Here is a 57,671-nt window from a genome sequence, read left to right as displayed (position 1 = left end):
AGCACATGGACAAGAACTCTGGCACCCTGAAAGCCTGGAAGGGCGATGCGCGCTACGTCTTCGACTATCCGGTGCTGCGCGATCTGCGCTTCGGCGCGCGCCTGACGGACCGCGATGCGCTGACGGTCAATTCCGATCCCAACTATAACTGGGCCGGCGTGACGCCGCCATGGCTGCTGGGCTGGGACATTCCCAAGCTGGCCTATCTGAACGATCCGCGCTTTTCCGCGCCGCACGTCACGCAGCAGTTCAATAACTTCTTCAACGGCGACGTCAGCGTTCCGGCGGTCATTTTCCCGGCGCCCAGCGTGGCAGCGAACTATCCGACCTCGTATCAGCAGCTGCATTCCTATCACGACGACATCCTGTGCCCGGAGCGGGTGGCGGCAAATGGCGGCGGCACCTGCGAGCGCTGGAAACCGGCACGCTTCGGCGGCGACAACCCGGCCGGCACCAACAACCAGCAAGAGCGGACCCGTGCGTTCCACACGCAGTTGCGTTTCGGCTTGGACGATCTGAAATACCCGATCGACGGCAACGTCGGCCTGCGTTACGTGCAAAGCCGTTCGCGTTCCGCCGGATATATGTCTTACACACCGGGCGCGCCGTTCGCGGAGGGCTCGCAGACGACCGGGTTGCCGGTGCCGTATATTCCGGCATACCTGAGCAAGAGCGAAGTGGAGAACAAGTACAACAACTTCCTGCCAAGCTTGAACCTGCGCCTGAAGGCCAGTAGCGAACTGCAGTTCCGCTTCGCTTACGGCCGATCGATGACGCGTCCCGATTTCTCGCAGCTACAGGCGTACACGACGCTGTCGCAGGAAATCAAGTCGTCGGTGGACGAGGTCACCAAGGTCATCAACGTGACGTCGGTGAACCGCACCGGCAACGCCCAGGGCAACCCGGCGCTCAAGCCGATCACGTCTAAGCAACTCGATGTCTCGGCGGAATGGTACTTCGCCAAATCGGGCTCGCTGACGTTGGCATTGTTCGATAAACACCTCAAGGATGTGATCATCAACCAGACCGTGTCGGTCGGTTTGCCGGACGCCACCGGCACGCCGCAGCAATTTTTGGTGACTTCGCCGGTCAATGGCGCCAAGGGCATCGCCCGGGGCGGCGAGCTGGCGTATCAACAGTATTACGACCAGGTGCCCGACTGGCTACGCGGCATCGGCTTGTCGGCCAATTACACCTACGTCCACAGCAAGCGCAGCCTGTACAACCCGGTCTTCAGCGAATACTGCTCGGGCGGCCAGAACGCCGCCAACGTCAATCTCAACCTGAACGGTTGCGATCTTGACGGGCGCGCCTTCGGCAACCTGCCGCTGACCCAGTTGTCGAAGAACGCCTTCAACGTCGCCATCCTGTACGACCGCGGACCGTGGTCGGCCCGCGTGGCCTACAACTGGCGGTCGCGCTACCTGCTGAGCACCAACACCAATGGCACCCAGGGCAACAACGGCACGGACACCAATCCTGCCAGCGCGACCTATGGGCAGCAAAACGTGGCCTGGGGCTTGCCGCTGTGGGCCGATTCGTATGGGCAGCTTGACGGCGGCGTGTCGTACAAATTCAGCGACAACCTGAAGTTCGACTTCCAGGTGCAAAACCTGACCGACGCGCGTTACAGCCAGACCATGCACCAAGGCATAGGCGACAAGGTGCGCGCCGTCTTCGTCTCCGGCCCGCGCTACAGCCTGCGCGCCGGCTACACGTTCTGATCTCTCCGGCCCGTTGATCGGGTTTTCGGCCGCGCCGGAATGTAGGCGCGCGCCTTTTTTATTCTGAAAGTGAGGTTGTATCCCATGCTGAAAAGATTCTGTACCCTGCTGTTGTTGGGCGCTGTCGCCAGCCATCAAGCGTACGCACAGGGCGTGACGGTCAAGGTCGCGCCAGGTACGCCGGGCAAGTTTACCGAACTGGGGCAGCGGCCCCAAATGGGCTGGAATACCTGGAACACGTTCGCCTGCAATATCAACGAAAAGCTCATCAAGGAGGCTGCCGATGCGCTGGTTAGCAGTGGCATGCGCGATGCGGGGTATGTGTATGTGAACGTCGACGATTGCTGGCAAGGCGAACGCGATGCGAAGGGTGTGATCCACGAAGACCCGCAGCGTTTTCCATCCGGAATGAAGGCCCTGGCCGATTATGTGCACACTAAAGGACTCAAACTTGGCATCTATTCCGACGTCGGCGACAAGACCTGCGGCGGCCATCCTGGCAGTCGCGGGCACGAGTATCAGGATGCGCTGACTTACGCCAGCTGGGGCGTCGACTATCTCAAGTACGACTGGTGCAATACCGAAGGCTTGAGCGCGAAGGGCGGTTACACCACCATGCGCGACGCCCTGCGCGCAGCCGGGCGCCCGATCCTGTTCTCAATCTGCGAATGGGGCGACAACAAGCCGTGGGAGTGGGGCGGCGACGTGGGCCACTCGTGGCGCACCACAGGCGACATCTACCCCTGCTGGGACTGCGAATTCAATCGCGGCGACTGGTCGTCGTGGGGCGTGCTGCCGATTCTCGACCGCCAGGCCGGCTTGCGCAAGTATTCGGGACCTGGGCGCTGGAACGACATGGACATGCTGGAGGTGGGCAAAGGCATGACCGAGGACGAGGACAAGGCGCACTTTTCAATCTGGGCGATGATGAACTCGCCGCTGATCGCCGGGAACGATGTGCGATCGATGTCGGCCACCTCGCGCAAGATCCTGACCAACCGCAGCGTCATTGCGCTCAATCAAGACCGGCTGGGGGTGCAGGCGTGGCGGTTCATGAATGACGGGCAGCTGGAGATGTATGCCAAGCCGCTGGCCGACGGCGAATGGGCGGTGATGTTCCTGAACCGGGGAAGCCAGGCGCGGCCGTATCGGTTCACCTGGAGCGACCATCCGATTTCAGACCGCGTGAGCAACAGCGATGTCGACTTCGGCAAAAAGCGTTACCAGTTCACCGAATTGTGGACCGGCGCGACCGGGGACACCAGCAAGCCCTATTCCATGACGGTGCCGGCCCACGGCGTGGTCGTGGTGCATCTGCGGTCGAAGTAACAAGTAACGCTGCTTGCGCGGTGCCGGTCGCGCTTGCCTAGTGGCCGCTGGCGTGAACGGTGCCGGCGGCATGCAAGGGGAGGCGGATAATCACCGTCAACCCCTGTGGCGCACTCTGTTCCAGGGTCACCGAGCCGTGATGACTCAGGACGATTTCGCGGACGATGGACAGGCCCAAGCCACAGCCGAGGCCCTGGTCGGTCGCCCGGACAAAACGTTCGAACACCGCGTCGCGGTTCGCCTCCGGAATGCCGGGGCCGTTGTCACGCACGCTGACGCGGGCATACGCGCCATCGGGTTCCACCGCCACGGTGACATCGCTGCCCCGCCCAGCATATTCAATCGCGTTTTCCAGCACATTGGCTAGCGCTTCGTTCAGTAAAATCTCATTGGCTGCGACGGTCAACGACGCGTCCAACCCTTCGGCCCGCTGGTCCGCCATGCCCAGGTCGACACCGCCGCGCAGCGCGCGGGGCACCATTTCAGCCACCTTGCTCCGCACCAGCGCAACCAGGTCGACCAGCGTCGTGTCCTGCGCGAGCGCGGCTTCCGGTTCGGAGCGCGCCAGCATCAGCAAGCGATTGACGAGGTGGGCGCTTCGCGCGGCACTTTGGTTTACCAGCTGCAGGCGCGCATCGAGCACAGGGTCTTGATTGGCAGCGAGCGCCAGCTCGGTATGGGTTTTCAATCCGGCCAACGGCGTGCGCAGCTGATGGGCGGCGTAGGCGATGAAGCGCTTCTGTGCCTCGACGTTTTGTCGCACCGACGCGAGCAGCGTGTTGAGCGCGCCCACCAGTGCGCGCACCTCCTGCGGCGCCGATTCGAGGCGCAGGGGCGCGAGGTCGGCAGGCGAGCGGCCGTCAACCTGGCGGCGCAAGCGCAATAGCGGCGCGAGCCCGGCGCCAATCGCGATCCAGACAATCACCGTCATCAACAGGATCAAGCCCGACAGCGGCAGCAGGGTGTCGATCAGGATGCTTTTCCAAATGGTCTGGCGATTCGTCATGCTGCGCGCCACCTGCACCAGCATCCACTGCTGTTGCCCCTTCGATGCGCCATACGCCAGGTACAGCGCCGCGATCCGCACGCCGGTCGTGGCGCGGTCGTTGCCAAGGGCGGTCTCGCCGTTGTAAAAATAGGGAGTGTTCAGGTGCGGGGTGATGCCGGCCGGCGGCGGTTGCAGATTCTTGTTTCCTAAAATGAATTTTCCCGGCGGGGTGCTGACCGTGTACAGCAGCGGATCGGTGGGGTCGGTCTCGAGCACGTCTTGCGCGGCGCTCGGAAAGTCGATCAGCAAGCCATTGCCGATGGGTTTGACCTGGCGCGCCAGCGCGCGCGTGGCCTGCAACAAGGTAGCGTCGGCTGCCTGGTCGACGTAGCGGATCGCCAGCCGGTAGGTGGCAATGCCGCCGCCGAGCCACAGGACAAGTTGTGGAACCACCACCCAAATGACCAACTGGCGGTGCAGCGACCAGTCGCGCGGGCGAAACGCCAGGCGGCGACCGTCGCTCATTTACGCTGGTTGCTCATTGGACGGCTCCACTTCGAGCAGATAACCCAGCCCGCGAATGGTCCGTATCGCCAGGCCGGAGTTTTCGATCTTGCGGCGCAAGCGGTGTACGTGCACCTCGGCCGTATTGCCGGCGCCGACCTCGTTGCCATCGTCGCTCCATGCTTTGGCAATCTGGTCTTTGGTGACGACTTTGTCAACTTGCGTCATGAGCAAATCGAGCAGGATGGCCTCGCGGCGGGTCAGGTCGACGGGCGACGCGTGAATCAGCGCGCGACGGCTGGCGCGGTCGAAGCGCAGGTTCCCGGCCAGTAATTCGGCACTGCCGGCGCCTTGCCCTGAACGGCGCAGCACGGCGTTCAGGCGCGCCAGCAGCTCGGCGAAGTCGAAGGGTTTGAGGATGTAATCATCGGCGCCTGCGTTCAGGCTGGTGACTCGGCTGTCGAGCTTGTCGAGCGCGGTCAGTACCACGACCGGCAAGTTTGGCCGGGACTGGCGCACTTTCTTTAGCACGGTCAGGCCGTCCATCATGGGCAAACCCAGATCGAGGATGGCGATGTCGTAGTCTTCCGTCGTCAACAGGTATTCGGCCACCGGCCCGTTAGGCGCGTGTTTGATGGTGAATCCGGCTGCGGCCAGTAACGCGCCAAGGCCGCTGGCAAGGATTTGGTCGTCTTCGGCGAGGAGTAGTTGCATAGCAATATCTTAACGGTATATCAAAATCGATTCAACGTATATCTGCCCCTGTGGTTGTAAGCATTGGGCTGTGATAAGGTTTCGTTCATGATTAAGAGGCCACTGTTGAACTTAGGCGCCATCTGCCGGCAAGCTTGCGTTGGACTGCTTGGCGCACTGGCGCTGGGTGCTGCCGGGTCCTTGCACTCAGGCGAACTCGAGGTTTTCCACTATTGGGATCTGGCTGGCGACGCCACGGCAATCGCCTTTTTGAAGTCGACGTTGACCGAGCAAGGGCACGAATGGAAGGATTTCGCCGTCGCCGGTGGTGGCAACGGGCTGGCGCTGTCGCTATTAAAATCACGGGTCGCGTCCGGGAATCCACCGACCGCTGCGCAAATGAAAGCGCCGGCGGTGCGGCAATGGGCGCAGGCCGGACAGCTGGCCGACCTCGACGATATCGCCCGCGCCGAGGGCTGGGACGCGCTCCTGCCGGAAACGGTCAGTTCCCGCATGAAGTACCGGGGCCGCTATGTCGCGGTGCCGGTGGACCTACATCGTAACAATTGGCTATGGATCAACTCGCGTATCCTAAAACGCGTTCGCGCCAAGCCGCCGACGACGTGGGACGAGTTTTTCCACACTGCGGAATTAATGAAGCGTGCTGGTTTCATTGCGGTGGCCCATGGCGATCAGTCTTGGGAGGATCTGCGGCTGCTCGAAAGCGTGGTGGTCGGCACCGCCGGAGCGGACTTTTATCGGCAAGCGTTGCTTGAGTTGGACCCGGAGGCGCTGTCCAGCGCCAAGATGGAGCGTGCATTGGCAACGCTGCGGCGCATACGATCTTATACCGCCCAATCGAATCAGCAGCGGGACTGGATCCATGCGACCAACGCCGTGGTCAGCGGACAGGCGGGAATGCAATTCATGGGGGACTGGAACAAGCCGGTCCTGATGGCGGCGCAGAAAACGTCGAACTTTGAATTCGAGTGTGTTCCCGTTCCGGGCGCGACAGACGCGTTTATTTTCGACACCGACTCGTTCGTCATGTTCAAGGTGCAGGGCAAAAGCAAACAGAAGGCCCAGCGGGATCTGGTCTCGGCCATCATGCGTGCCGATGTCCAGGAGCGCTTTAATCTCGAGAAAGGCGCGCTGCCCGTCAGGCTGGGCATCAATCTTGGGCGGTATGACCATTGCGCGAGGTCTTCCCAGTCGGCGTTTCAGCAAGCGGCGCGCAGCGGACTGCTTGTGCCGAGTATCAGCTTGTCGCACCGACCCGAAATGGAACGTGCCATGCGCGTGATCGTCAGTGATTTCTGGCGCGACGAGCGGATTACGCCACGCATGGCGATAACACGGCTGGTCGCGCTGGGACGGTAGCGGACACGGCCGTGTTTGTACCAGGGGTTTAGTAGCGTTCGAGCCAGTGCGCGTATGGCGCCGGCAACGTCCACGACGCGCGCTCGACACCGAGTTCCTTGGCGGCGAAGTAGGCCCAGTGCGGATTGGCCAGATGCGCCTTGCCGACCATGACCAGGTCGAGCACCTGATCACGCACGACCTGCTCGGCGATCGTCGGCGTGCCGAAACCCCAGGCCGACGACACCGGCACACCGGCTTCCCGGCGAACGCGCTCGGCCACCGGCCCCAGGAAGGCCGGACCCCAAGGGATCGACGTCTCGGGAATCGTGAAACCGACGCTGACACTGATCATGTCCATGCCCGATGCCTTGAACTGGCGTACCAGGTCGATTGAATCGAGCAGCGTCTGTTCGTCGCGGCCGTCGTACTCGATCACGCCGAAGCGCACCGTCAGCGGCAGGCGTTCCGGCCACACTTCACGCACCGCCTTGAGCGTCTCCAGCAGGAAACGGGCGCGGTTTTCGACACTGCCGCCATAGATATCGTCGCGCTGGTTCGAATGGGCCGAGAAGAACGTCTGCGCCAGATAGCCGTGCGCGAAGTGCAGTTCCAGCCATTCGAAGCCCGCCTCCACGGCGCGGCGCGCGGCGTCCACGAAGTTCTGGCGCACCCGTGCGATATCGTCGAGCGTCATCGCCCTAGGCGTTTTCGGCAGGTCCGCACCGAAGGCGATGGCGGACGGTGCGATCGTTTCCCAGCCGCGCGGGTCGTCGGTGGCGATATGGTCGTCGCCTTCCCATGGCCGGTTGGCGCTGGCTTTGCGGCCCGCATGGGCGATCTGGATGCCCGGCACAGAGCCGGCGGCCTTGATGGCGCGCACGATGGGCACGAAGGCCTGCGCCTGCTCGTCGTTCCACAGGCCGGTGCAGCCCGGCGTGATGCGTCCTTCCGGCGCCACGGCGGTCGCCTCGACGATCACCAGTCCGGCGCCGCCGCGCGCCATGCCGGCGTAGTGCGACAGGTGCCAGTCGTTGACCACGCCGTCGGTGGCGGAATACTGGCACATGGGCGGCACGGCGATCCGGTTGCGCAGGGTGGCATCTTTAAGTGTGAATGGCTGGAATAACGCTGACATGGATTTCCTTTGAAGAAGAGGGAGCTTAGTTCGAAAATAGTCGAACAATGGAACAATTATATACCGAGGTGTAAAATGGCGTGCATGCGTCCCTATAAACATCCCCCCGCGAGTGACTTTGTGCTGGAACGCGTGCTCTACGCGCTCAGCGATTCGATACGCCTGGAAATCGTCCGACAGCTCGCCCACGTGGGCAATGCCACCTGCGGTGAGCTCGACGGTGGACGGCCGAAGTCGACCGTCTCCCACCACTTCAAGGTGCTGCGCGAAGCAGGGCTGGTGCGTACCGAGAGCGCCGGCACGACGCACATGAATACGCTGCGCCGTGCCGATATCGATGGCCGATTTCCGGGTTTGCTGGCGGCGATACTGGCGCAGCCGGCTGCGCCAGTATCGCTGGATTGAGAGCGCCGGACGTTTCCGGCGAAGGACGGCCCGGCGCTGTTATTGAGGGACTACTTGAACGAAAAAGGTCCCGTGAAACTGACACGATCAAAATCCGGTGCCCAGCCGGACGGATTAAACAGACGGGCGGCGCTCATCATTGATACTTGAGCGAACTGTCAGCTTTCAGGCCATCGAAAGTCCCGAGATTCTGGTTGGTCGGCGTTTGACCGACACCGACCTTACCGACGACGGTCCATCCGCCACTGTAGTAGTTCGTATTGGCGAATCGCAAGCTCGGCGCATCGCCTGCCGGGTCGTTGATCGACAAGGCCAAGGTGTAGACGCCGAGACCCATGTTGCTGGGCAAAGCAAACGACTGTGACACGGTATAGGACAGGCCTGGCAGCCAGCTGCGGATATCGGCGCTGAAAGCCCCGGTCCATGCGACCGACCTGTCGGCACGCAGGAGCGTGGCCTTGACCGGCCAGCGGTAATAAAACGGCGCGTTGCCTTTGTTGGTGACCGTGAACGAGACCGGTAAAGTGCCGCCGGACGGGACCTGCGCGGTGAATGTGGCGTTTTTCACCACGTAGCGGTAACCCAGCGCCTTCTGCATCCTCGTCGCATTCGCGGCGACTGTCGTGTTGCCTGCGGTGTACTCGGCAATCCATCCCAGGCTGGAGGTGTGCGTGCGCCGTATCCAGTCGATGACGTAATCGGTGTTGGCGGCGCTTCCGAGCGTGCCGTCCGGACTTCCACCCAGCCGGGTCTGATCGCCCCAGTCGTACGCCACTTCTCCATTGTTCATTTGCTGGCGCCAGCTGTCGCGGGCGATCAGCGCATCGCCATTCGCGGCTTCATCGGGCAACGCGAACGAATCCCAGATATATCCGAACTGCGAGTTGGTGAACGTGTCGGGATAGCGGATCATCACCTTCTTCGACGGGAAAGCCTGGGTGAAGGCTGTGCCCAGAGCAGTTTGGAAATCAAGCGGGATACGGTCGTCCCCGTTCGGCAACGTCGCCGGATAGATATGGTGTTCGCCCCAGTTGCCCCACAGTCCAAGCTCGACGGCCGCCACCCGTGGATCGCCGTCCCACGCCTGTCCCAGTTTGGCGGCGAACGCCACCAAACGGTTTTTCAGCTGCGCGGTGGTCCATTGGCTCGGCGTGCCGTCGTGGGCGACGCCGGCGGGCCAGTATTGGCCGCCACCGGGGCCGTCCGGATAAACGATCAGAACCTGCGGAATGACCTTGATGTTTTTGTTTTGAATCCCTGCCCAGGCGACGTTGCTCCAGTCTTTGATCTTTTGGACCGAGTCGCTCGCGTTGTTTTCCAGATCGGTGTACTTGATGTATTGCTTGTATACCGTCGCGTACTCGTGGTTCGGAAAAGCGCTGTCTTGAATATAGCGCGTGGGGCGGAAGCCCTTCATCGGATTTTTAAACGCCTCGGACGTTTCCGTCAGCGAGATCGTGGTTTGCTGGGCGAGTGCCTGGGGCGAGTGAATAAAAAACGCGAGCGCCGCCAGCGACGCCAGCGGTGCGAAACGCCTGAACCGGGTCGAGAATTTCTTCTGCAACGAAATAGATATAGGAGTCATTTTTTTGATAGAAGCGATGATTAATATAAAATTTGTACACGCGTGAACGCGCGATACAACGCTTGAAACCAACCAGCCGCACCCCCTTCCTATATAAATTTCAGTTTGAATAAACGAGACCCGGACAGCGTTAGTGAACTGCTGAGGCGCTTGGCATCAGGCGCACGTCGCCCCAGGTCGCGACCACAGGCTGACTGGCGCCCGGCCGGACGTCCCGCACCACCAGCTCGATGATCTTGCGGCCCTTGATATTTGCCGTGATCTGGTTCGCCTTGCCGCCCAATGTCGCGGCCGGGCTTTCGGACAGAAGTTTGCCGTCGCCATAGACATAAAACTTGACGGCGTCGCTGACGTTCGCGGACGAATCATCGACCCCCACCGACGCCATCAGCAGCGCGTGGCCAGCGTCGTTGCGGACCTGGAGGCGCGAATTCGACAGCACGCCCAGGCCGGAATCAAACACCTTTCCGGCAATCTGCAACGTCTGGCCGAACGGCGTGGCATCGGCCTGCGCGCCGCCCCAGCCCGCGTACTGCGGACGCGATCCACCGGAACGGGTGCCGGACCATGGATCGATCATGCGGTGGATGGTCGGGTCGAGCTGCGCTTGCCGGGTGCCGTCGGCGGCGACATTGATCGAACCGGGAATTTCCGAAAGATAGACACCGTTTTCGAGCAGCCGCTTGCCGGTGGCTTCGAACACCAGCGTCTCGTGTGGCGCAAGCGTGAACGCCTGTTCGCCGGAAAACGTCAGGGTTTTTTTCGACCACAGGTCTTTCAGCACGATCGGCGCGCCGTCCGACAGCTTCAGGTGGCTGGCCAGCAAAATGACCGGTGTAGGTGTCGCACCTCGGTTGAATAGCGCCACCGCTTTGCGGTTGCCGTCGCCCAGTGTTTTAACAATGATCTGGGCGTCGGAGGAGTCGTAGGTCACGACACCCTGGTGCCCCGCCTTGTCCTGGTTGATGCGGATCAGCTCCGCGTTGCCCAGCACGCCCAGCAGCGACGCCGGACCATTGCGCAGGTCGTAGCTGACCAGCAGAGGCGCATTGATCATCGCCCACAGGCTGAAGTGCGAGCGCGCCTCGACCAGATGGTTCGCGTCAAAATCCTCGTGGCCGATGTGCAGGATGTCCGGATCGTTCCAGTGGCCGGGGCCGGCGTACAGCGCGCGTTTCGCCGCGCTGTCGAAGTTATGCAGCATGCTGGTCCAGCTCGGCGTGATGTCGCTGCTGGTGCGCCACAAATTGCCGACGTCCTTGCCCCAGGAGCGTACGTTGGCCATGCCCCACGCGCAGATCGACAGGACGTAGTCGTTGTCCGGCCTGGCGGCCTTGAGCGCGGCGGACACCGCTTCGTAGCGGCCGCGCACGGCGTTGATGTCGGTGCGGTTGATGGCGCTGCGGTCGATCAGCGGCGCCAGCCCACGGTATTGCTGATCCTTCACCAGCTTGGACCCAGGTACGAAATCGGCGAGCCCGCAGGCGTCGATCTTGATGTAATCGAAACCCCATTCCTTGAAATACAAGTTGATGTCCTGCTCGACGTGCCCTTCGAGTCCCACTTCGCGCTCGGCCGTCGTGCCTTGCGGCAGGTTAGGGGAGTGCAAATCGTAGGCTTGCGAACAGGCGTTGCGGCCGATGTCGGTGTACAGGCCGGCTTTGAGTCCCATCGCATGGAGCTTGTCGGTGAAAGGCTTGAAGCTGCTGCCAGCCGCGCCGCCGGTCGCCGCCGACGGAAAGATGTTGGTGCGGATCTGCAGACGGCCATCGCTTTGACGTCGTTTGAGCCACCAGCCGTCGTCGATATTGATGTGGTTATAGCCCAGTTTGGCCAGTCCGCTGTCGACCAGCACGCCTGCGGCCCCCATCACCTTGTCCTCGTCGACTTCCGTTCGGAAGGCGTTCCAGCTGTTCCAGCCCATCGGAGGCGTCTTGGCGCCGCCGCTGGTATTGCCTTCCCACTTACCGGTGGCGGCCAGCGGATCGGCACCGGCCACGGCGATGCCCGGCACTGTCAGCACGGCCAGCGCGGCCGCGACGAAAGCGCGAATCAACGCAGGGTGAACCAGTTCCCTGCTACCCAACCGACGGTATGGCATACGCATTCCTTACTTGTTGTCATTATGGAGCGGTGATTTTTACATGAAATGCATCGATAAGCAAAAAAATGACAAAAAACGACATAAAAAGAAAGTTTTCGAAAGTGTTTGTGTTTTCGTTCTTTCTTATTTACTATTTCACGCTGGTAACCGATCGATACTGTGCGACCGGGATCGATATTCGAAATGAGGAGCAGCATGGATAAGGGTTTGGCAATGCCGGGTTTGTCGTCTACGCCGCATCGGGTTGGCTGGCTGACGTATGCGTTGGCCACCACGTTGTTGTGGGGCGTGTGGGGCGCGTTTGCCGGGCTGCCCAGCCAGCATGGGTTTCCTGAAACGCTGATCTATGTGGTGTGGGCGTTGACGATGGTGCCGCCGGCGCTGTTCGTGCTGGCCCGCAATGGCTGGCGCGTACGGCGCGACGGCCGCTCGATCGCCTACGGCCTGACCATCGGCGTGCTGGGCGCTGGCGGGCAGATGGTGTTGTTCTATGCGGTCAAGGCCGGCCCGGCGTATCTGATCTTCCCGCTGATTTCGCTGTCGCCGGTGTTGACGATCGTGCTCTCCTTCCTGTTCCTGCGCGAGCGGACGGGGAAGATGGGCATCGGCGGCATTCTGCTGGCGATCTGCGCGCTGCCGTTGTTCGACTATGCGCCGGGCGGCGCGCCGCAGCAATACGGCCTGTGGTTTGTGCTGGCGCTGGGCGTACTGGTCGCATGGGGATTGCAGGCTTACTTCATCAAGCTGGCCAACGCCAGCATGGATGCGGAAAGCATCTTCTTCTACATGACGCTCAGCGCGCTGATCTTCATTCCGGTCGCGCTGGCGATGACGGATTTTTCGCAACCTATTAATTACGGGCCATCGGGGCCGCTGCTCGCCGCCGCCACGCAGATATTGAACGCGATCGGTGCGCTGACGCTGGTGTATGCCTTCCGTCGCGGCAAGGCGCTGATGGTTTCGCCGCTGGTGAACGCCGGCGCACCGCTGCTGACGACAGTGATCGCGATGGCGCTGGCGTCCACGGTGCCGACCGGCTTCCGTCTGGCGGGCATCGTCCTGTCTCTGGCCGCTGCGCTGTTGCTGGCCCTGCAGCCGGACGACGCCGGCGCTGAATCTATTTAAGGAGCTGACGATGGATTATTTATTGAATCTGGTGCGCCGTCACAAGGCCGCCGAACCGGTTGGCATCCACTCGGTGTGCTCGGCGCACCCGCTGGTGATCGAGGCGGCCATGGAGACCGCGCTGGAGCGCGATCTGCCGGTGCTGATCGAATCGACGTCGAACCAGGTCAATCAGGATGGCGGCTACACCGGCATGACGCCGGCGGCTTTCCGCGATTTCGTCTACCGCATTGCCGACCGCACCGGCCTGGCGCGCGAGTGCGTGCTGCTGGGCGGCGACCATCTGGGACCGAATGCCTGGCAAAGCCAGTCGCCCGATGCCGCGATGGACAAGGCCGAGGTGCTGATCGATCAATATGTCAAGGCGGGCTTCCGCAAGATCCACCTCGATTGCTCGATGTCCTGTGATGGCGATCCGGTGCCGCTGCCGGACGCCGTCGTGGCCGAGCGTGCGGCGCGGCTGTGCGCGGTGGCCGAGCGGGCGTGGAGCGTGTCCGGCGGCGAGGCGCCCGTCTACGTGGTCGGCACCGAAGTGCCGGTGCCTGGCGGCGCGCATGAAGATCTGGAAACGCTGGCCGTCACCACGCCGGACGCCGCCGCGCTGACCATCCGCGCGCATCGGCTGGCCTTTGCCGCCGCCGGGCTGGATGCGGTGTGGCCGCGTGTGGTCGGCCTGGTGGTGCAACCGGGCGTGGAGTTCGACCACCACAAGGTGATCGACTATCAGCCGCGCAGCGCTGCGGAATTGAGCCGCTTCATCGAAAGCGAGCCGACCCTGGTGTACGAAGCCCACTCGACCGACTATCAGACGCCTTCCAACCTGGCCTCACTGGTCGCCGGCCACTTCGCCATCCTGAAAGTGGGTCCGGGCCTGACCTTCGCGCTGAGGGAAACGCTGTGGGCGCTGGCCGACATCGAGGAGGAAATGACCGGCGCCGGCAAGGGTTCGGATTTCAAGAACACGGTGCTGGAAGTGATGCGCGCCGAGCCGGAATACTGGCGCAAATACTACGACAACGACCCGGCGCGTGCGCGCTTCGACCAGCAATACAGCCTCAGTGACCGCATCCGCTATTACTGGCCGCATCCGGCCATTCAGGCGGCGCAGGCGAAACTGCTGGCCAATCTGGAACGTACGACACCGCCATTGACCTTGCTCAGCCAGTACCTTCCGGCGCAATATGAGGCAGTGCGCGAAGGTCGAGTGCGCAACCTGCCGGTCGATTTACTGAAAGAAGGCGTGGCCAAAGTGCTGCGTCAGTATATGGATGCCTGTGCAGGCACCGCAACAAAGGAGTTGGAAACATGCTAGTGGCAGAGAAGAACATTTTGGGATTGACCATCGCGGGGCTGGATGAAGCCGGCGGCGGCCTGACCGCGCGCGAAATCGCGCAGCAGCCACACGTCTGGCCGCAGATCGACGCACTGGTGACGGAAAACCGCGCCACGCTGGACGCCTTCCTCCGCCCGCTGCTCGCGCGCGCCAACCTGCGCATCGTGCTGACGGGCGCCGGCACCTCGGCATTCCTGGGCGAATGCCTGGCGCCGGCCATGCTGGGCAAGGGCTGGCGTGCCGAAGCCGTGCCGACCACGGACATCGTCTCCGGCCCGCAGCGCTTCCTGCAAGCCGACGTGCCGACCTTGCTGGTATCGTTTGCGCGCTCTGGCAGCAGCCCGGAAAGCCTGGCTGCCATCGATCTGGCGGACCAGCTGGTGAAAGACGTGCACCACCTGGTCATTACCTGCAACGCTGACGGCGAGCTGTATCGCATGGCGCAAGGCCGCGCCAACGCCTACGCCATTCTGCTGCCCGATGCGACCCACGACCGTGGCTTTGCCATGACCACCAGTTTCACGTCGATGCTGCTGGCTGCCGCGCTGGCGTTCGGGGTGCTGCCGTCCGGCGCCGCCGCCGTGCCTTCCGCCGCTGCCGCCGTCTTGCACGCCGCCGCGTTGCCGCTGCTGCAAGCGCTGGTGGAGCAGCAGTTCAAGCGTGTGGTCTACCTGGGCAGTAATGAGCTCACCGGGCTGGCGCGCGAAGCCTCGCTCAAGCTGCTGGAGCTGACCGATGGCCGTGTGGTGGCGCTGTTCGATTCGCCGCTGGGATTCCGGCACGGGCCGAAAACCATCGTCGACGCCGAGACGCTGGTGGTGGTGTTGCTGTCCAATGACCCGCAGGCGCGCCGCTACGACCTGGACCTGCTGCGCGAACTGCGCAACGATGGCCGCGCCGGGCGTGTGCTGGCGCTGAGCGGCCAGGCGGCGCCGGAACTGGGCGATGACTGCGTGGTGCTGGAAGGTGCGGAGTCGGCGAGCGACCTGTCGCTGGCGCTGCCTTACATTTTGTTCTGCCAGTCGTTTGCGCTGCTGCAGTCCCTGGCGCAGGGGCTGCGTCCGGATACGCCGAGCGCGTCGGGCACTGTCAACCGCGTGGTGCGGGGCGTGAATATCTATCCGCTGGCAGGAGAGCCGCATGTTTCTCGGGGTTGATGGCGGCGGCACCAAGACCGCTTTCGCGCTGATCGACAGCGCGGGGCGGGTGCTGGCACGCCATCAGGAAAGCAGCGCCTATCACGTCGAGGTCGGCCTGGCTGGTCTGGCGGCGATGCTGACGTCCGGCTGCGACGCACTGTTCGCGGCGGCCGGCGTGACCGCGTCCGACGTGAGCTTTGCGTTCTTCGGCCTGCCGGCCTACGGTGAGGATCGCCACGTCCAGCAGCAACTCGATGCGGTGCCGCGCGCTGTGCTGGGCCATGGCCGCTACCTGTGCGGCAACGACATGATGTGCAGCTGGGCAGGCTCGCTGGCCTGCGAGGACGGCATCAGCGTCATCGCCGGCACCGGCTCGATGGCCTATGGCGAATTCGCCGGACGCAGCGCGCGCGCCGGCGGCTGGGGCGAATTGTTCAGCGACGAGGGCTCCGCGCATTGGATCGCGCGCGCCGGCCTGGCACTGTTTTCACGCATGAGCGATGGCCGCGCACCGCGCGGACCGCTGTATCAACTGGTGCGTGAGCGTTTGGCCTTGCAGGACGACCTGGATCTGTGCCAGGTCGTCTACGGCGAGCTCAAAGGAGAACGCAGCCGCATCGCCGCGCTATCCAGATTGGTATCGGAAGCCGCCGCCCAGGGCGATAGCCAGGCGCAGGCGATCATTGACGCCGCCGCTGCGGAACTGGTGGCGCTTGTGGATGCGGTTCGCGCCGCGCTGGGCGTCGCGGACGGGCAGGGCATTGCGGTGTCTTACACCGGCGGCCTGTTTGGTGCTGACGGTCCGCTGCAAACGCCATTTGCCACAGCGCTGGCGGCACGTGGCGCTGACTATCGGCTTGGACCACCATGCCTGGCGCCGGTGCTTGGCGCGGCGCTGTACGCCGCCCGTAGCGCCGGCACGCCGCTGAGCGCCGCTGCGCTTGCGCGCCTGGCAAACTAAAAAAGGAGATTTCTATGCGTTGGACCCTGATATCGACGATTGCGGCGGCCCTGATCGCCGGACCGTGCGCCGCTTCCGACCGCTACACCGTGGGCGATTTCGAGAAGGTGCCGAAGATCGACGCCCACCTGCATTTGCATGGAACGAATCAGGATGCCTGGCTGGCGTTGGCGCGCAAGGATAATTTCCGCGCGCTGACCATCAACGTCGATTATCCGGATTTCCCGCCGCTGGACCGGCAACGCAAGGTCGCCAGCGCGCTGGCGCACCAGCATCCGGGCCAGGTTGCCTGGGCCGCGACTTTTGCCACCGACGGCTTCGACAAGAAGGGCTGGAGCGAGGCTACGCTGAAAGACCTCGATGGCGCACTGGCGGACGGCGCGGTCGGCGTCAAGATCTGGAAGAATATCGGCATGAGCTTGCGCGACAGCCAAGGCAAGCTGGTGATGGTCGACGACCCGCGCTTCGCACCGGTGCTCGACGGCTTGACGCAACGCGGCGTGATGGTGCTGGGCCACCAGGGCGAGCCGCATAATTGCTGGCTGCCGGTCGCGCAGATGACGGTCAATAACGACCGCGAATACTTCAAGAATCATCCGGCCTATCACATGTTCCTGCATCCGGAAATGCCGAGCTATGAGCAGCAGATGGCCGCGCGCGACCGCATGCTGGCGCAGCATCCGAAGCTGCGTTTCACTGGCGTGCACCTGGCGTCGCTGGAATATGACGTGAGCCGGATCGGGCGTTTTCTGGACGCGCACCCCAGCGCAAAGCTCGACGTGGCCGCCCGCATCGGGCAGTTGCAGTACCAGTCGCAGCGCGACATTGAGAAGGTGCGCGCTTTCTTTACCAAATACCAGGACCGGCTGATGTATGGTTCCGATCTGGCGCAGTCGTCGGAGCAGGACGATGCGGCCTTTGTCGCCGACATGGACACAGTGTGGCGGCGCGACTGGCGCTACTTCGTCACCGGCGACAGTTTTACGGTGCCGGAACTGGATAAGCCGGTGCGCGGCCTGTCGCTACCGCGCGAAGTCGTCGACAAACTCTATCGCATCAACGCGGAAAAAGCCTATCCAGCGGCCTGGCACTAATACAAGGGAGACGAATGAACAAGCATCATGATCAGCGGCGCCGCACTTTGCTGCAGTGGCTCGCCGGGACGGCTGTGGCATCGACCGTGACATCTACCGTGGCCGGTGCAGCTGTCGTACCCGCCACCCAAGGAACCAAAAGCGCCCAGGGTAAGGATGTGGCGCGCATCGGCGACGCCGCCATGGCGCTGGAATTCGACGGCCAGTTGCAATGCCGCGTGGTGTCGCGGCTGGGTCCCCGGCCGGCGGCGGTGACGGCATTCGCGCCCAGCGAGCGCCTGCGGGTGGTGCGGGGCGCCAATGCCGCGGGCGGCCCGAGTGGCGCCGGCATCAACGCCGCCGTGGTTGCCGCCAGCGCCAACGCGGCCAATGCCGCCAATGGCCGCTGGATCGAGCGCTTTGCGTTGTCGTCGCAGGCGGCCGACCGCGTCGACGGCCCGCATGGTCCCGGCGTGCGGCATCGCCTGAGCGGCAAATCGGCGGAGGGCATCGAGAAAACCGTCACAGTCACTTTTTACGAACGTCAGCATGGCTTTGCCGTCGTGCGTGTGGCTTACCGTAACGCCGGCGACAAGCCGCTCACGGTTGCCGCCTGGTCCAACAGCGGCCATACGCTGCGGCCGTCGGCAGGTCGCAAGGCGGAATTCTGGACCTTCTCCGGCGCTTCGCACGCCGACCGGCGGGACTGGATACAACCGCTGGTGGCTGGTTTCGATCAACCCAATTTCATGGGCATGAACGCTTCGGACTACGGCAGCGGCACGCCGGCGGTCGACGTCTGGAACCGCGACTGCGGCCTGGCGGTGGGCCATCTCGACACGGTGCCAAGGCTCGTCTCGCTGCCAGTGCGCGCGGTGGCGGGCGGCGCCTCGCTGGCGGTGGAGTTCGAGACCGAGGCCACCTTGCAGCCGGGCGACACGCTGGAGACCATGGAGACCTTCTTGGCGCTGCACAAGGGCGACTACTTCGCCGCGCTGGACCAGTATCGCCAGGCGATGGCCGAGCGCGGCCTGCGCGCGCCGGATGCGCCGGCCGAATCGTATGAGCCAATCTGGTGCGCCTGGGGTTACGAGCGCGATTTCACCGTGCCGCTGATGGTCGGCACGCTGCAAAAAGCCAAGGAGCTTGGCCTCGAATGGGCCGTGCTGGACGACGGCTGGCAGAACAACGAAGGCGACTGGAAGCTCGACACCAAAAAATTCCCGAATGGCGACGCCGACATGCGCGGCCTGGTCGGCTCGATCAAGGACGCGGGCCTGAAGGCGCGGTTGTGGATTACGCCGCTGGCGGTCGATCCGGGCTCGGACCTGCTGCACGACCACACCGACATGCTGTTGCTGAACAAAGACGGCGCGCCGCAGCTGATCACGTGGTGGAACAGTTTCTACCTGTGCCCGGCCTACGAACCGACGATCGAAATGACGCGTCAGTGGATACGCAAGATTTTCGGCGAGTGGGGCTATCAGGGCCTGAAGATCGACGGCCAGCATCTGAACGGCGTGGCGCCATGCTACAACCCGGCGCACAAGCACGCACGGCCCGAGGAATCCTACGAGAAACTGCAGGACTTCTGGAAAATGGTGTACGACACCGCGCGCGAGATCAATCCCAATGCGGTGGTCGAGCTGTGCCCGTGCGGCACATCGTATGCATTCCACAATTTCCCGTACATGAACCAGGCGCCGGCGTCCGATCCGTTGTCGTCGTGGCAGATCCGCCACAAGGGCAAGACGCTGAAGGCGCTGATGGGCCGCTCCGCGCCTTACGCCGGCGACCACGTCGAATTGAGCGATGGCGGCGACGATTTCGCCTCGACCATCGGCATCGGCGCGGTGTTGTCGACCAAATTCACATGGCCGGTCGATCCGAAGCCCAAGGACAGCTTTTTGCTGACGCCGGAGCGCGAAGTGCGGTGGCGCAAATGGATCGGCATCTATCGCGACAAGATGCTGGCCAACGGCGTCTATCGCGGTGAGCTGTACGACATCGGTTTCGACAAGCCCGAGGGACACGCGGTGCAAAAAGATGGCCGGATGTACTTCGCTTTCTATGCGCCACGCTGGGATGGTCCGGTCGACATCCGCGGCCTCGGCCCGGGCCGCTGGCGCTTGCGCGATTACGTCGACGGCAAGGATCTTGGCGAGGTGGACGGCGGCCGGTCCCAGCGTCTCACGCTGCGTTTCGAGCATGCGCTGCTGCTGGAGGCGCTGCCGCTGTAACCGCTGGCAGACTCCGTGGCTGCTGGTGGTTTGCTTGCCAGACGTCACGGAGAACGGGCTGTGGCTGGCCGGGCCCTGCCCAGATCTGTTAAGCTGTTGTTTTGTCAAAACTAATCGCCCAACTATGGCACAGACCGGTCAACGCCGCGCTATCATCCTGCAAGCACTCACCGAGCACGGCTCGGTGCAAGTCAACGAACTTGTCAAACAGTTGCGCGTCTCGGCAGTGACTATCCGTAGCGATCTGAGCGCGCTCGAGGCGCAGGGCCTGGCCATCCGCAGCCACGGCGGCGCCATGCCGGCGCGCACGCCGCCAACCGAGCACACGGTGCCGCAGAAAGACGCGATCAACCACGACCAGAAAGAGCGCATCGGCGCGCTGGCCGCGCGCATGGTCAAGCCTGGCGAAAACGTCATTATCGATTCCGGCACCACCACCATCTCGCTGGCGCGCCACCTCCGCAACGCCCAGAATGTGACCGTGATGACCAATGGCCTGAACATTGCCTGGGAACTGGCCGAGGCGCCCGGCGTCGACCTGATCCTGACGGGCGGCTTGCTGCGCAAGCAATCGCTGTCGATCCAGGGGCTGCAAGCGGAAGCCTGCCTGCAGGCCTATAACTTCGACAAGCTGTTCCTCGGCGTCGACGGTTTCGATCTGCAGTTTGGCGTGACCACCCACCACGAGGCGGAGGCCAGTTTGAACCACAAAATGGTCGAGCGCGCCAAGAAGGTCATTGTCCTTGCCGATGCGTCGAAGTTCGGTTGTGTCAGCCTTCACCGCATCGTTCAGCTGAACCGCGTGCATACCGTCATCACCGACGCCGGTATCAGCCGCGAATATCGCGAAGGCCTGCTCGACGCCGGCATCGAGCTCCTTATCGCAGAGTGAGCAACCGCAGGGCTCCCCTGCGACTTCCAGACAAAAAAAACCGCCCCACAGAACAGGACGGTAAAGGAGAGGACAAAAGGTCGCGGCGGGACTGCCGGTTGCGGTCGTTCAGGCGGGCCGCCCTCAAGCAGCCCAGCCTTGCACAGGGTGACCCCTGCTGTATCAGAACTTCAGGCTTGCACCCAAGGTGATGGAACGACCGTAGCGATAGTAGCCGTTGGGCAGGCTGATGGTGCCGTTGCCCAGCTTTGGCGTCTGCTTGGCGTCGGTCAGGTTGTTGCCTTCGATACTGATCCGCAACGATTTGTTCACCTCGTAGGCCATCTGTGCCGTCAACCACGTCACCGCATTGGTCGTTTCGTTGAAGCCGGCGCCGAGCACGTTGGTGGCGGTGACGAACGAATCGGTATAGTCGGCCGTCGTGCTCATGCTCCATGGGCCCTTTTCGTACAGCAGGCCCAGCGAGGCTGTCGAAGGCGCGATGCCTTCCAGCGGACGCTCGACACCATTTACCCAGCTGCTCGACAGGTTGCGCGTGTACTGCGCACGCACGCCGAAGCCGTTCTTGAACAGGTGCTGCAAGCCGATCTCCATCCCGCGCGCCTTGGCGCTGTCGCCGTTGATGGGGCGCTGAACGTTGAACAGCCGGCCGCCCGGTGCGCCGATATCCTGGCCGGTCAGCCACAGAGTGGTGATCTGGTTCTTGATGTTCTTCTGGTAGACGGCGAAGGTGAGGGCGGAGTCCTTGGTGTAATACCACTCGAGCGAAACGTCGGCCTGGCGCGCGGTGTACGGCTTGAGCTCGGCATTGCCGCCATAGATTTGCGTGAAATCGCCCCAGGAGATGCTGGCGGTGGTGCTCGACGGCGCCAGTTTGTCCACCGACGGCCGCGCCATCGTCTTCGCGGCGCCGAGTCGCAGCTGCAGCGTGTCCGTAAGCGCATAGGTAAAGTTACCCGACGGCAGCGCGTAGGTGTAGCTGGCGTCCTGCTTCACGACGGACGGATCGGCGTAGACAGCCGTGAAGTTGAACGCGCCGTTCTCCACGATGTCGTTGATTTTCGCGTCCCAGGCCTGCGCTGTGGTCTTGGTGTTGACGATGCGCACACCGACGTCGGCCGTCCATTTTTCACCGGACAAGTCGGCCTGTACGAAGGCGGCGGTGGTCTTCTCGGTGACGCGATAGCTTTCCAGCGGATTCCACGCGGGCGCCGACAAGGTCGAGCTGTAGACGCCGCCGCCCGGACGCGGCTTGCCGTCGTAGGCCTTCAATGCCTGCGCGTAGTTATTGACGTCAAAGCCCAGGAAGCTGCGCGGGAAGTTGCCGCTCACGCCAGACAGGAAGCCATCCGGGCTGAACGTCTGGTTGATCACATTGCCGCCCAGGGCGCCGACGTTGATGGCGTTTTCGCCGGAATAGTGATCCTGGCCGGCGTTGAAGGCGTTGTTGATCATCTCGCGCGTCTTCTTGCGGTTGGTCTGGCTCAGGCCGAACTTCAGCTGGTCTATATTGAAGCGGTCCTGTTTCCATTCGGCGTTGATGGTTGCGCCGCCGATGCGGTCGTCGATGTTGTCGCCGGCCCGGCTGTAGTAGTGGGTGTTGAAGTCGCTGGCGTTGAACAGGCCCTGGGACAGGCCGGTTTGCAGGTCGCGGCCGTCTGCGAAGGTGGTCTGGATGTCGGGCACGGCGGCGCCGGTGAGCTTGATGCGCGTCACGTTGGGCTGATTCATCCGCAGCACGACGTAGCTGTCCTTGCCGCCGGAGTTGCGCTTGGAGGTGGACAGGTAAAAGTCGCTGCCCACTTTCAACGTCGGCGAGATTTGCCAGTCCGCTTTGGCGCCGTACATCGCGGTATCGACCACGCGGTACTCGGTCTTGTTGAGGACCTCGGGATTGAGCCGCAGTTCCGGATCCGCGCTGGACAACGTTACGTCTGTTACGACCCCGTTCGAGACCTTCATGTCGGACCAGCGGCCCGGCGAGTACAGCGGGTAGAACGACATCTGGTAGCCGACTTGCGGCGAGTCGAGCCGGGTTTTGAAACCGTCGAAGACGACTTTCACGTCGCTGCTCGGCCGCCACTCGACCTTGCCCGAGACCGCCAGGCGTTCTTTTTTCTCCATGATCGAGCCGAAGCGGAACTGCCCCGGCCCGACCAGACCTTCTTCGTTGGCGTCGAGTATGCCGTTGCCGTTTGGATCGATAGGGCCGCCCCAGGTGTTTCCCGCTTCCCAGAACTGCTTCGGATCGCTTGGAATCGGGTTGCGCGACCAGCCGCCATCGTTGCCGGCGGTGTCGGTGCGCACATCGCGCTTGGCGTAGACGACACCGAGCAGCACGCCGACTTTGTCCCCGAAGGTATTGCTGTACGTGCCCGACAGCTTCTTGCCGTTCAGGCTGCTCATTTGATTGCGGTCGCCCTCCAGGCGCAGCAGCCCGCGCTGGCCTTTCTGGTCGAACGGGCTGGCGGAGCGCAGGTTGACCAGGCCGCCGATGGCGCCTTCGATCAACTGCGCCTGCGTCGACTTGACCACGTCGGCGCCGCTGATGACGTCTGCCGGCAATACGTCAAACGCGAAGTAGCGGCCCGCGCTGTCGGTTCCGAGCAGGCGGCCGTTGAAGGTGGTGATCGTGTACTCGGGGCCCAGGCCGCGGATGCTGACCTTCTGGCCTTCGCCGCCGGCGGTGCGGGTGATCGAGACACCGGTGATGTGGCTAAGCGAGTCGGCGACGTTATTGTCGGGGAAACGGCCGAGCTCGGTCGCGCTGATGCTGTCCTGCACGACTGCGGAGTTGCGCTTGAGCGCCAAAGACTGCTGCAGGCTGGCGCGGTTGCCGGTCACGACGACCTGGGACACCTTGTCGGCATCGGGCGCGGCAGCGTCCTCTTGGGCCTGCGCTGGCGCAGCGAGTGTGGCCAATGCAAGCAAGCAGGCAGAAGTGAGCGGATGCAGCACCAGATTAGGATGACCGTTGGCGTGCGAACGGCGATGCAGGTAAGTCATTAAACGGTTCCTTTTTAGGTTGTTGGAGTAGCGCAGGCGAATGCTGGTGAACCCTAAGGCTGTCCGTTTGCGACCATCGGTCCCATAAGAGGGGACCGGCTCGCTGGCGTGAGTCTTACCGGCAATTTCGCTCGATTTCGTATGACAACTTACCTAATCCTCGAAAGGCCATGGTTTCGAAATTTCGAAAGCCTTCAAAAAAACACTTAAGGATGAGGCGTTATGAAGTCTATATCGAAACCCGTTGCGCTTCACAATATCTTTCGTTTTTCCGATTTACCTGTTGTATTTTTGCAATTCGTTAGTAAAGCTTTCGTTCGAAAGCTTGTGCGTACTCATGGATACCTTTCTCGAGGCGTTCATGAGGTTCCGCTCTTCGTTATGGAGTGCCGCGCGCCGGGTTACTTCTGGCTATGAAGGAGGGATTTATGCGATGGGGGAAATCGAGACATGCCAAGGAACAGGGGACGGGTCAGGGCGACGGGAATATCGATGACGACGGTGCAGCGATTTATGATATGACGTCAGCAGAATTATTGTTGTTCTGTTGTGCACCTGGGCCCGCATCGGCGGGCAAGAGTGAGGGGGGCCAAAAGTCGCGCAACGGCGCGTTCGTTTGATTTAACGCAAACCCGGCAACTGCCGCGGGGCAGTATGTTGGCGTTATGGAACCAATACCCGACATCAAATTTCCTCGTAGACTCAGACGGCGGCGCGACTCGCTCACAGCATCTCGCGTCGACGTCGGGGTCGTTTTCCTGCATATGCTCGGTCCCCACGACGCGCGCGAATATTTCCAGCGATACCAAGTCCCTGAGCATGTTCTGGAGAGGTTGCTGCGAAATCCGACAAATCGCCGTCCACGCTGATTCGCTTGGGGCACCGCTCGATTCTATTCTGGACAGATGTGACCGACTTGCAACACCTACACCAACTGGGCGCTCAACAAAAATTATTGTCCATATAATTTCTTTTCGTGGGCGATCGTGCCGGACACATTTCTTCAAATTTTAGGTCAGCGATGGGCAACAAAATCATTGGAATTTTTGCGGAAATCCGTATCGAAGCCGAGACGGAGGCTGCGGCCCTGGCATTGGCGTCCAAACAATCCATTGCGCCAAGCCGCTGCAGATGGCGTCCACACCGTACTCGTCCCGGCGGCGTGCTATACGTCGGCGGGCAGATTTACGTCGATGGCAAGCACGAGCAGTTTTCCTTTCGTAATCCCGCAGAGTAGCGCGACTGGCTGAGATCCAGATACAGCCGCTTGCCGTGACCGACATCGATGGGCTGCCAGAGTTTTCTGGATAGTAAACGTCTAAAAGACAAGGACGCTTTTGCCACGGACATGACGGCCCAGGATCGTCTCGTAGGCTTTGCTTGCTTCCTCGAACGGGTATGACTCGCTGACATGCCAGGTGAGATTGCCGGAGGACAGCAGTGAGACGACGTGCTCGACTACCTCGGGATTGCGACGCCGCCAGATTTGCGTGACGCATGGCGCCGGCCCCTCCGTGAACCAGCAGCGATGAGATGGGACCGAGGTCTTCGAGTATCGTGACCGCGGTCTGGGCGACGCCCGCGAGCGATCCGGCAGCCTCCCAGGTGACATTGGCCGGTTTTTTCACCAGGTTGGCGACAGGAACATGAATCAAGGTGGCATGGGTAAAATCGCCACCCGAACCAAGTACCTCGTCGCCGACTTTCCAGGGCCCGGCGGCGCTGCCGAGCTCGACGATTGTGCCAGCGAATTCGGTGCCGAAGAACAGTGGAGGTGTCCCGATCCGTAACTCGCCGGTCAGGCGCCGCGCGTCGACGGGATTGATGCCTGCGGCTTTGACTTTGATCAGTGCAGCGTGGCTGTGCTGATGTCGCTGCTCGATAAACTCTCCAACAATCTGGCGCGGTGACGTTGCGTCGAGGTCGCGGCCTGCTGGCGCAATAGCATAGCGGAAATGAGAGGGAAAACGGACAATTATGGAATTGCGGAAAGTAGGCGTGGTGCTCCGAGCCGGAATCGAACCGGCACGCCTTGCGGCGGGAGATTTTAAGTCTCCAGTGTCTACCAATTTCACCATCGGAGCAGCACAGCCCAATATTATGCCATGAACATGACATAACTGCCATCCCGGCGATAGGGCGCCGGATCAGCCGGCCGGCAATTGGCCCTCGACACGGCGCCGCCATGCCGGCACGTCGACGCCCTTGATCAGCAGGTACAAGCAGAAAGCGCTCTCGCCGATGAACGGCGGCAGCAAGATAAGCGGGAACAGCACGTCCTGCAAAGGCGGGTACAAGATCATGGCGAAACTGTTGGCCAGGTAGCAGACGCCGGCCAATTGCATCAGCCAGCCGATGGCCTTGGGGAAGTAGCCGGATTGGCGGATCAGGTGGCCGACGATCAGGCACTCGACGCCGAAAAAGATTAATGCCAATCCGAACGCGTGCGCGTGGGCGATGACCGATTGATAGGCGAGCAGGTGCAGCTGCTGAGGATCGATCACCTTCAGATAGGCCGAGCCGGACAAGGGCGTCAGCACCGCGTGCAGGTGGAGCGCGCCGACGCTTTCAACCGCCAGCGAGACCAGGCCGAAAAAGGCCACCGCCTGGGCGAGGTGCTGGTTGACGGGGCGCAGCAGTATGTACCAGAGCAGGGTGAGGCCGACGGCGCACAGCAGCAGCAGGTCCTGGGCGCCGACGCCGAGTCGCCAGAGCCATTCGGCGGCGAGGATGCTGCGGGCGGTCGCTTCGGGGTCGCCGGAGACCACCAAGTTGCCACGGATGACTGATTCACCGAGCACGCCGATAACGATGATGATCAGGTACAGCAAGCCGGCAAGGCGGGCGCAGGCTTTTATATTGATGGGGTGAACTGGCTGGCGGTATTCCGGCATCTTGTCTCCTGTGGATGGACGGGGCCGGCCGTTTTAAAGCCGGCCCCGCGATCGTGACAAGATTATCATGTTGTCATGAGATGCCGCTAATAAATTTTACGCGCCGGCCTAGTCCAGCTTGAGCGCCTTGGCGACGTCGTCCCAGGCGACGTACTTGAAGTTTTGCGGGCCATCCGGCAGCCGCTTGTAGCCATCCTGGATCACCAGCATGCCTTTCGCGTACGGCCCGCCGAAGTTGGCCGAGCTCACTTCCAGCCCGTCCGTCTCCGAGGTGCCGTCGATGCCGGCGGCCAGGTTGTAGCCGACCCGGAAGCTGCCACGCACGCGGTAGGGCGCCTTGGCGTCAAGCACCAGGTAGCTGTTGTCGCCCTGGCTGGAGACGACGAGGTAGTCGCCTTTGTCGCCGTGGTACAGGCCCATGCCTTCGACGTCGGCCACCAATTGCGGGCCGACGGGCATGATCATGGTGAGCTTGGCCGGCGCGTCGCCCCGCGCCGAGACCATCCAGACGCCGCGCTTTTCCTCGCCCAGGAACAGGCGATCATTGCGGTCGTCGACGACGCAGCCTTCCGGCTGGCTGGCGACCTTGAAGCGGCGCAGCAGCTTGCCCGCCATGCCTTTGCCGTCGGCGCCAGCTTCGATGCGGTATTGCAGGAAGCTGCCGTCCTTGTCGTTGATGAACGCTTCCAGGCCGCCGTCGGCCGGACGGTACAGGCACATGCCGTAGATATCCTCCAGCCCGGTGGCGAAGGCGCCGGCCGGCGCGACCTTGCCGTTGGCATCGATGGTGAACAGCATCACGCTGTTGTCGTCGCGCTGGGTGGCGACGGCGAGGTCGAGTGTGCGCCCGCCCACCGTGACGTCCTGGCGCACGTCGACGTTGTTCAAGCGGCCCACTTCCAGCAGTTGCAGCTGCTTGCCGTCGAGGTCGTACACCAGCAACCCCTGTTTCTTGTTGGTGCCCAGGATGCGCGCGCCGGCCGGGTCGGACGGGTTGCGCCAGATGGCGGGATCGTCGGCGGCGTCGCCCTGGCGCGCCACCGGTTCGGTTTGCGCGCGCGGCTCGACGATGGCCTTGGCGCCGGGCGCCGTTGGCGTCGCCGCCTTCCATGGCAGCAGTCGCACCTGACCTTTTTTGTAGGTGTCGCCGCGCGGCAGCAGTTTGCGGCCGGGTCCGCCCTCGGCATCGGCATCATAGGCCCACACGCCCATTTTTTCCTCGTTGACCAGCAGTTGATGCGTGGCGTCGTCGGCGCGGCAATGCTTGACGTGCGGCGGCAACGCCAACCTGCGCACCAGCTGGCGCTGGTCGCCGTGCATCAGCCATTGCTCGGCCTGGCCATCCTTGCCGATCATGAACAGATGGTCGATGCGCTGGGCGTCGCGGTACAGGCACGACGATTCGATGCCGAAAGGCGGTGCCGGGAACGGCTTTTGCGCCGCCAACGTGCCGGCCTTGAAGTCGACCAGGACCGGCAGCACGTGTTCGGCGTTGGCGTCGAGCACCACGGCCAGCACGCCATCGCCCAGCGTTTGCGGGCGCAGGTCGAGCTGCTTGGCGCGCACGGTCAGGTGCGCGCGCTCCTTGCCGGCAGCGTCGAGCAGATGCAGACCCTTCTTGTCGATGCTGAGCCAGCCGCCGTCGGGCAGGGCCGCCAGCTCGCTGGCGTTGGCGGCCAGGCCGGGCAGCGCGGCCGCCTGCGCGGTCTGTGCCAGCACGCCGCCCGCGACCAGCGCGCTGAAGAGAATACCGTTGAAGATGGTTGTTTTCATTATTAGAACATGCTCACTTTGAGGCTGACTTTATAGGTGCGTCCGTATTGTTCATATTGCGCGTTCTGCGCTTTGCTGCCCAGATAGACGTAGTATTTTTCGTTGTTCAGGTTGGCGGCCTCGAAGTTCAACTGCACCTGCTTGCTGAGCTGGTAAGACAGCGAGAAGTCGACCTGTTTCTGCGCGTCGACGATGCGGTCCTGGCCGGCGTCGAGGATGTCGTCGCCCATTTCCAGCAGGTACTTCGATTTATAGTTGAGCGCCACGCGGGTGCTCAGCGGGCCCTGTTCATAGCCCAGCATCAGGTTCAGCACGCGGTCCGATTGGCCCGGCATGTTGATGCTGCGCGATCGCGTGCGGCCGGCGTCGATGTCGTAGCGGGCGATGTTGGCGTCCGAGCTGGTCAGGCTGCCGTTGGCGCCGACGATCAGGCGGTTGAACGGCGCCGGCAACATGCGCAGCGGCTGGCTGTAGGCCAGTTCGATGCCCTTGACGGTGGCCTTGTCGCCATTGGCGTACGACACAGCCGAGGTGTAGTCGGCCCACTGGCCGCTGCCGGCCAGGTTGGTGGTGTAGGTGAAGTTCTTGATGTCCTTGTGGAATACATAGGCCGACATGCTGCCGTCGTCGCCCAGCACGCGCTCGATGCCCAGGTCGAGGTTGGTCGACTTCAGCGGCGCCAGATCGGGGTTGCCGATGGTGGCCTCGGTGTCGCTGGCCAGGCTCACGCCCGGCGCCAGCTGGCTGAAGTTGGCGCGCACCACCGCATGGGTCCAGGCCGCGCGCACGCTGGTTTTTGCGTCGAGGTCGTAACGCGCCTGCAACGACGGCAGCCAGTTGGTGTACGAACGCCGGCGGTCGACCGGATCGAAGGATTCTTCTTCCTCGTTGACGCGCGATCCGGCCGCGTTGAACCTGGTGTGCTCGGCGCGTACGCCGGCCAGCAGGTGCCAGGCGTCGATGTCGACGCTGTTTTGCACGTAGGCGGCGTCGATGTCCTCATGGATGCGGTAGTCGTCGACGGTCGAGTCCACCAGCAGGCGGGCGTCGGAGCTCTTCAGTCCGGCCACCAGGCGGCGGATCGCTGCCGGATCGATGCCCTTGCCGATTCGGCCGAGTTTGTAATCGATGTCGTTGCCGGTGACGTAGTCGGCCAGCGCGGTGCTGGCGCCGCCGATCTGCTTGCTGCTGTACGACCACGCCTCGGTGTCGTTGGATTTTTCGCGGCGGCCGGCCTTGGCGCCGAACTTGAGTGTCGAGCTGCCTTCACCGAGGTCGAACTTGTGGCTCAGGTCGAAGCGCACGTGGTGTTCCTTGTCGGTGGCGTCGCCCTGTTTGAGCGCGATCGAGTTCAGCTTGTAGTTGGCGTCCTCGTACAGGCCGGCCGGGCCGGTCAGGCGCGGGATGTCGGTGCCGGTGAAGCCGACGCCTGCGAAGTCCTTGGCGCCACGGAAGCGGGCGTCGTTGATCGACTCGGGCGCCTCGTCGGTGGCGCGGCTGATGCCGCCGGACAGGTCGAGCTTCCAGCCGCTCCATTTTTGTTCGGTGCCCAGCACCACCGAACTGATGGTCTGCGTGTACTTGCGCTGGCGCAGGCGGCGTTCGCCGCGTGCGCTGGCGGTCTGGCCTTCGACCAGGCCGTCGCCGGCAATGTTGCTGATGGTCAGGCGGTCGCGCACCTCGTCGTCGCTGAAGTCGCTGATGAAGCTGCGCACGAAGTACTTGCTCAGGTTGTCCGCGTGGTAGTCGAGGTTGAGGGCGGCCGCGCGGCGCTTGCGCGTGGGCAGGTAGTCGCGCAGCTCGACGCCGGTCAGCTTGCCGTCTTCCCAGGCGCCGCCGGTTTCGACGTTGTCGGAACCGAATTCACGCTTCTCGTAGCTGATGCCACCCGCAACGCCAAGTTTGCCGTTCAGGAAGCGGTCGGCAAACAGGATGCTGCCGTTGGGGCTGGTCCTGCCGATGTTCTGGTCGCGGCTGGCGCCGACGGTGGCCGACAGCAGCTTGCCCGGCAGATCGAAGGCCGACAGCGTTTTGACTTCGACGGTGCCGCCGAGGGAGTTGGCGTCCTGGTCCGGCGTCAGCGTCTTGCTGACCGACAGCGAGCGGATCAGGCCCGCCGGCAGCACGTCCAGCGCCACCGCGCGTCGGCCGGATTCGGGCGACGGCACCAAGGCGCCGTTGATGGTGACAGAATTCAGGTCCGGGCCGAGGCCGCGCACGCTGACGTAGCGGCCTTCGCCCTGGTCGCGCTGCACCGACAGGCCCGGCAGGCGCGCCAGCGCTTCGGCGGCGTTCTTGTCCGGCAGGCCGCCGATGTCGTCGCTGCTGATGACACTAACGATGTTGTCGGCCTGCTCCTGGGCGGCGATGGCGTTGCGCAGGCTGGAGCGCTGGCCGGAGATCACCACGCTGTTGGCGCTGGCCGCGACGCTGGCGGCGGCGCCGTCGCCGGTCTGGCCGGTTTGCGCGTTGGCATGCGACTGCGCGGCCAGCATGGTCAGCACAGCAAGGCTGAGCACGGAAAGGCGGCAGCCGTGACCTTGCTGCGTGGGCTGTTTGGACGATTTATATTGTGTGGTGTTCATTTGGTGCCGTCATGAGTAGGTGGGGGACGGGCGGATTTTAAGTAGTCAATGTGTCAATTGCATGACACATGGCAGCGCCAGGCGGCCAAAAGCGCTTCCGCACGGCAAAATGCGGGCGACATGAGCTGGATTGACCCGGCAAACAGGCTGCCGTCGGCCCGGAACGGAGGAGTAGAGGGGCAAGGCCGCCGCGCGTCGTGCCGGGACGCGCGGCGGCCTTCCACCAATCGTGAGCCGTTTGCACCTGTTGTTGCGTTACCGCGCATTTCCCCGCGTCGCGGCCGGTGTCACGACCTTGTCATAAATCTCCACTATGCTGCGGCGGCACTACCGACGCCGCCACGATGAGCCCACCCATGCTGCAACTTCACCGTTCCACCCTGATCGCGGCCGGCCTGGCCCTGCTGGCCTGCCTGTTCCTGTACGCCAGCCTTGGCGTGGCTAAATCTTTCGACCACTGGAAATGGACCGACATCGTCAGCGAAGGCGGCACCGCCGTCATGGCCGGCAGCTGGGTATTATTTACCTTGAGCAGCCGTCCAGGCGGCCTGGTCACGCGCCTGCTGGCCGGCGGCCTGGCGTTGATCATGATCGGTTCCTTCGCCGACTGCTTGGACGAATTTTTTGCCATCAGCAAGGCAGCGCGATGGGATCACTGGCTGGAGGGCATGGTGCCGGTCGGCATGCTGGTGGTGACCATCGGCATGTATTACTGGCGGCATGAGCAGTTCCGCCTCAACGAGCACCTGCAAAAGCGCGAACGGCTGTTCCGCGATCACCGCGCCTTCGACCGCGTCACGCAACTGGCCAACGCCGATTATCTGCGTCGCCAGATCCGCCACGAACAGGCCCGGCAGCCAGGCCAACCCTGCGCGCTGGTGCTGCTGGACATCGACGGCTTCCACCGAATCAACCGCGAATTCGGCCAGTCTGAAGGCGACCGCGTGTTGCAGGCGGTCGGCCACATGCTGTTGCTCAACCTGCGCAACGAAGACCTGCTATGCCGCTATGCCGGCGACCGGTTTGCTTTGCTGCTGCCCGATACCACCGTGGAACAGGCCGCGTCGTTGGCGCGGCACTTGTCCGCCATGGTGGGCCAGATGCGTCACCATGCAAAAGGCGGGCAGGTGAGTATCAGCCTGCGCCACGCCTGTTCGAACGCGGACGCGCACGCGGCGCCGGACGTGGTGATGGCCGAGCTGAGCCGGGCCGTGTCGCAACCGGCGGCGGCATGATCGCCTACCGGCAAATCGGCGACAGTTTCATTCCGGCGCAGCACCAGCCGGCGTTGATACTCGACTACGCCCGCAGTCGCGAGCTCGACGAGCAAGGCGACAAGGCCCTGCGTGGCACCGGTCTGCGCGGATGGGAGATGCCGGACGCGGACATCGCGCTCAGTCCGGCGCAATACCTGCAGTTGCTGGAGAACGTGATGCGCGGGCTGGACAGCCCCGACACCAGCTTCATGCTGGGCCAGCAGATGCTGCCGGGACATTTCGGCGCGTTCAGCCACGCCTTGCTGCAGGCACAGAGCCTGCGGCAGGCGCTGCAGATACTGTGCGCCGGCGCCGTGCGTTTATGCCCGTTGCTGACGCCGCGATTGCGCGAGGAGGGCGGCCTGGCCGTGCTGTACTGGACCGACAGCTTCGGCGCGCCCAGCCAGTTGCCGGCGCTGGTGGAAATGCACATGACGGCGGTGACGGCGATGTGCCGCTGGCTGGCGGGTGAGCGCTTGCCGTGGCGCTACTGTCTGAATCGAAGCGCGCCGGCGCATGTCGAGCAGCACGAGGCGCACCTGGGTGCCGACCTGCGCTTCAACTGTCACCTGGACGCGATGCTGATCAATCCGGAGTGGCTCGATAAGCCGTGGCCGCGCGGTAACGCGATGGCGGCGTCGGTGGCGCTCGACAGCGCGGCGGCGGAGGCGGGCGCCGACAAGCTGGCGCTGGCGCCCAGCCTGCTGTCGGCGTTGTACGACCACTTGCTGGCCAACATCCGCCTCGGGCCGACCCTGGAGTTGAGCGCGGCCGCGTTCGGCGTAAGCCCGGCGACGCTGAAGCGCCACCTGGCGCGTCACGGCAGCCACTTCCAGGCCGAGCTGGACCAGGTGCGCGCGCATGTTGCCATCCATCTGTTCCAGGCGCGCGGCTACGACAACGAAGCGGTGGCCCAATACCTCGGCTTCCACGACGCCACCAACTTCCGCCGCTCATTCAAACGCTGGACCGGGCTGACCCCGAGCCTGTTGCGCGACGGCTTGCTCAGCGTGCCGCTTTAACGCGTCGCCGACACCGCCCGCATCAAGTCATCACGGCGTATGCACCGGCTCCTGCACGAAGGCGCCCATGCCCGCGCCCAGATAGAAACTCGGATGCGGCGGCTGGTTGTAGCCGGCGTTCTGCGCCGCCACCTGCGCCCGGTACTGCGGGTTGTGCATTAAAGTTGGCAAGCGCGTCGCGGTCGGCGCCGTGGTGCTGTAAATCAGCAGCGCCGTGTTGGCGCTGTTGCGCCACACCACCTCCTCGCGCCAATCCCCCAGCAAATCGGCGCTCAACACCGGCGTCGCCTTGGTGCCGTTGTTGGACGCCGCGCCGGCATCGGCCGCATTCACCAGCACAGTCGAACTGCTGGTCGACGGATTCCACTTGCTGATCTGCGTGCCATCGAGCGCCTCGCGCAGCAAGTCGCCGTCCCACCACGCCGCGAAGTTCATCTGGCTCGGCCGATTGGTGCCGATCTGCACCCCTGTCGCGCTGCGCAAGCCGCCGCGGCTGCCCCAGCATTCCTCGCCGGGATAGGCCGGATCGATGTCCATGCACACGCCGCGTCCCACATCCACGCCTTCGCCGCTGGTGCCCCACAGCAGCGCGCCGGTGGCCGCGTTGTGCATGCCGGTGCCGCTGGCGCCGTAGCAGCTGGGCGTCTCGTGCACCATGTACACCTGCAAGCCGGCCAGGTTCGGATTGAATTTACCCACGTGCAAAGCATCGCCGTGGCACAGTCCCGTCGTGTACAGCAACTGCCCATAACTGTCGATGGTGGCCGCGCCGTAGACGATGTCGTCCTTGCCGTCACTGTTGACGTCGGCCACGCTGAACCAGTGCGCGCCCTGGCCGCGCGCTGCGCTGCCGGCGACGTCGGTGTCGAACACCCAGCGGCTCGTCAGCGCGCCGTCGCGCCAGTCCCAGGCGGCGATGACCGCGCGCGTGTAGTAGCCGCGCGAAAACACCGCGCTCGGACGCGCGCCGTCCAGGTTGGCCACGCCGCCGAGGAAGCGGTCGACCCGGTTGCCGTAGTTGTCGCCCCAGCTCGAGACGGTGCCACGCGCCGGCAGGTAGTTCGTGGTCTTCATTGCCTTGCCGGTCTGGCCGTTGAACACGGTGAGGAATTCCGGCCCGGTCAGGATGTAGCCGGCGCTGTTGCGGTGGTCGGCCGAGGCCGAGCCGATCGTCGCGCCGGTGCCGTCGACGGTGGCGTCGGCCGTCTTCATCATGACCTCGGCCTTGCCGTCGCCGTCGAAGTCGTAGGCCACCATCGTGGTGTAATGGGCGCCGGCGCGGATGTTGCGGCCCAGGTCGATACGCCACAGCCGCGTGCCGTCGAGTTTGTACGCGTCGACCAGGGTGTTGCCGGTGTAGCCGGACTGCGAATTGTCCTTGGCGTTGGTGGGCTGCCACTTGACGATGAGCTCGTAGGCACCATCGCCGTCGAGGTCGGCCGGGGTGCCGTCGTTGATCTCGTAAGTGTAGGCGATGCCGTCGGGCGAGGTGCCGCCGGCCGGGCGCTGCACCGGCACCGTCTTGTATGGCGCCGACCACGTGGCGCCGGCGCCGAAGCCGCTCTGTTCGGCACCGTTGACGACCGCGCGCACCGAATACGCGCTTGACGCGGTACCGCCGGCGTCGGTGTAGTTGAGCTGGCTCAACGGCGTGCTGTTGAGCTTGGTGCTACCGCGATAGACGTTGAACGCCACGCCGCCCGCGTCGGTGGCCAGCAGCCGCCAGCTGACGAACACGCCGCCCGGGGTCTGGATCGCCACCGCGCCGCGGTTGAGCAACTCGATCTGCTTGCCGGGCGAGGTGACGACGGCGCCGACCTGCGCGCAGCTGGACAGGGCCAGCGTGAAAATGACGGCGGGGACTTTTAAGGAAGACATGGATGCGACCTTTCAGTGTGATGGGGGCGGGGAGAGAAGCTCGGCAGGCTAGGTTATCGCAAAGACATTCATTCAAAGCATGTCCGGTATCTGGATTGGTGATTACTCATCAAGATGAGTAATGCGTGGCATTCCCACCACCGCCGCCCCGATGGCACCGCGCCCGGGTTGGCAAGCCGTCAAGAAATGATAGACATAATGATAAAAACAAATGATAATGATTCGCATTTATAAGTTAGCTTAAGATTAATCGTGCTGATTTGGCAAATGCGGAGGTTTTGATGTCGGCGGAGTTGCAACAACGGGTCCTTGGGGACATATTTATCGAACATCGAATGCGGCTGCGCCGCATCGCACGCAAGATCGTCGGCACCTCCCACATTGCCGACGAGGTGATGCAGGACGCCTATCTGAAGGTGGTCGAGATGACGGCGGTGCGCGAGATTCTCAAGCCGTTTTGCTATTGCTGTCAGGTGGTGCGCAACATGGCGCTCGACCATTGTCGCCGCCAGACGGTCGAGTCGTCCTACCGCATCTATCCGGACGACGGCGAACTGCCGCAGATAGCCGGCGGCAGCATTCCCGATCACCAGCTGCACGGCATGCAGGTCATTCATGCCATCGACCGCATCCTGTGCGGCCTGCCGTCGCGCACGCGACTTGTGTTCGAACTCTCGCGCCTGGGCGGCCTGACCCAGCGCGACATCGCCCGGCAGATCGGCTGCTCGGCCACCTTGGTCAACTTCATGCTGCGCGACGCCAGCCAAGCCATCGCCGGCTGCCGCGAGCTGGTCGACATCTAGGAAGCGGGCCTATCGCCGTCGCGCGCGTACTGGCGCGTTACCAGCGATAGCTGACGGATGCCTTCACGTTGCGCGACTCACCGTAAAAGCACGACGAAGGACAGCTGGTGTAAAACTGCTTGTCGGTCAGGTTGCTGACGTTGAGCGCAAGGCGCCACGGGCCGGTGGCATAGCTGGCCATGGCGTCGATGACGGTGTAGGCCGGCGCGACCACGTCGGTGTAGGTACTGGTGGTCTCACCCATATAGCGGGCGCCGGCGCCGATCTTCAGACCCGGAACGCCGAACATGCCGAAGCTGTAATCGCCCCACAGCGACAGCTGGTTGAACGGCACGCCGTTGGTGCGGTCGCCGACCTGGTCGGGGAACAACGGACTCGCCTTGGTCACGCGGGCGTCCGTGTAGGTGTAGGCAGCAAGCACCTGGGCGTTGCGGCCGACGCGTCCGCGCATCTCGAGTTCGAAACCGCGGGCGCGCACTTCGCCTTGCTGGCGCGCGAAGCGGCGGTCCAGCGCGTCCTGGGTCAGCACGTTGCTTTGGGTGAGTTGATAGGTGGCCGCCGACATCATCAGCGCGCCGCCAGCGGCCTGGTAGCGCACGCCGGCCTCGAACTGTTCGCCCTCGGTGGGCTCGAAGCGCTTGCCGTTGCGGTCCGTGCCGCTGGTGGGCGCAAACGACTGGCTGAAGCTGACAAATGGCGCCAAGCCGTTGCCGGCCAAATAGACGAGTCCGGCGCGACCGGTGAAGGCGTCGCTCTTCTCATGGTCGGCCGAGCACAGCGACGGGCTCCGGAAGTCGCATTCGGTCTGGCGCACCCAGTCCTGGCGCCCGCCCAGCAGCAGCACCCACTTGTCGGCAAATTTCATCTGGTCCTGGAAATACAGGCCCACCTGCTTTTCGCGGGTGCGGAAGCCGTACGAGTAGACGGCCGGCCCGAGCGCGCCGCCGTAGGCCGGCGCGTACAGGTCCAGCGTGCCGACCGCGCGGTCCGAGCGCTCGCTGGCGCGCTTGGTTACGGTGTAGTCCAGGCCGACGAGGGTGGTGTGGCCGACGCCGGCGGCGCGCCAGTCGTATTGCAGTGCGGTGTCGGAATTCAACCGCTTGGTGTGCTCGTCGCGGTCCTCGGCATAGCGCTTGATGTTGCGCTGGTCGGCTTCGTAGTTCGCCGCTGTGCCGATTGAGGCCCAGTCCTGGTCCATATGGTATTTGCGCAGGCTTTGGCGCAGTTTGAAGTGGTCGGTGAACGCGTGGTCGACGATGTAGCCGACCGAGTAGCGTTTGATGCGGACGTGATCGTAGCCTGGCTCGCCGGTGAAACGGTGGCGCGGGATCGCGCCATGCACGTTCGGGCGCAAGGTGCCCGGCGCGGGCAGGTCGTCGGCGCCGTAGTTGCTGCGGTCGCGCTGGAATTCCGACAGCAAGGTCACGCTGGTGGCGGCGGTGGGCTGCCAGGTGAACGCCGGGGCCAGGTAGGTGCGGTCGTCGCGCATGTAGTCGATGAAAGTGGCGCTGTCGCGTTGCAGGCCGGTGAGACGGTAGGTCCACGCGGCGTCCTCGCTGAGCTTGCCGGCGAAGTCGGCGGAGACCTGCTTGCGGTCGAAGGAGCCGACCTCGATGTTTAGCTCGCGCAGCGTTTCAGCCGTCCGGCGCTTGCTGACGGTGTTGAGCACGCCGCCGGGCGAGGACATGCCGTACAGGATGGAGGAGGCGCCCTTGAGCACCTCGATGCGCTCGAGGCCGTAGACTTCCTGCTGGCCGTCGAAGCGGTTGACCTGGTAGTTGGTGCCGTCGCGGAATGTCGACAGCAGCTGGAAGCCACGCAGCGTGATCTCGTCGCCGGTACGTTCCGGGCGCAGCACGCCACCCACCGAGTAGCCGAGCGCGCTGGCGATGCTGGCGGCCTTGAGCATTTCGATCTGCTCGGCGCCGATCACGCTGATCGATTGCGGCGTCTCGATGATGGGGGTGTCGGTCTTGGTGCCGGTGGCGCTGCGCTTGGCCGCGTAGCCAGCCACCGCACCGGTTGCCGTTTCCTGTTCGCCGGTCACGAAAACGATGGGCAGGGCGGTATCGGGCTGTGGGGCCGGCGGCGTGTCGGCCGCACCGGCCGCGCCGGAGTAGAGCAGACCGATCAGCCCGGCCTGGAGGGCGCGCGCGATCGGGGACAGTTGGGTGCGGGGCATTTCGTTTCGGTGCATAGGTAAGCTTTGAGATCGATTAATGGTGAGGAAGGTTGGAATGGCGAGCAGCGAGTTCCAATTTCACTGGCGCGGTTGCCAGATCCATTGAGGAGACGTCCCGGCGCGCCGTTTGTTTACCCAAACCCCGAAGAAATAAAATCGGATAACTTGCGGCGGGAGCAAAGCGCGCCGATTTCTGCATGTTCACGGGCTGCTCTATAATTCAAACGTTTCCATTAAGCCAAAAATAGCTTCAGGCCAATTCAATGACGTCCATCAGCCAGCCACTACCTTTCCGCGCGACCACCGAACAAGCTTGCGACTGGCTTGCGCAACAGGGCCTAAATGGCGCGCCCTGGACCCTGGCGCGCTTGATCGAGAGCGGTGTCACGCCCTACGTCTGGCTCGACTACGACGCCGCGTATCCCGAGCTGTTCGGCGACGCCAACGGCGGCTACGCGGCGCCGATTTTCTTCGAGGGCGATACCGCGCGTCTGGCGGCAGGCAGTGAGGACGTGCTGATCACCCTCACCAAGGACGCCTACAAGATCGTCACCAAGCTGCCGCCCCCGGGTTTCCGGCGTGCGCTGCACGAGTTGCGCTTCCAGAAGAAGGATCTGGAACAGCTGGCCGCGCGGCTCAAGCGCGAGGCGCAACCGCAGCCGGTCAAGATTGAAGGCGTCAAGGAATCGCAGGACGGCATCGGCCGCGACGAGATCCTGGCCGCCTTCGATGGCTTGGCCCGGCTCGATCTGGCGCAGTCGCTCGAGGACGGCATCGGCATCTTCGGCGACGACGGCGCCCGCGTGAAAGGCAGCGGCGGCAAGGGCAAGAAGAACAAGCACAACACCTTGTGGAATCCCGTAACCCTGGCACTGGGCTTGAACGAGGTGTACCGCGTCCCCGTGCCCCGCCTGAAAAAGGCGTTCGCCACGCATGATTTTCTGTATGCATGGCGGGCGGACTGGGAACTGTCGCTGACCTTGCTGAACAAATAAGGTTTTACCCCACCCCGGCACCACGCTTTTATCCATCGACTCTTTTTAACGGACCCTATGAGATATTTACGCTACCTGTTGCTGCTTACCGCCGTCGCCTTCAGCCTCAACGCTCCCGCCCGTGCGGAAGAGCGCGCCGTGCGCGAGCGGATTTCCTTCAATGCCGACTGGCGCTTTATCAAGGGCGAGCCTTCGGGCGACGTCAGCGGCGCCGGGTTCGACGACAGCCGCTGGCGCAAGCTCGACCTGCCGCACGACTTTGGCATCGAAGGCCCGTTCAAGCAGGAGTACGAGGGCGAGACCGGCAAGCTGCCGTGGTGGGGCGTGGCGTGGTACCGCAAGCACTTCGCCGCCCCCGCCGCAGACGCCGGGCGCCGGGTCTTCATCGATATCGATGGCGCGATGTCCCACGCGACCGTGTTTCTCAACGGGCAGAAGGTCGGCGGATGGCCCTACGGCTACTCGTCGTTCCGCCTGGAACTGACGCCGTATCTGAAGCCGGGCGCGCAAAACGTGCTGGCGGTGCGCATCGACAACCCGGAGGATTCGTCGCGCTGGTATCCGGGCGGGGGGATTTATCGCAACGTGTGGCTGGTGAAGACGACGCCGCTACACGTGGCCAACAACGGCATCTTCGTGCTGACGCCGACGGTGTCCGCCGACGCCGCCACCGTCGAGATCCGCGCGACCCTGGATAATCAGGGCGCCGACGCCGAGGCCAAAGTCAGCACCGCTGTCTACGCGCTGGACGCGGCCGGCCGCCGCACCGGCGCCGCGCTGGCGCAGACCGCCGTCTCGGCCGCCGCCAAGATCGTGGCCGGCAAGCAGGCGATTCTGACGCAGTCGCTGCAACTGGCGCGTCCGCAATTGTGGAGCCTGCGTTCGCCCAAGCGCTATGTGGCTGAGACCACGGTGACGGCCAAGGACCAGGTGGTCGACGTGGTCGAAACGCCGTTCGGCGTGCGCACGATCGCCTTCGACGCGGCGCGCGGCTTCCTGCTCAACGGTGAGCGCGTGATGCTGCAAGGCGTCAGCCAGCACCACGATCTGGGTGCGCTGGGTGCGGCGCTGAACGTGCGCGCGCTGGAGCGCCAGTTCGAAATTCTGCAGGACATGGGAGTCAACGCCATCCGCACCACGCACAATCCGCCGGCGCCCGAACTGCTGGAGCTGGCCGACCGCATGGGCATGCTGATCATCGTCGAAGCGTTCGACGCCTGGCGCATTCCCAAGACCAAGAACGACTACGCCACGCTGTATGACGCCTGGCACGAAAAAGACCTGCGCGCGATGGTCCGGCGCGACCGCAACCACCCGAGCGTAATCGCCTGGAGCATCGGCAACGAGATCATGGAGCAGGGCCAGCCGGAGGGCTGGAAGGTGGCCGTGCATCTGGCCGATATCGTCCGCAGCGAAGACCGTTCGCGTCCGACCACGGCCGGGTTCAACAAGGTCAACTCCGGCTATGACGGCTTCCAGACCGCCATCGACGTGTTCGGCTACAACTACAAGCCTTCCGAGTACGGCCGCCTGCATCAGAGCGCGCCTTACCTGCCGCTGTATGGCAGCGAAACGTCGTCCACCGTCAGCTCGCGCGGCGAGTATTTCTTCCCCGTCAGCGACGACAAGACCAAGGGCGCGTTCAACTTCCAGGTCAGCAGCTACGATTTGACGGCGCCGCCGTGGGCCTGGTCGCCGGACGTCGAGTTCGCCGGGATCGACAACAATCCCTTCGTTGCCGGTGAATTCGTGTGGACCGGGTTCGATTACCTGGGCGAGCCGACGCCGTACAACGACGACGCCACCAATGTCTTCAACTTTACCGATCCGGCCCAGCAGCAGGCCGCCGCCAGGGAGTTGGCCGAGCTGCGCAAGATCAAGATGCCGTCGCGCAGTTCCTATTTCGGCATAGTCGATCTGGCCGGGTTCAAGAAGGACCGGTTCTATCTATACCAGGCGCGCTGGCGGCCGGAGCTGCCGATGGCGCATCTGCTGCCACACTGGAACTGGCCGGAGCGCGTCGGGCAGGTGACGCCGGTGCATCTGTACACGTCCGGCGACGAGGCCGAGTTGTTCCTCAACGGCCAGTCGCTGGGACGCAAGAAGCGCGGTCCGCGCGACTACCGCCTGCGCTGGGATGATGTGGTGTACAAGCCGGGCACCTTGCGCGCGGTGGTCTACAAGCAGGGCAAGCCGTGGGCCGAGGACACGGTGCGCACCACGGGCGCGGCGGCCAAGCTGATGCTGAGCGCCGACCGCAAGGCGCTGAGCGCCGACGGCAAGGACTTGTCGTTCGTGACCTTGACAGTCGCCGACAAGGACGGGCTGGCGGTGCCGCGCTCGCATAACAAGGTCAAGTTCACGGTCAGCGGTCCGGCTGAGCTGGTCGCTACCGACAATGGCGACGCCACCAGCCATGTGTCGTTCCAGTCGCCGGAGCTGCCGGCGTTCAACGGCCTGGCGCTGGGGATCGTGCGGACACGGGCGGGGCAGGGCGGCAAGATTGTCGTCACCGCCACCAGCGACGGGCTCGGCACGGCGACGGTGGAGTTGAGCAGCAAGCCCTGATACGACAGTCCGATAGCCGCTGCAATCGACGGTAGCCGGCCTGGATCGCTTAAAAAGTGCTCTTGGCCGCGCCGTGGGCGGGGTCGACGTCGATCCCGCCGTTGTGTTCCAAAATCGCCGCTGCCCGCTCCAGCTGGGCGGCATCGGCAACGGTCACCGTCATCATGCACAAATCCCCCCGGGCGGCGGGCTTGTACACGTCCTCGTAGTCGGAGCCGCCCTTGACGGCGGGCGAGTCGCCCACATAAAAATTGCTTTCGGCGGGGCCCGCCTCGTCGGTGGTTACATTGACATCGATGCCGTCCCTGTCGAAGCCCTCGGCCAGCAAGCCCTTGCGGGCCGCTTCGGCGGCTTCGAACGTCGGCAACATGCGTACGATCTGGTTGTTCATGGTTTCTCCACTGTTGCGGTGATGGCGGCCTTGCATCTATTGTCGGGCTCCCGCCGTCGTTGAACGGTCGCCGTCACTGCTAGGGCGTCGGCTGGTTTTTTTTGTCGAGCTTTTTGGTCAGATTGCCGCCGCCGCCGCTGCCGCCGGTCATGCCGCTCTGGCCCAGGCCGACGTCATGCAGGTCGCCGCCATTTTCGCCGCCCATGCCGCCGGAGTGCTGGCCGCCGTGGCCGGCTTCTTTTGGATGGCTGCCGCCCTTGTTGAAGCCCTGGCCGCTATCTGCGCCCTCGGTACCGGAATGCTCGGTTCCGCTCAAGCCATCGGTGGCGCCTTGGCCGCCAACGGATTGCTGGTGATTGTCGTTGCTCATTGCCGTCTCCTGAAAGTTGGGTGAAAGGATCATCCTAACTGTCGTTGCCGTGCCGGCCTATCAGCGCAACGCTGCCCGGCAAGTAGGCGAAAATTTACACGGACTGTCTTTGCTGACTAAACAACAAAATCTTGATTTGCTAATTATACAACTTGCATCGTACACTTTAGTACGCCCAGTGATGGCGCTCGGACTAAACAATACGGAGATAAAACATGGCAATAAGCAAGGCGTGCACCGAATGTGGCGGCAACGAGCATTTTGCAAAAGAAGTGTCGCCAGGTGCCACGGGCGAACTGCTGCCGATTGGCAGCCTGCACGGCCCAAGGTACCGAGTTGTCGTCTGCGGAGTTTGTGGGCTGACGCGCTGGTTCGTACCTGAACGTTTCTTACCGCTAGTAAAAGAGAAATTTGAAGCGGAATGATTGTCACACGCCTAGAGGAGGTACTTTGAAACAAAGTGTCATTGTTGTGAGTGATAGCGTGGATCCAGTGTTCGAAGACGCGATCGGTAAGGGATTGGATGAATTTAACCTGAAGGCTACGGGATTAAGCGACCGGCGCCCCTTGTGTGTGATGGTGAAGGATCCCGACAGCGATGAAGCGCTCGGGGGAATTGTGGGCCGCACTTCACTTGGCTTGGCGTTTTTGGATCTTTTACACCTTCCAGCGTCGCTTCGTGGCTCGGGCATCGGTACGAAAATCCTCCGGGCATTTGAAGATGAGGCGCGTGAACGGGGTTGTCGTTCAGCAGTGCTTTACACCATCAGCTTCCAGGCACCCGGCTTCTACGAAAAAAATGGATGGGTAGCTTTTGGCGAGATCGAATCGGAGCAGGAGGGTGTCAGCCGCATTTTCATGAGCAAAAAGCTGTAGTTCGCTTCAGGGGCGGGACCATGCGGTGCGCTTCGCGGCGTGCCCCCGTGTCAGAATGCTCTATCGCCACCGTGAACTATAGGTATGACACCGGAACTCGTCTGCACCATCGGCCATTCAAACCGCACTATCGAAGACTTTGTCGGCCTGCTGTGGCAGAACGGCATCGGCTGCCTGCTCGACATCCGTACCATTCCCAAATCGCGCCACAATCCGCAGTTCGGGCAGGAGCAACTGGCGGCATCGCTGGCAGACGCCGGCATCGAATACCGCTATCTGGGCGGCCTTGGCGGGCTGCGCCGCCCGCACGCCGATTCCCCGAACGCCGGTTGGCGCAACATGTCGTTTCGCGGCTATGCCGACTACATGCAGACCGAAGAGTTCGCGGCCAACGTCGACGCGGTGATTGAGATCGGCCGCAGCAGACCGTGCGCGCTGATGTGTGCGGAAGCGGTGCCGTGGCGCTGCCATCGTTCGCTGGTGGCCGATGCCTTGTTGGTGCGTGGCGTGCCTGTGGACGATATCATCGACGCACGCGGTCGGCGTCCGCACAAGCTGACGCCGTTCGCCCGGGTGGACGGGCTGCGCATCACTTATCCGCCCGAGTTGCCCGCATAGATCGCTTGTGCCTTCGATGCCCGTCTGCTGATGCATCGCGTTGTCAGATGTTTTTTCGAACCGTAGTCCAGTTGACGCAGCCCACGCCCCCGACAGTGCCTCCAACGAGCATGGCGCCATGCCGATAAAACCGGTTTTTATGTTCCGGCGCGACGGCTACCACCACGACCCCCATGGCGCGGTCGGTCCATACCAACCGCGCGTCGGTCGCCTTCAAGGCGGCGAAGACGTCACGCGGCTCGGCGCCATAGCCGAACACAACAGTTGTGAATTTGCTTTCAGGTGCGGGCTGCAATGCCCAGGTGCCTGCGCCGGCCGCGCCCGCAGTGATCAACATCAGCGCTACGGCAGAGTTGCGCAGGTGAGCGGCATTGGTTCGGTACACCCACCAGGCCGCGATGACAGGAAGCACGCCGAAAGCCGTTAGCCAGATGAGATCCCACATCAAAGGCTCTCTGTCGAGGCGCACCCGGTGGATGCCCATGATCCAGTGCGCCAACCCGATGTCTACCCAGTTCCAGATACCAAAGCCGAGTAATACAGAACCGATCAGCGCGCTGCCCCATGCTCCGCTGGTAGCGTTTCTCGAACGCCAAAGGCCCCAAAGTCCAACAACGGCAAGGACGTACATCAGCACGTGGAAATAGCCGTCCCACAAGATCTGCAGGCGGATGTCGTCCATCCCTTCCACCAGGCTGAGGAAGTGGTGCCACTGAAGCACCTGATGCAGCAAGATGCCATCGAAAAATCCGCCAAGGGCGAAGCCAAGCACGAAGCCCCACCTGGCCCAGGGAGTGTTCAGAAAAGAAGCAATAGTGTTAGCCATGTTACCTCCTGATTGACATCGGCGGATTCTATCCGAGCTCACTTCGGCTACTTAGCCCATTACGTTAAAGAAAAAGCACTATTCGATATTTTTGTTGACGGCAATCCCCGGAATCCATATCATTTGCAAAACAAATGACAACGTTGGACATTTTGCGGAAGACAGCAATGTCCAGAGGGTGTTGCAAATGATTAAGGAGACTGTGTGGCAACGATTCACGATGTGGCGGAGAAGGCGGGCGTATCCATCAAAACCGTCTCGCGCGTACTCAACGGCGGGACCGAGGTGTCGGAGAAAACCCGCACCCGTATCGAGCAAGCCATGCGCAGCCTGGAATTTACGCCGTCGGCGGCCGCGCGCATGCTGCGGGGCCGTCCGACCGGGCTGGTTGCCGTCATCGCCGAGAAGCTGACCACGACGCCCGATTCGTCCGAGATCATCAAAGGCATCCAGCTCGTGTGCGAACAATTGGGCAAGGTGATGCTGATCGGCGAGACCGGCGGCCATGCCGATGTCGCCAACCGGCTGGTGGCCGACATGCGCGAGCGGCGTGTCGAGGCGATCCTGTTCGCCACGCCGTTCCATCGCGAGGTCACCGTCGAGCCGCTGCTGGGTAGTACACCGACCGCGCTGGCCAACTGCTTCGAGGCGCCGGGACGCTACACGCAGGTGGTGCCCGACGACGAGGGCGGTGGCCACGCGGCGGCGCAGATCGTGCTGCAGCGAGGGCACCGCGAGATCGCCTTTCTGCAGCTGATACCCGGCATGGTGGCGACCGGGTTGCGCCTGCGCGGTTTCGAGCGCGCGATGCGCGAGCATGGTGTCACCCCGAATCCGGATTGGCTGATCCACGGCGCCGAGGCGGGCGACGCGGACGAGTTCTCGCACCTGACCGACGCTGTCGACCGTCTCTTCGCCGACGACCACCGGCCCACCGCCATCCTGTGCGGTAACGACAAGATGGCCATGCGCGTCATCTTCATTTTGCAGCGGCGCGGCTTGCGCGTGCCGGCCGACGTGTCGATCGTCGGCTTCGACGACTTCCGGCTGATCTCCGAGGCGCTGGACCCTGGCCTGACCACCGTCGCGCTGCCGTATCGCGAAATCGGCGAGCTGTCCGGCCGTTTTGTGCTGGAACAATCGTCGGCGTCGGCCACCACCATTCGCGTGCCGTGTGTGCCGGTCATGCGCGGCACCGTCGCCGCGCCGTCGGCCAGCGCGGTCAAGGCGCTGCAGGCGATGAAGGCCAAGCGATGAGGCGCGTTTCGATGGCGGCCCTGCTGGTCTCGGCCGCGCTGCCGGTGCTGGCCGCGCCCGTGCAAATCAAACTATGGCGCCACGATACCGGCGACGCCGAAATGGCCTCGGGCAGGGCGGCCGTGGAGCGGTTCAATCGCGCGCAGCAGAACTGGAAAGTGGTGGTCGAGGCGATTCCGCAAGGTTCCTATACCGAGTCGATCACTGCGGCGTCGTTGGTTGGGCAGCTGCCGTGTATCATCGCCATGGACCAGCCGACCGTGCCTAACTTCGCCTGGGCCGGCCATGTGCGCGCGCTCGACGCGTTGCTGCCAGCCGATGCAGTCGCCAAGCTGCTGGAGGGCGGCCGTGGAACCTACAAGGGCCAGTTGTATAGCGTGGGGCAGTTCGATGTGGCGCTGGCGCTGTTTTCGCGTCGCTCGCAGCTGAATGAACTTGGCGTGCGCGTGGCGACAATGGAGCAGCCTTATACGGCGGCCGAGTTCCATGACGTGCTCGCCAAAGTCAAGAAGAGTGGCCGTTATCGCTTTCCGCTGGATCTGAATGGCCGCTTCAAGGGCGAGTGGTACAGCTACGCGTTCTCGCCCTGGCTGCAAAGCGCAGGCACCGACCTGATAGACCGTGACGGCTACGTGCGCGTTGATGGAGTGCTCAATAGCGATGCGGCGGTGGCCATGGGCCGCTATTACGGCCGCCTGTTCAAGGACAAGCTGGTCGAGCGCATTCCCGCCGACGACAAGGCTTTCGAACAGGGACGCTCCCTGTTTCACTACACCGGCTCGTGGAAGGCGCGCGAGTATAGCGAACAATTCGGCGCCGACCTGGTGGTGATGCCGCCGCCGGATTTCGGCCGTGGCCCCAAGATCGGCGCGGCTTCCTGGCAGTGGGGCATCACGCGCAGCTGCCGCCAGCCCGAAGGCGCGGCGGCCTTCCTGGCGCACTTGATATCACCGGCGGAAATCGCCGCCGCGTCGCGCGATACTGGTCTCGTGCCGGTGAGCGCCGAAGGGGCGGCGTTGACCGAACATTATCGTCCGGGCGGCGACTGGCGCATCTACTTCGAGTTTGCCAAGCGCTATGCGGTGTCGCGGCCCGCCACTCCGGCCTATCCGGCGATGTCGTCGGCGTTTGAAAAAGCGATGGCCGATATCCGCAGCGGCAAGGACGCCACCGAGGCATTCGATGAGGCGGTCGAGGCGATGGAACACAATATCTCGCGCAACAACGGCTACGGTTTCGCCGCGCGTAAAACGGGAGGCGGCTGATGAAATCCAAACTTGGCAGGGAAAATCCGCTTGCGGTGGCGGCCTTCGCCTCGCCGGCGCTGCTGCTGTTCGCGCTGTTCGTCGTGCTGCCGATGTTGCTGGCCGCCGGCGCCACCATGACCAATCATCGATTGATGTCGCCCGAGCCGACCAGGTATGTGGGATTGGATAATTATCGGCGCCTGCTGGCGCTGAATGTCGCCGTCGTCGATCCGCTGCGCGACGCGCAGGGCAACGCCGTGCGGGACGAGGAGGGCGTGCGCTATCCAACCTGGCGTCAGATCCGCAAAGAAAAGCCGGCGCTGGAAGGCTATCGTCCCGCCTTCCAGATCGATATCGGCGAATCGCGCATCGTGCTGGCGGCCACCGATCCTTTGTTCTACCGGTCATTGATCAATACCTTCCTGTTCGCGGCATTGGTGCTGCCGTTGCAGTGCGGGGCGGCGCTCGGCCTGGCGATCCTGGTCAACCAGAAAATTTGTGGACGGGTATTTTTCCGCACCGTGTACTTCGCGCCCGTGGTGACGTCGATGGTGGTCGCTTCCATCGTCTGGGCGTTCATGCTCAATACCGATCGCGGCATGCTCAATGAACTGCTGCGTGGTTTGCTGCACGATCCCGACGCGGGGCCGGACTGGCTGGGCGACAGCCGCTATGCATTGCCCGCCATTGCGTTGATGTCCGCATGGCAGGGCGCCGGCTTCCAGATGCTGGTGTTCCTGGCGGGCCTGCAATCGATCTCGCACGAGTTGTACGAAGCTGCCACCCTGATGGGCGCCAATGCCTGGCAGCGTTTCGTGCACGTGACTTTGCCGGGTCTGCGCAACACCATCATCTTCGTGCTGGTGTCGACCACTTTGCTGGCGTTCGGCCTGTTCACGCAGGTGGATGTAATGACCTCCGGCGGCCCGCTCGATTCGACGACGACGGTGGTGTACCACGCGGTGCGCAGCGGCTTCAAGGAGCAGGACGTGGGCTACGGCTCGACGATCACGCTGGTGTTCTTTGTCATCGTGCTGGCGCTGTCGGCGTTGCAGCGGATGCTGGTCTCGAAGGGAGACGCGAAATGAATGTGAAAACGAGCCGCACCCTGCGCGATATCGCGCTGTTCATCGGCATGAGCGCCATCGGCATCGTATTTATCGCGCCGCTGTTGTTCATGTTCGTGTCGTCCTTCAAGGGCGACAATGCGATATTCGCCAATTTGAACAGCTGGTCGGCGTATCTGCCGTCGGCGACATGGTCGATGCAAAACTATAGAGCGGTGTTCGAGAAGAGCGACTTGCCGTCCTTCCTGCTCAACTCCACGCTGATCGCGGCGCTGATCGTCGTCGGTGGCATCATCATCAACAGCATGCTGGCGTTCTCGATCGCGCGCATGCGCTGGCGCGGACGCAATCTCGTGCTGGCGCTGGTGGTCGCGATGGTGATCGTGCCGTTCGAGGTCATCGCCATTCCGCTGCTGTCGCTGGTTGCCAAGCTTCCGTGGCCGGCCATCGAACATGGCCAATTGGTGATGCACACGGGCTGGTTCAACAGCCTGCATGTGCAGGTGATCCCGTTCCTGGCGAATGCCTTCTGCGTGTTCCTGTTCTATCAGTTCTTCCGCGATATCCCGCCGGAGCTGGACGAGGCGGCGAAAATGGACGGCGCCGGTCCGTGGACCGTGTACGCGCGAATCATCATGCCCAACAGCGGTCCGGTGATAGCCACCGCCGCCATTGTGCTGTTCATCTCAGCGTGGAACCAGTACCTGTGGCCGATCATGGTGATACAGGGCGAGGCGTTCCGCCCGGTGCAGCCGGGCATACAGCAATTCTTCGGACGCACCAATTCGTGGGGGCAGATCATGGCCTACGCATCGGTGATTACTCTACCCGTGCTCGCGGTGTTCCTGGCGTTCCAGCGGCAGTTCGTCGCATCGGTCGCCGGCACAGGCATCAAGGGCTAACAGGGCTAACTTTGGACTACACATGACACTTAAACTGAACGACAAATTCATCTGGGATTTCTGGCACTTCGAGGAGGCGGGCGAGCAGCACCTGTTCTTCCTGCAGGCCAACCGCTCCATCGGTAACCCGGACCTGCGCCACTGGAACGTCTCGATCGGCCACGCGGTTTCGCAGGACCTGCGCAACTGGACTTCGCTCGGCACCGCGTTCGGCCCATCGGCGTCGCCGGCGTGGGACGATTTCACCACCTGGACCGGCTCCGTGATCAAGGCCGAAGGGCGCTATCACCTGTTTTACACGGGCACCTGCCGCGCCGAAAACGGCATGCGTCAGCGTATCGGCCATGCCACGTCCGATAGCCTGGACGGCCCGTGGGAACGCGTCGGCACTGGTCTGGCGCTGGATCTGGACGAGCGCTATTACGAAGAACACGAACAAGGCCGCTGGCACGACCGTGCCTTGCGCGACCCCTGGGTGCTGGCGGAGAAAATCGACGGCCAATATCACATGTTCTATACCGCGCGCCGCAACGACGGTCCGCTTTATGCTCGCGGCGTTATCGGCCATGCGGTGTCGCCGGATCTCGTGACCTGGACCGCGACGGCGCCCGTTTATGCAGGCGGTCACTATGGCCAGCTGGAAGTGCCGCAGGTGTTCGAGCGCGACGGCCGCTGGTACTGCGTGTTCTGTAACGTCGCCGCCCATTGGACCGAAGAGATGCGCGCGCAGCACAATGGCGGCGTCTCCGGCACCCATTATCTGGTGGCGGACAATCCGCTCGGACCTTGGCAGCCGGCGCCCGGTTTCCTTGATGGCGAAATCCCATGCCGCCGCTACGCCGGGAAGATACTGCGCGATCCGCTGACCGGCAACGACAGCCTGATGGCGTTCGAGGACACCGGCGCGGACGGACAGTTCGTCGGCCAGATCTGCGATCCGATCCCGCTGCGCATGGAGAACGGCCTGTACGCGATCGACGATTCTCCGGCGCTGAAATGACAACGATAGACAGTCGTATATAAAAATAGAATGCTGGAGGAGACAATATGAATTATCACCACGCCATCGCCGGCCTGCTGTTTGCGGCTTCGATGGCCGCCACGCAGGCCATGGCTGCCGCTGACGCACCGCCGCTGGCACGCTGGGGACTGGACGAACAGCGCGGCAACCAGACCGTCGAACAGCTGTCCGGACGCAGCGACCAGGTGAACTATGTGTTCAACCGTGCGCGCTTCAAGCCCGACTCGGCGCCTTTGTGGCGGCCGGCGGCAAGCTGCATCCATCAAGGCTGCCTGCTGTTTGACGGCTATTCCACCGACGTGACAGCGCCCGCGCTGACCAGCGCACAACTGCGGGGCGGCTTCACCTTGAGCGCATGGGTGGCGCCGCACGCTTTCGAATGGGGCGACGGCGGGCATTATTCCGCCTTCGTCAGCCAGTTCGACGCGGGCGCCAAGCAGGGTTTTTCGTTTGGCGTCTACCGTTTCGGCACCTGGGGCATCAAGGTGGGCGTCGGTGGCGCAGTCACCGATGTGCGGGTCGACGATCGCAAGCTGCCGCGCGATACCTGGTCGCACGTGGCCGCGAGCTACGATCCGGTGGCGCGGCGAGTGGCGCTGTTTTTGAACGGTGAACCGGTCGCCGACAAGGTGCTGCCTTCCGGGGGATCGTTCGCCATGCCGGAACGCCCGCTGACCATTGGCCGCCACTCGCAGCCGGAGCAGATCGGCGGCGTTTTCAAACTGAATACCTTCCTCGGACTGATGGACGAGGTGCGTATCGGCGCCGGTCCATCCGATGCCGCAGCGCTTGCAGCAATCGTCGCCGCAGATCTGGCGCCGCACGCGGGCAAGGCGCCCAAGCTGTCTGCCGCCGATGTGAACATCCCGGCGAGTACCTTCGACGGCGATCGCCACCGCCCGCAGTACCACGTGATGCCCGACGCGGGCTGGATGAACGAGCCGCATGCGCCGTTCTACTATCAGGGCCAATACCATCTGTTCTTCCAAAAGAATCCATTTGGCCCGTTCTGGCATCAGATCCATTGGGGGCATTGGGCTAGTCCGGATATGGTCCATTGGCGCGAACTGCCCATCGCGTTGGCGCCCGAAGATGACGGCCTGGCGACCGACGGTATTTGGTCCGGCAGCGCCACCTACGCCGCCGATGGAACGCCCGTGTTGTTCTTCACCGCAGGTAACGACAAGGCGCGGCCAAACCAGCGCACCGGCATGGCGACGCCTTGTAATGTCGGCGACCCTGACCTGACCTGCTGGAAGAAGCATCCAACGCCAGTCACCTTGCAGAAGGAGGGCATGGGCCGCTTCGGCGAGTTCCGCGATCCGTTCGTGTTCCGTGATGGCGACCGCCAGCGCTGGTTCCAGCTGGTCGGTTCGGCGCTGCCGGGACGCAGTGGCACTGCGCTGGTCTACGAATCGGCGGATTTGATCAACTGGAAGCCGCGCGGCCCGCTGTTTTCAATCGATGCCAAGCCTTACCCCGACTTTGAAAAAACCTGGGAGCTGCCGGTGCTGCTGCCGATTGGGAAAGGTGCGGATGGCCGCGAGCGGCACGTGTTCCTGAACGACGTGCGCGGCCAGGCCTATTACTGGATCGGCGTGTTCGACGCCGCCAGTGCGCGCTTCAAACCCGATAGCGAAGCTCCGCGCGTGTTCGATGTCGGACAGGGGCACTTCTCTGGCCCGAGCGGGTTTATCGATCCCAAAACCGGCCGTTCGATCGTGTTTTCGATCGCGCAGGGCGAACGTTCACTGCGCGACGAGTGGGATGCCGGCTGGGCGCACAACGGCGGCTTGCCCATCGCACTATCGCTTGGGTCGGACGGCGATCTGCGGCTCGCGCCTATCTCCGAACTGGCCAGCCTGCGCCGCCGCCAATTGCTGGATCTGCGCGACGTCGGCGTGGCCGATGCCGCCAAGGCGCTGGCAGAGCTGCACGGCGATGGACTCGAGATCGAACTTGAGCTGGCGCCTTCCTCCCAGGTTGCCCGGCGCGGTTTGAGTGTGCGGGTGGCTCCCGGCCGTGCCGAGGCGACCGATTTGTACGTCGACGGCGCCGCGCGTCGTCTGGAAATCGACCGCATGCGTTCGACCGAAGGGAAATCTTACGGCGTGCAGGGCGGCACCTTCGACCTGGGATCGCAGAACCTGCGTCTGCGCGTCTTCCTGGACCGCTCGATGGTGGAGGCTTATGTCAATGAGCGTAAGAGCCTAACCAGCCGCGCCTACCCAACCCGTGCCGACGCCGACGGGCTGGCGCTGCTGGCGGCGCCCGGCGACCGCATCGTCGCGCTCAAGGTGTGGACGATGGGCGCCACAGTGAAAGGAAACTGAGATGGCCACAATCGCATTGCAAGGGGTAGGGAAAACCTATCCGGGTAAAGAGTCGCAATACATTCTGCGGGGCGTCGACTTCACGATTGAAGATGGCGAGTTCGTGGTGTTGGTCGGTCCTTCTGGCTGCGGAAAATCGACGCTGCTGCGGATGATCGCGGGGCTGGAGGAAATCAGCGCCGGCGAAATCCGCATCGATGGCGTGACGGTGAACGACACGCCACCCGCCAAGCGCGGGTTGTCGATGGTATTCCAGAGCTATGCCTTGTATGCGCACATGAGCGTATTCGAGAACATCGCCTTTGGCCTGCGGCTGGCGCGGGTGCCCAAGGCGGAAATCAAGGTCGCCGTGCATGCGGTGGCGAAGATGCTGCAAATGGAACACCTGCTCGATCGTCGTCCGCCGCAGCTGTCCGGCGGGCAGCGGCAGCGTGTCGCCATCGGCCGCGCCATCGTGCGCAAGCCGCGCGCGTTCCTGTTCGACGAGCCGCTGTCCAATCTGGATGCCGCGCTGCGTGCCGATATGCGCGTGGAGATCGCCCGCCTGCACAAGCAACTCGGCGCCACCATGGTCTACGTGACGCACGATCAGGTCGAGGCGATGACCCTGGCCGACCGCATCGTCGTGCTGGGACCCGCCGGCGTGCAGCAGATCGGCGCGCCGATGCATCTGTACGACCATCCGGCCAATGTGTTCGTCGCCGGCTTTATCGGCAGCCCGAAGATGAATCTGGCCCCCGGTTCCCTTGGCGCGGACAGCCGCTTGCGGATCGGCGCCGCAGGGCTGGACTGGCCGGCGCCGGCCCTAGCGCAGGCGGGCACCGTCACCGTCGGCATCCGCCCGGAGCATCTGGTGGCGGACCCGCAAGGCGCGATACAGGGCGAGGTAATCCTGGTCGAAAGACTGGGCGCGGAATCCTATGTGCACCTCGCCGTCCCCGGCCTGGCCAAGCCGTTGATGGTGGTCGTCAAGGGCGAGCCGCCTGCCGCCAACGCCGCGTGGCGCGTCAGTCCCATGGCCGGCAGGGTGCACGTTTTCGACGGAGCTGGCTTGCGGATCGAGCCAGGGAATGTAAACAACAGGGCGGCCGGCGTTGCCGGCGCAGCGGAGGCGGCATGATCATTGTATGTGGCGAGGCTTTGTTCGATGTGTTTTCCGACGGCGATACCGACACCGGTTTCGCGTTGTCGGCGCGGGTGGGTGGCTCCCCCTTCAATCTGGCGATCGGCCTGGCGCGGCTGGGCCGGCGGCCCACGTTCTTCGGCGGGCTGTCGGCGGATCTGTTTGGCCGCAAGCTGGCCGGTACGTTGTCGCGTGAAGGCGTGGACATCTCCTGCGCGCCACGGCCGGATGCGTCAACGGCGCTGGTGACCATCGATGTGGACGCGCACGGCGTGCCGGCCTACACCTTGTACGGAAGCCAGACCGCCGAACGTTCCGTGACCACCGCGCACCTGGAACAAGTGCCGCTGGATGCGGCGGCGGTGCATGTAGGCTCCTATTGCATGGCTGTGGAACCGGTCGCGTCGACCCTGCGTACCCTGGTCACGCGCCAGCATGGCCGAAGCCTGATCGCTTTCGATCCCAACGTGCGGCTGACGATTCAGCCTGACCGCAAAGTCTGGACCGACGCCATCGCGTGGATGCTGCCGAAGACGGACCTGCTGAAGATCAGCGACGAGGATATCGGCCATCTGTATCCCAGCCTGTCGCCGCGCGCCTTCATCGACATGGCGCTGGATGCCGGCGTGGCGCTCGTGGTGGTCACACGCGGTGGCGATGGTGTGCTCGCCGCGACCGCGACGCTGGCGCTGGAACTGCCGGCCCTGACGATCGGCGTAGTCGATACCGTCGGTGCCGGCGATACCTTCCAGGCGGCCTTGCTGGCGCACCTGGACGAACAAGACTTGTTGACCCGCGCCGCGGTGCGGAACCTGGACGCACCGACATTGCAAGCGGCGCTGGCCTTCGCCGGCCGCGCCGCCGCCATTACCTGTTCCCGGCGCGGCGCCGACATGCCGCGACTGGAGGAGGTGCGCGACTGCCGATAAACCCTTGTAACCCTCATGACAACGTTGGACAACCAAAACTTGCACAAGCCGTCGCAGCGCGGCTGATAATCATAAAAGGAGATGCAAAATGACTTACCCTATCAATCGATACAACCGTTACATCATCCGTTCGGCGGCACTGGCGATCTGCCTGGCGCCGGCGCTGGTGTTCGCGCAGCAGAACAGCATCGCCGCCCCTGCCGCCGCCGCAGTCAGTGGCCAGCAAACCGCCGACGCCACCGGCGCCGATCCGTCGGCCGTCGTCATCGTCACCGGCGTGACCAAATCAACGACCAAGAAAAACGCGACGTTCTCGATCAATACCCTGACGGCGGAGGAGATCCAGCGCCTCGCGCCGATGAGCACCGCCGATATGCTGGCCAACTTCCCGGGCATTTACTCGGAGGGCGGCGCCGCCGGCGAGGCCAGTAACAACATCACGGTGCGCGGCTTGCCTGTCACGGGCGGCTATCGCTTCGCGCCGCAACTGATCGACGGCTTGCCAGCCTTCGAGGAGCCGGAGGCGCCGTTCATGAACAACGACGTCTTCATCCGCGACGACCTGATGACCGAGAGCGTGGAGCTGGTCAAGGGTGGTCCGGGCGGCATCCTGTATTCGAATGGCCTGGGCGCGACCGTCAACCACGTCACCCGTACCGGCGGCGACCATCTCGCGGGCGGCTACAAGATCGAGTACGCCGACTATGGCTTCATCCGGCAGGACGCTTTTGTCTCCGGCCCGTTGACACCCAACCTGACCGGCGCCGTCGGCGGCTTCTATCGCCGCAGCGACGGCGTGCGCGACACCGGCTACACGGCCGACCGGGGCGGCCAGGTACGCGGCAATCTTGTCTACACCAGCAACGATCGCAAGACCACCTTGCGCGGCGACGCGCTGGTGATCAACGACCGCACCGCGTTCTACCAGAACCTGCCGATTTCCGTGCCGCGTTTCGTCAACCCGGGCACGCCGGCCAATCCGACCAAGATCAACCAGGACACGATCGAACCGCTGGGGATAGACTTCGCGCACGGCACCACCGCGTCGCCGTACAACCGCAAGTTCAATATGATCGGCGAGTACGGCACCCGGACGATCGACCAGGCCGACGGCATCCATCCGGATTTCAAGCTCTTCACGTTGAGCGGTTCGCACGAGTTAAAGGATGGCTGGAAGCTCTCCGCCGGCTTGCGTCACACCACCGGCACCAATGGCTTTAACGCCGTCTTCACCGGTAACGACACCGCGACGTCGACCAACTTCCTCAATGCGCGCTATCAGAACGACGTGATCTCGCCCGCACACGGCGCTGCGCTGGCGTGCAACCTGAATAATCCCAAACTGGTCGGCTTCTTCAATGTGCCGAGCAGAGAGGGTTGCGGCGCATTGGCCAACATCAGCCGCGAAGATTTCATCCGTCGCTACGCCAAGGCGACCGGCGTGGCCGGACGCTATCTGAACGACGGCACGCCGGTACCGGCATCGGCGAATCTGAACTTCATGATCCCGTTTGTCGCCGACGTCGACGCCTCCAGCACCTCGCTGGACCTGAAGACGCAAAAGTCCTTCGAACTGAAAGGCGCGCATGATCTGACGGTCGGCGTGTACAAGAGCCGCTACAGCTACAAGCCGAACTTCCAGCAGGCGCTGTTGGTCAGCGACGTCTCCAATCAATCGCGCCCGGTCGATCTGATCGCGGTGGACGCGCAAGGCAACCAGGTCGGTCCAAGCCTGACCCAGGGCGGAGCGATCCTGCCGGGATGGGGTGGTTTTGTCAGCGACATCCGGGGCGACGGCAACGCCGCTTATCTGCTCGACCACTGGGAAACCATGGGCAACAAGCTGAAGATCGATGCCGGCGTGCGTTGGCAGAACCTCAAAGCGGACGGGGTGCGGCGCGACCGCAACGTCATCACCGATCTGACGCCAGCCAATGTGGTTGTCGGTTCGACCCAGGACACGACGGCCGACAATGAGGTGAGCCTGCCGGGCGCTCCGCAGACCTTGAACAAGACGTATCACGGCTTTGGCTGGTCGCTGGGCGGTAACTACAGCTTCAGCAAGGCGTTTGCCGTGTATGGCCTGGCGTCCGACTCCTTCCGGCTGCCTAGCCTGGAGGATATCAACAACCTGACCACGGCGACGGCGACCGTCGTCAATGGCCGGACGGTGGAAGTCAGCGCCGTGGAGCATATCCGCCAGTACGAGATGGGCTTCCGCTACCTGACGCGTGGTTTTGGCGCCTCGGTCGCGGCGTTTTATAACAAGTTCTCGCCGCGCAGCGCTGTCAACATCTACAAGGATATCCAGTCATCGCAATGCACCAGCGCCGGCGGTGTCACGCAGATCAATTCCTGCCCGGATGTGGCGCAGCTGTATCAGCGCGGTATCCAGAACGTCGGCGCGGAAGTCGAGTTGTCGTGGCGTCCGGCCGCTGTCCAGGGGCTGGAATTGAAGGGCAATATGGTGATGCAGAATCCGAAAGTCAAAGGCGCCAGCTATACGACCACCCAGGAGGACAAGGACGCGCAGGGCGTCATCACCGGTTATCACTACGTGCAGGTCAGCGAGGACGGTCGTCGTCCGCGCCGTTTGCCGAAGGTGATGTTCAACTTCATGCCGTCGTTCGATCTCAAGCCGTTGACCGACATCCCGGTGAGCGTGTACGCGCAGTACCAGCATTACGGTTCGCGGTTCTCCGAGGCGTCCGACACCAACGTGACCCTGTTCCCGTCGTATCACATCATCAACGCGGGCGCGCAATACCAGATCACGGAGCGTCTGAGCGCGCACCTGCACGTGGCCAACCTGACCAACCAGTTGTCGTTCACCGAAGGCGACCCGCTGTTCAACGACTTGCTGTCGCCGGACGGTTCGCGCAATCGTGGCGTGGCCAGGCCGCTGTTTGGACGCACTTTGCGGTTCAGTCTCACGTATATGTTCTAAGTTGACCCGCAAACGCCGGCCTCCATGTCATCCGCTTAGTGCGCTGACATACAGAGGCTGGCGGTCCCGCCCCCTAGAATGGACCGATATTCTTACCAAGGACGGTCCATGAAATCCACCACGCCAGAACCCTATCCCCATCCCGCAGGCGGATGGGGTTCGGTGAAGAAGGTCGCCACCGCGCTGCTGACCGAGCATGTGCCGTTCGAG

At 63.3% G+C, this 57,671-nt stretch carries 45 protein-coding genes, 1 tRNA gene and 1 pseudogene (2 of these 47 running past the window's edge); 30 read left to right on the top strand and 17 right to left on the bottom strand.

Annotated features, from left to right (window positions below):
* Together ACZ0BA_RS11090 and ACZ0BA_RS11085 are read left to right on the top strand one after the other, a co-directional pair.
* On the top strand, positions 1-1,724 hold the 3' portion of the coding sequence (locus ACZ0BA_RS11090; protein WP_463451336.1) for a TonB-dependent receptor. The gene continues 1,276 nt to the left of window position 1, outside the view; only the last 1,724 of its 3,000 coding nucleotides appear in the window; its start codon lies off the left edge, out of view; it ends in the stop codon at positions 1,722-1,724.
* A gap of 84 nt (positions 1,725-1,808) precedes the next feature.
* Positions 1,809-3,053, top strand: coding sequence for a glycoside hydrolase family 27 protein (locus ACZ0BA_RS11085; RefSeq protein WP_463451335.1), 1,245 nt, complete (start codon positions 1,809-1,811; stop codon positions 3,051-3,053).
* A 37-nt stretch (positions 3,054-3,090) separates the two neighbouring features.
* Here ACZ0BA_RS11085 and ACZ0BA_RS11080 read toward each other — a convergent pair whose 3' ends face one another.
* Both ACZ0BA_RS11080 and ACZ0BA_RS11075 read right to left on the bottom strand, forming a co-directional pair.
* Positions 3,091-4,566 carry a sensor histidine kinase gene (locus tag ACZ0BA_RS11080; RefSeq protein WP_463451334.1) on the bottom strand — a complete coding sequence of 492 codons (1,476 nt, stop codon included), beginning with the start codon at positions 4,564-4,566 and terminating at the stop codon, positions 3,091-3,093.
* Positions 4,567-5,259, bottom strand: coding sequence for a response regulator (locus ACZ0BA_RS11075; RefSeq protein ID WP_463451333.1), 693 nt, complete (start codon positions 5,257-5,259; stop codon positions 4,567-4,569).
* A gap of 105 nt (positions 5,260-5,364) precedes the next feature.
* Between ACZ0BA_RS11075 and ACZ0BA_RS11070 the strand changes: the two genes are divergently transcribed.
* Entirely contained in the window at positions 5,365-6,618 is a 1,254-nt protein-coding gene (locus ACZ0BA_RS11070) for an ABC transporter substrate-binding protein (RefSeq protein ID WP_463451332.1), read from the top strand.
* A gap of 28 nt (positions 6,619-6,646) precedes the next feature.
* Here the strand turns inward: ACZ0BA_RS11070 and ACZ0BA_RS11065 are convergent, their stop codons facing one another.
* Positions 6,647-7,735, bottom strand: a complete 1,089-nt coding sequence (locus tag ACZ0BA_RS11065) for an NADH:flavin oxidoreductase/NADH oxidase (protein ID WP_463451331.1) — start codon at positions 7,733-7,735, stop codon at positions 6,647-6,649.
* Positions 7,736-7,819: 84 nt separating this feature from the next.
* On the opposite strand from ACZ0BA_RS11065, the gene ACZ0BA_RS11060 reads away from it, so the two are divergent.
* On the top strand, positions 7,820-8,140 hold the full coding sequence (locus tag ACZ0BA_RS11060; RefSeq protein WP_463451330.1) for an ArsR/SmtB family transcription factor: 321 nt from the start codon (positions 7,820-7,822) through the stop codon (positions 8,138-8,140).
* A gap of 136 nt (positions 8,141-8,276) precedes the next feature.
* Here ACZ0BA_RS11060 and ACZ0BA_RS11055 read toward each other — a convergent pair whose 3' ends face one another.
* Together ACZ0BA_RS11055 and ACZ0BA_RS11050 are read right to left on the bottom strand one after the other, a co-directional pair.
* Positions 8,277-9,704, bottom strand: a complete 1,428-nt coding sequence (locus ACZ0BA_RS11055; RefSeq protein ID WP_463451329.1) for a DUF4832 domain-containing protein — start codon at positions 9,702-9,704, stop codon at positions 8,277-8,279.
* Positions 9,705-9,855: 151 nt separating this feature from the next.
* Positions 9,856-11,826 carry an NPCBM/NEW2 domain-containing protein gene (locus tag ACZ0BA_RS11050; protein ID WP_463451328.1) on the bottom strand — a complete coding sequence of 657 codons (1,971 nt, stop codon included), beginning with the start codon at positions 11,824-11,826 and terminating at the stop codon, positions 9,856-9,858.
* 198 nt (positions 11,827-12,024) lie between these two features.
* On the opposite strand from ACZ0BA_RS11050, the gene ACZ0BA_RS11045 reads away from it, so the two are divergent.
* From ACZ0BA_RS11045 to agaR, 7 genes are all read left to right on the top strand, one after another.
* Positions 12,025-12,954: an EamA family transporter gene (locus ACZ0BA_RS11045; protein WP_463451327.1), complete on the top strand. Its 930-nt coding sequence runs from the start codon at positions 12,025-12,027 to the stop codon at positions 12,952-12,954.
* A 10-nt stretch (positions 12,955-12,964) separates the two neighbouring features.
* Positions 12,965-14,266, top strand: a complete 1,302-nt coding sequence (locus tag ACZ0BA_RS11040) for a D-tagatose-bisphosphate aldolase, class II, non-catalytic subunit (RefSeq protein ID WP_463451326.1) — start codon at positions 12,965-12,967, stop codon at positions 14,264-14,266.
* A complete protein-coding gene (locus tag ACZ0BA_RS11035) occupies positions 14,260-15,444 on the top strand; it encodes an SIS domain-containing protein (RefSeq protein WP_463451325.1) in 1,185 nt (394 codons plus the stop codon). The genes ACZ0BA_RS11040 and ACZ0BA_RS11035 overlap by 7 nt, the downstream gene beginning before the upstream one ends.
* Entirely contained in the window at positions 15,428-16,387 is a 960-nt protein-coding gene (locus ACZ0BA_RS11030) for an N-acetylglucosamine kinase (RefSeq protein WP_463451324.1), read from the top strand. Before ACZ0BA_RS11035 ends, ACZ0BA_RS11030 begins: the two co-directional genes overlap by 17 nt.
* A gap of 14 nt (positions 16,388-16,401) precedes the next feature.
* A complete protein-coding gene (locus ACZ0BA_RS11025; RefSeq protein WP_463451323.1) occupies positions 16,402-17,481 on the top strand; it encodes an amidohydrolase family protein in 1,080 nt (359 codons plus the stop codon).
* Between the two features lie 14 nt (positions 17,482-17,495).
* Positions 17,496-19,700 (top strand): glycoside hydrolase family 36 protein, encoded by a 2,205-nt coding sequence (locus tag ACZ0BA_RS11020; RefSeq protein WP_463451322.1) that lies wholly within the window; start codon positions 17,496-17,498, stop codon positions 19,698-19,700.
* 124 nt (positions 19,701-19,824) lie between these two features.
* Positions 19,825-20,592, top strand: coding sequence for a transcriptional repressor AgaR (gene agaR / locus ACZ0BA_RS11015; protein ID WP_463451321.1), 768 nt, complete (start codon positions 19,825-19,827; stop codon positions 20,590-20,592).
* Positions 20,593-20,754: 162 nt separating this feature from the next.
* Here the strand turns inward: agaR and ACZ0BA_RS11010 are convergent, their stop codons facing one another.
* On the bottom strand, positions 20,755-23,598 hold the full coding sequence (locus ACZ0BA_RS11010; RefSeq protein WP_463451320.1) for a TonB-dependent receptor: 2,844 nt from the start codon (positions 23,596-23,598) through the stop codon (positions 20,755-20,757).
* Positions 23,599-24,619: 1,021 nt separating this feature from the next.
* On the opposite strand from ACZ0BA_RS11010, the gene ACZ0BA_RS11005 reads away from it, so the two are divergent.
* Complete coding sequence (locus ACZ0BA_RS11005; protein WP_463451319.1) at positions 24,620-24,835, top strand: hypothetical protein; 216 nt, start codon at positions 24,620-24,622, stop codon at positions 24,833-24,835.
* 81 nt (positions 24,836-24,916) lie between these two features.
* Here the strand turns inward: ACZ0BA_RS11005 and ACZ0BA_RS11000 are convergent, their stop codons facing one another.
* The 6 genes and pseudogenes from ACZ0BA_RS11000 to ACZ0BA_RS10975 all read right to left on the bottom strand — a co-directional run bounded on the left by ACZ0BA_RS11000 (position 24,917) and on the right by ACZ0BA_RS10975 (position 30,850).
* On the bottom strand, positions 24,917-25,210 hold the full coding sequence (locus ACZ0BA_RS11000; protein WP_463451318.1) for a zinc-binding dehydrogenase: 294 nt from the start codon (positions 25,208-25,210) through the stop codon (positions 24,917-24,919).
* A gap of 133 nt (positions 25,211-25,343) precedes the next feature.
* Positions 25,344-25,400 (bottom strand): annotated as a pseudogene (locus ACZ0BA_RS10995) (hypothetical protein); the annotation flags it as partial.
* 197 nt (positions 25,401-25,597) lie between these two features.
* A tRNA-Leu gene (locus ACZ0BA_RS10990) sits at positions 25,598-25,682 on the bottom strand.
* A 63-nt stretch (positions 25,683-25,745) separates the two neighbouring features.
* Positions 25,746-26,492 (bottom strand): DUF4386 domain-containing protein, encoded by a 747-nt coding sequence (locus tag ACZ0BA_RS10985; protein ID WP_463451317.1) that lies wholly within the window; start codon positions 26,490-26,492, stop codon positions 25,746-25,748.
* A gap of 108 nt (positions 26,493-26,600) precedes the next feature.
* The gene (locus ACZ0BA_RS10980; protein WP_463451316.1) at positions 26,601-28,265 is read right to left on the bottom strand and encodes a phytase; all 1,665 of its coding nucleotides are present in this window, start codon (positions 28,263-28,265) and stop codon (positions 26,601-26,603) included.
* A gap of 2 nt (positions 28,266-28,267) precedes the next feature.
* Positions 28,268-30,850, bottom strand: coding sequence for a TonB-dependent receptor (locus ACZ0BA_RS10975; protein ID WP_463451315.1), 2,583 nt, complete (start codon positions 30,848-30,850; stop codon positions 28,268-28,270).
* A 356-nt stretch (positions 30,851-31,206) separates the two neighbouring features.
* On the opposite strand from ACZ0BA_RS10975, the gene ACZ0BA_RS10970 reads away from it, so the two are divergent.
* Together ACZ0BA_RS10970 and ACZ0BA_RS10965 are read left to right on the top strand one after the other, a co-directional pair.
* Entirely contained in the window at positions 31,207-32,085 is an 879-nt protein-coding gene (locus ACZ0BA_RS10970; RefSeq protein WP_463451313.1) for a GGDEF domain-containing protein, read from the top strand.
* Positions 32,082-33,128: an AraC family transcriptional regulator gene (locus tag ACZ0BA_RS10965; RefSeq protein WP_463451312.1), complete on the top strand. Its 1,047-nt coding sequence runs from the start codon at positions 32,082-32,084 to the stop codon at positions 33,126-33,128. Before ACZ0BA_RS10970 ends, ACZ0BA_RS10965 begins: the two co-directional genes overlap by 4 nt.
* A gap of 30 nt (positions 33,129-33,158) precedes the next feature.
* Here the strand turns inward: ACZ0BA_RS10965 and ACZ0BA_RS10960 are convergent, their stop codons facing one another.
* Entirely contained in the window at positions 33,159-35,006 is a 1,848-nt protein-coding gene (locus ACZ0BA_RS10960; RefSeq protein WP_463451311.1) for a rhamnogalacturonan lyase, read from the bottom strand.
* Positions 35,007-35,287: 281 nt separating this feature from the next.
* Here ACZ0BA_RS10960 and ACZ0BA_RS10955 point away from each other — a divergent pair, with 281 nt between their 5' ends.
* A complete protein-coding gene (locus ACZ0BA_RS10955; protein WP_463451310.1) occupies positions 35,288-35,809 on the top strand; it encodes a sigma-70 family RNA polymerase sigma factor in 522 nt (173 codons plus the stop codon).
* A gap of 37 nt (positions 35,810-35,846) precedes the next feature.
* Here ACZ0BA_RS10955 and ACZ0BA_RS10950 read toward each other — a convergent pair whose 3' ends face one another.
* Complete coding sequence (locus ACZ0BA_RS10950; protein WP_463451309.1) at positions 35,847-37,991, bottom strand: TonB-dependent siderophore receptor; 2,145 nt, start codon at positions 37,989-37,991, stop codon at positions 35,847-35,849.
* 263 nt (positions 37,992-38,254) lie between these two features.
* Between ACZ0BA_RS10950 and ACZ0BA_RS10945 the strand changes: the two genes are divergently transcribed.
* Together ACZ0BA_RS10945 and galB are read left to right on the top strand one after the other, a co-directional pair.
* Positions 38,255-38,986, top strand: coding sequence for a hypothetical protein (locus tag ACZ0BA_RS10945; protein ID WP_463451308.1), 732 nt, complete (start codon positions 38,255-38,257; stop codon positions 38,984-38,986).
* Positions 38,987-39,043: 57 nt separating this feature from the next.
* On the top strand, positions 39,044-41,554 hold the full coding sequence (gene galB, locus ACZ0BA_RS10940) for a beta-galactosidase GalB (protein WP_463451307.1): 2,511 nt from the start codon (positions 39,044-39,046) through the stop codon (positions 41,552-41,554).
* 49 nt (positions 41,555-41,603) lie between these two features.
* Here the strand turns inward: galB and ACZ0BA_RS10935 are convergent, their stop codons facing one another.
* Both ACZ0BA_RS10935 and ACZ0BA_RS10930 read right to left on the bottom strand, forming a co-directional pair.
* Positions 41,604-41,945, bottom strand: coding sequence for a hypothetical protein (locus tag ACZ0BA_RS10935; protein WP_463451306.1), 342 nt, complete (start codon positions 41,943-41,945; stop codon positions 41,604-41,606).
* 79 nt (positions 41,946-42,024) lie between these two features.
* On the bottom strand, positions 42,025-42,315 hold the full coding sequence (locus ACZ0BA_RS10930; protein ID WP_463451305.1) for a hypothetical protein: 291 nt from the start codon (positions 42,313-42,315) through the stop codon (positions 42,025-42,027).
* A 215-nt stretch (positions 42,316-42,530) separates the two neighbouring features.
* On the opposite strand from ACZ0BA_RS10930, the gene ACZ0BA_RS10925 reads away from it, so the two are divergent.
* From ACZ0BA_RS10925 to ACZ0BA_RS10915, 3 genes are all read left to right on the top strand, one after another.
* Entirely contained in the window at positions 42,531-42,740 is a 210-nt protein-coding gene (locus ACZ0BA_RS10925; protein WP_463451304.1) for a hypothetical protein, read from the top strand.
* Positions 42,741-42,765: 25 nt separating this feature from the next.
* The gene (locus ACZ0BA_RS10920) at positions 42,766-43,191 is read left to right on the top strand and encodes a GNAT family N-acetyltransferase (RefSeq protein WP_463451303.1); all 426 of its coding nucleotides are present in this window, start codon (positions 42,766-42,768) and stop codon (positions 43,189-43,191) included.
* Positions 43,192-43,275: 84 nt separating this feature from the next.
* Entirely contained in the window at positions 43,276-43,809 is a 534-nt protein-coding gene (locus ACZ0BA_RS10915) for a DUF488 domain-containing protein (protein ID WP_463451302.1), read from the top strand.
* Between the two features lie 43 nt (positions 43,810-43,852).
* On the opposite strand, the gene ACZ0BA_RS10910 is transcribed toward ACZ0BA_RS10915, so the two are convergent.
* Complete coding sequence (locus tag ACZ0BA_RS10910) at positions 43,853-44,635, bottom strand: DUF2243 domain-containing protein (protein WP_463451301.1); 783 nt, start codon at positions 44,633-44,635, stop codon at positions 43,853-43,855.
* A 204-nt stretch (positions 44,636-44,839) separates the two neighbouring features.
* Here ACZ0BA_RS10910 and ACZ0BA_RS10905 point away from each other — a divergent pair, with 204 nt between their 5' ends.
* The 10 genes from ACZ0BA_RS10905 to ACZ0BA_RS10860 form a co-directional block, all read left to right on the top strand.
* Positions 44,840-45,892, top strand: a complete 1,053-nt coding sequence (locus ACZ0BA_RS10905) for a LacI family DNA-binding transcriptional regulator (protein ID WP_463451300.1) — start codon at positions 44,840-44,842, stop codon at positions 45,890-45,892.
* Entirely contained in the window at positions 45,889-47,157 is a 1,269-nt protein-coding gene (locus ACZ0BA_RS10900; RefSeq protein ID WP_463451299.1) for an ABC transporter substrate-binding protein, read from the top strand. The genes ACZ0BA_RS10905 and ACZ0BA_RS10900 overlap by 4 nt, the downstream gene beginning before the upstream one ends.
* Positions 47,157-48,227 carry a carbohydrate ABC transporter permease gene (locus ACZ0BA_RS10895; protein ID WP_463451298.1) on the top strand — a complete coding sequence of 357 codons (1,071 nt, stop codon included), beginning with the start codon at positions 47,157-47,159 and terminating at the stop codon, positions 48,225-48,227. Before ACZ0BA_RS10900 ends, ACZ0BA_RS10895 begins: the two co-directional genes overlap by 1 nt.
* The gene (locus ACZ0BA_RS10890) at positions 48,224-49,108 is read left to right on the top strand and encodes a carbohydrate ABC transporter permease (protein ID WP_463451297.1); all 885 of its coding nucleotides are present in this window, start codon (positions 48,224-48,226) and stop codon (positions 49,106-49,108) included. The genes ACZ0BA_RS10895 and ACZ0BA_RS10890 overlap by 4 nt, the downstream gene beginning before the upstream one ends.
* Before the next feature lie 22 nt (positions 49,109-49,130).
* Positions 49,131-50,108 carry a family 43 glycosylhydrolase gene (locus tag ACZ0BA_RS10885; RefSeq protein WP_463451296.1) on the top strand — a complete coding sequence of 326 codons (978 nt, stop codon included), beginning with the start codon at positions 49,131-49,133 and terminating at the stop codon, positions 50,106-50,108.
* Positions 50,109-50,155: 47 nt separating this feature from the next.
* Positions 50,156-52,462: a GH32 C-terminal domain-containing protein gene (locus ACZ0BA_RS10880; RefSeq protein WP_463451295.1), complete on the top strand. Its 2,307-nt coding sequence runs from the start codon at positions 50,156-50,158 to the stop codon at positions 52,460-52,462.
* Between the two features lies 1 nt (position 52,463).
* A complete protein-coding gene (locus ACZ0BA_RS10875; RefSeq protein ID WP_463451294.1) occupies positions 52,464-53,582 on the top strand; it encodes an ABC transporter ATP-binding protein in 1,119 nt (372 codons plus the stop codon).
* Positions 53,579-54,514, top strand: a complete 936-nt coding sequence (locus tag ACZ0BA_RS10870; RefSeq protein ID WP_463451293.1) for a carbohydrate kinase family protein — start codon at positions 53,579-53,581, stop codon at positions 54,512-54,514. The genes ACZ0BA_RS10875 and ACZ0BA_RS10870 overlap by 4 nt, the downstream gene beginning before the upstream one ends.
* Before the next feature lie 88 nt (positions 54,515-54,602).
* The gene (locus tag ACZ0BA_RS10865; protein ID WP_463451292.1) at positions 54,603-57,461 is read left to right on the top strand and encodes a TonB-dependent receptor; all 2,859 of its coding nucleotides are present in this window, start codon (positions 54,603-54,605) and stop codon (positions 57,459-57,461) included.
* 108 nt (positions 57,462-57,569) lie between these two features.
* Positions 57,570-57,671, top strand: the beginning of a protein-coding gene (locus ACZ0BA_RS10860) for an FdhF/YdeP family oxidoreductase (RefSeq protein WP_463451291.1). It continues 2,193 nt past the right edge of the window; only the first 102 of its 2,295 coding nucleotides appear in the window; it begins with the start codon at positions 57,570-57,572; its stop codon lies beyond the right edge, outside the window.

This window comes from Duganella sp. AC917, assembly GCF_979258245.1.
Note: the sequence above shows the minus strand (reverse complement) of the source record. Positions and strands in the feature narration are given on the sequence as shown.

What these genes read in the sequence shown, in the direction of transcription:
- ACZ0BA_RS11085 (WP_463451335.1), top strand. Translation starts at nt 1,809, where the DNA reads ATGCTGAAAAGATTCTGTACCCTGCTGTTGTTGGGCGCTGTCGCCAGC.
- ACZ0BA_RS11080 (WP_463451334.1), bottom strand. Translation starts at nt 4,566, where the DNA reads ATGAGCGACGGTCGCCGCCTGGCGTTTCGCCCGCGCGACTGGTCGCTG.
- ACZ0BA_RS11075 (WP_463451333.1), bottom strand. Translation starts at nt 5,259, where the DNA reads ATGCAACTACTCCTCGCCGAAGACGACCAAATCCTTGCCAGCGGCCTT.
- ACZ0BA_RS11065 (WP_463451331.1), bottom strand. Translation starts at nt 7,735, where the DNA reads ATGTCAGCGTTATTCCAGCCATTCACACTTAAAGATGCCACCCTGCGC.
- ACZ0BA_RS11060 (WP_463451330.1), top strand. Translation starts at nt 7,820, where the DNA reads ATGCGTCCCTATAAACATCCCCCCGCGAGTGACTTTGTGCTGGAACGC.
- ACZ0BA_RS11050 (WP_463451328.1), bottom strand. Translation starts at nt 11,826, where the DNA reads ATGCCATACCGTCGGTTGGGTAGCAGGGAACTGGTTCACCCTGCGTTG.
- ACZ0BA_RS11045 (WP_463451327.1), top strand. Translation starts at nt 12,025, where the DNA reads ATGGATAAGGGTTTGGCAATGCCGGGTTTGTCGTCTACGCCGCATCGG.
- ACZ0BA_RS11040 (WP_463451326.1), top strand. Translation starts at nt 12,965, where the DNA reads ATGGATTATTTATTGAATCTGGTGCGCCGTCACAAGGCCGCCGAACCG.
- ACZ0BA_RS11035 (WP_463451325.1), top strand. Translation starts at nt 14,260, where the DNA reads ATGCTAGTGGCAGAGAAGAACATTTTGGGATTGACCATCGCGGGGCTG.
- ACZ0BA_RS11030 (WP_463451324.1), top strand. Translation starts at nt 15,428, where the DNA reads ATGTTTCTCGGGGTTGATGGCGGCGGCACCAAGACCGCTTTCGCGCTG.
- ACZ0BA_RS11025 (WP_463451323.1), top strand. Translation starts at nt 16,402, where the DNA reads ATGCGTTGGACCCTGATATCGACGATTGCGGCGGCCCTGATCGCCGGA.
- ACZ0BA_RS11020 (WP_463451322.1), top strand. Translation starts at nt 17,496, where the DNA reads ATGAACAAGCATCATGATCAGCGGCGCCGCACTTTGCTGCAGTGGCTC.
- agaR (WP_463451321.1), top strand. Translation starts at nt 19,825, where the DNA reads ATGGCACAGACCGGTCAACGCCGCGCTATCATCCTGCAAGCACTCACC.
- ACZ0BA_RS11010 (WP_463451320.1), bottom strand. Translation starts at nt 23,598, where the DNA reads ATGACTTACCTGCATCGCCGTTCGCACGCCAACGGTCATCCTAATCTG.
- ACZ0BA_RS11005 (WP_463451319.1), top strand. Translation starts at nt 24,620, where the DNA reads ATGGGCAACAAAATCATTGGAATTTTTGCGGAAATCCGTATCGAAGCC.
- ACZ0BA_RS11000 (WP_463451318.1), bottom strand. Translation starts at nt 25,210, where the DNA reads ATGTCACCTGGGAGGCTGCCGGATCGCTCGCGGGCGTCGCCCAGACCG.
- ACZ0BA_RS10985 (WP_463451317.1), bottom strand. Translation starts at nt 26,492, where the DNA reads ATGCCGGAATACCGCCAGCCAGTTCACCCCATCAATATAAAAGCCTGC.
- ACZ0BA_RS10980 (WP_463451316.1), bottom strand. Translation starts at nt 28,265, where the DNA reads ATGAAAACAACCATCTTCAACGGTATTCTCTTCAGCGCGCTGGTCGCG.
- ACZ0BA_RS10975 (WP_463451315.1), bottom strand. Translation starts at nt 30,850, where the DNA reads ATGAACACCACACAATATAAATCGTCCAAACAGCCCACGCAGCAAGGT.
- ACZ0BA_RS10970 (WP_463451313.1), top strand. Translation starts at nt 31,207, where the DNA reads ATGCTGCAACTTCACCGTTCCACCCTGATCGCGGCCGGCCTGGCCCTG.
- ACZ0BA_RS10965 (WP_463451312.1), top strand. Translation starts at nt 32,082, where the DNA reads ATGATCGCCTACCGGCAAATCGGCGACAGTTTCATTCCGGCGCAGCAC.
- ACZ0BA_RS10960 (WP_463451311.1), bottom strand. Translation starts at nt 35,006, where the DNA reads ATGTCTTCCTTAAAAGTCCCCGCCGTCATTTTCACGCTGGCCCTGTCC.
- ACZ0BA_RS10955 (WP_463451310.1), top strand. Translation starts at nt 35,288, where the DNA reads ATGTCGGCGGAGTTGCAACAACGGGTCCTTGGGGACATATTTATCGAA.
- ACZ0BA_RS10950 (WP_463451309.1), bottom strand. Translation starts at nt 37,991, where the DNA reads ATGCCCCGCACCCAACTGTCCCCGATCGCGCGCGCCCTCCAGGCCGGG.
- ACZ0BA_RS10945 (WP_463451308.1), top strand. Translation starts at nt 38,255, where the DNA reads ATGACGTCCATCAGCCAGCCACTACCTTTCCGCGCGACCACCGAACAA.
- galB (WP_463451307.1), top strand. Translation starts at nt 39,044, where the DNA reads ATGAGATATTTACGCTACCTGTTGCTGCTTACCGCCGTCGCCTTCAGC.
- ACZ0BA_RS10935 (WP_463451306.1), bottom strand. Translation starts at nt 41,945, where the DNA reads ATGAACAACCAGATCGTACGCATGTTGCCGACGTTCGAAGCCGCCGAA.
- ACZ0BA_RS10930 (WP_463451305.1), bottom strand. Translation starts at nt 42,315, where the DNA reads ATGAGCAACGACAATCACCAGCAATCCGTTGGCGGCCAAGGCGCCACC.
- ACZ0BA_RS10925 (WP_463451304.1), top strand. Translation starts at nt 42,531, where the DNA reads ATGGCAATAAGCAAGGCGTGCACCGAATGTGGCGGCAACGAGCATTTT.
- ACZ0BA_RS10915 (WP_463451302.1), top strand. Translation starts at nt 43,276, where the DNA reads ATGACACCGGAACTCGTCTGCACCATCGGCCATTCAAACCGCACTATC.
- ACZ0BA_RS10910 (WP_463451301.1), bottom strand. Translation starts at nt 44,635, where the DNA reads ATGGCTAACACTATTGCTTCTTTTCTGAACACTCCCTGGGCCAGGTGG.
- ACZ0BA_RS10900 (WP_463451299.1), top strand. Translation starts at nt 45,889, where the DNA reads ATGAGGCGCGTTTCGATGGCGGCCCTGCTGGTCTCGGCCGCGCTGCCG.
- ACZ0BA_RS10895 (WP_463451298.1), top strand. Translation starts at nt 47,157, where the DNA reads ATGAAATCCAAACTTGGCAGGGAAAATCCGCTTGCGGTGGCGGCCTTC.
- ACZ0BA_RS10890 (WP_463451297.1), top strand. Translation starts at nt 48,224, where the DNA reads ATGAATGTGAAAACGAGCCGCACCCTGCGCGATATCGCGCTGTTCATC.
- ACZ0BA_RS10885 (WP_463451296.1), top strand. Translation starts at nt 49,131, where the DNA reads ATGACACTTAAACTGAACGACAAATTCATCTGGGATTTCTGGCACTTC.
- ACZ0BA_RS10880 (WP_463451295.1), top strand. Translation starts at nt 50,156, where the DNA reads ATGAATTATCACCACGCCATCGCCGGCCTGCTGTTTGCGGCTTCGATG.
- ACZ0BA_RS10875 (WP_463451294.1), top strand. Translation starts at nt 52,464, where the DNA reads ATGGCCACAATCGCATTGCAAGGGGTAGGGAAAACCTATCCGGGTAAA.
- ACZ0BA_RS10870 (WP_463451293.1), top strand. Translation starts at nt 53,579, where the DNA reads ATGATCATTGTATGTGGCGAGGCTTTGTTCGATGTGTTTTCCGACGGC.
- ACZ0BA_RS10865 (WP_463451292.1), top strand. Translation starts at nt 54,603, where the DNA reads ATGACTTACCCTATCAATCGATACAACCGTTACATCATCCGTTCGGCG.